We start from the raw sequence: 57,671 nt of genomic DNA, 5'->3' as shown, positions 1-57,671 counted from the left end.
ACACGATTGAAGGGCAAATCGTTAAAGCGATCGATACGTTCGACGCGATGTTGTTCGCAAGACGGGAAGCACGGATGACGGCGTCACCGTTCTTTGAAGCAAAAACGCTTGAACTGAAAAACTATTTACTCGAACACCCGTTACATGCCATCCGTCGCTTGACGACATCCGTCTTTGCCGAAGACGAGATGGCACATTTCATTGACAATGCATTGATGATGGATACGATTCGACGCTGGAAAGGGCGCTTCAATACGATTGATGACAATGACGCGACACATGCGTTTCGGGCGGCTTCCCTCGGCTTGTTCAACGGTCTGATCGAGTCGAAAAAGTACGGGGTTACGATCGATACGGCTGAAGTCGTTTCGCGTTTGCTCTGTCACGATTTAGTCGAAGGGACGACAGGGGACGTCCTCGGACCGGTCAAACATGCGACGCCGGTCACGGCAGCTGCCTTTGAGGCCTATGAACGGGCAGAAGGGGAGGCGTTGATTGGATTATTACCTGACGTGATGCGAACAGAATTTTATCGTTTTCTCGTCGAAGCGAAAGATGATACGTATGAAGGACAGATGGTAGACGTCGTCGATAAGCTCGATGCGTTGATTAAAATGAACATGGAGCGCAAGTTGAACGGAGTGGAATATGAGACAGGCTACCGGGCGCAACTGAAGAAAGTCCAGACGGCGTACGAAAATCCATCTGTCGTCTTTTTCCTCGCCTATGTCTTGCACGACTTGGATTACGTAACGACTTAAGGAGGAAATCGGATGGCAGATGTTTCACTCGTGAAAACGAAACGACTTACCTTGATTTTAATTTTAGGCTCATTGGCAGCACTCGGTCCGCTCTCGATTGACATGTATTTACCTGCTTTCCCCGACATGTCCCGTTCATTCGGGGCGAGTGCGTCGATGATTCAATTGAGTTTGACGGCATGTATGCTTGGCATGGCGCTCGGTCAATTGATTGTCGGACCGCTTAGCGATGTCCGCGGACGGAAACGTCCCTTAATGCTCGCACTCGTCGCCTATCTCCTCGCCTCGCTTGCATGTGCGTTTGCTCCGACGATCGAAGTGTTGATTGCACTTCGTTTTGTGCAAGGGGCGGCTGGTGCTTCCGGCATCGTCATTTCGCGCGCGATCGTTCGTGATTTGTTTGAAGGACCGGAATTGACGAAGTTCTTTGCTGCTTTATCTCTTGTTAACGGGACGGCTCCGATTTTAGCACCAGTCATCGGTGGACAAATTTTACGTTTCGGTGATTGGCATGTGGTGTTCTATTTACTGGCCATCTTAAGTACGATGATGCTGCTTGCCGTTGCTTTCCGGTTACCGGAAACACTGCCGGTGCATCACCGGGTCGAAGGGAATCTCGCGACGACGGTTCGGACGTTCGGTCGTTTATTGACGGACCGCGTGTTCATCGGTTACGCCTTTGCACAAGCGTTCGTCATGGGTGCGATGTTCGCCTATATCTCCGGTTCGCCGTTCGTTTTACAAAACATTTACGGTGCGAGTCCGCAACAGTTTAGTTTCCTGTTCGGCTTGAACGGGATTGGAATCATCATCGCGGCTCAAATCGCAGGACGACTGGCCGGTCGCGTCGATAGTGAGAAATTGATGCGGATTGCCTTAATGATTGTTGCGACGGCAAGCATCTTGTTGTTCCTCGGCTTGACCTTATCCGATGCCTTGATTTTTGTCATGATTCCACTTTTCTTCGTTGTGTCGAGCGTCGGTCTGATTTCAACGCTTGGTTTTACACTTGCGATGCAAAACTACGGGAAGACGGCAGGGAGCGCATCTGCTTTGCTCGGTCTCTTGCCGATGCTCGTCGGTTCACTCGTTTCACCACTCGTCGGAATCATGGGCGAGGACTCGGCTTTACCGATGGGGTTGATTATCATGACACTTGATTGTGCAGCACTCGTCATCTACTATGTTTTGATTGTTAAACGGAAAAAGTAAACGGATTAAAACCGAGGAGCATTGCTCTTCGGTTTTTTTGTTTATCCGCATGAAAAATGGAAAAAGGAAATTGGTTTTTGAAACCATTTCCAAAAACTAGCGTACATAAAACTGAACGGATTAAACAGGAAAGGAGCACGAAGATGAGAAAACGACGTCAACCTGTCGCGGCCACGCCAAGTCAAGGAGCACTCGAAAGTTTGCTAGCGCGTCATTACGCGGCACAGAAAAAGTATGCACGGCGTTTGCAAGAAGACACCAGTCCGCGTGAGCGTGAGCTGGCACACCTGCTGTATGAAGAAAACCGGCATGAATACAAACGGATTTATCATCAGCTTTATGGCTCGAGTGCTTTTATCGAGGTGACAGAAGATGGACGTTAGTACGTTGTATCTCTATGCACTGGCAGCAGCAGGATGTGGCGTTTTGTTATCGGTCGTGTTCTCGGACCTGGTTCCGGGCGTCGATCAAATTTTTCATCCGACGTTGATTTTATCATTCGTCATTTTAACGTCGGCTTTCGGATTCGGACTTGAGCATTTAACAGCCATGAGCTCATTGATGATCTTATTGCTCAGTGGATTCATCAGTCTTATTTTGACGACCTTAGTGCACTTGTTCATTTTTGTACCGCTTGCCGAAGCCGAGCAGTCGCTGGGTTTTTCCGAGCAGATGCTAGAAGGAAGAAGTGCAACGGTCATTTTATCGATCCCGAGTGACGGATATGGAGAAATTTTAGTCGATGATGTCTCCGGACGGATTTCAAAATCAGCCGTTTTATTTGAAGGACCGCCACTCGATCAAGGAACGAAAGTCATCATCATTGAAATCAAACAAGGGGTGGCGCACGTCATGACCTACCCGAACCAATGGAAAGAGGAGATGTTTACGTGAATCCAGTTATTATTGTGGCGATTATCGCCGGCGCGCTCATTTTAGCGCTTGTTGCTCTATTTATCACGAAGTATCGGACAGTTGGGCCAGAAGAAGCGTTAATCGTGTCGGGGAGTTATCTCGGAAATAGTCCAAGTGTCAATACGGATGAATCCGGTAACCGCGTTAAAATCATTCGCGGTGGCGGGGCATTCATCTTGCCTGTCTTCCAACAGGCGACACCGCTCAGTTTACTGTCGAGCAAGCTCGAAGTAACAACGCCTGAAGTTTATACGGAACAAGGTGTTCCGGTCATGGCGGATGGAACGGCAATCATTAAAATCGGCAGCTCGATTTCGGAAATCGCGACGGCAGCCGAGCAATTCCTCGGGAAATCAAAGGAAGACCGTGAAAGTGAGGCGCGGGAAGTCCTCGAAGGTCACTTGCGGTCGATTCTTGGATCGATGACGGTCGAAGAAATCTATAAGAACCGCGATAAATTTTCGCAAGAAGTGCAACGTGTCGCGTCACAAGATCTCGCGAAAATGGGACTGATCATCGTCTCGTTCACGATTAAAGATGTCCGCGATAAAAACGGTTATCTCGAATCACTCGGGAAACCACGCATCGCGCAAGTACGCCGTGACGCTGATATCGCGACGGCGGATGCTGAAAAAGAAACGCGGATCAAACGGGCAGAAGCTTCAAAAGATGCGAAAAAAGCAGAGCTCGAGCGCGCGACTGAAATCGCGGAAGCGGAAAAAGAAAACCAGCTGAAGATGGCAGACTATCGTCGCGAACAAGACATCGCGAAGGCGAAAGCCGACCAAGCCTACGACTTAGAAAATGCACGCGCGCAACAAGAAGTCACAGAGCAACAAATGCAAATCAAAATCATCGAACGGCAAAAACAAATCGAACTCGAAGAACGTGAAATTCTCCGTCGCGAGAAACAGTACGACGCAGAAGTTAAAAAACGTGCCGATGCCGATCGGTACTCGATCGAACAGGCAGCACAAGCGGACCGGGCGAAACAATATGCAGAAGCCGATGCGACGAAATACCGGATTGAAGCGTCAGCGAAGGCCGATGCGGAACGGATTCGCCTTGATGGTCTCGCAAAAGCCGACGCCGAGCGGGCACAAGGGGAAACCGAGGCGGACATCATCCGCCTGAAAGGTCTTGCGGAAGCAGAAGCAAAAGAGAAGATTGCCCAAGCCTTCGAACAATTCGGACAAGCGGCGATTCTCGACATGGTCATTCGCATGATGCCGGAGTATGCGAAAGAAATCGCAGCACCACTCGGTAACATCGACAAGATCACGGTCGTCGATACAGGGAACGGTGAAGGTGGCGGTGCGAACCGTGTGACGGGTTATGCGACGGACTTGATGGCGTCACTCCAAGAGACGTTGAAGGCTTCTTCCGGAATCGATGTCAAAGAATTGATTGAGAATTTTTCTGGAAAAGGGACAGCCAAACCGTTGACGGTCAACTTGAATCAAGGCGAACCGGTAGCGACGGGAGCGAAAACAGAAGGATAAGAAGATTGATTGGTTATTCGAAAAAAAGCGACTCGTACACTTCATGTGTGCGAGTCGCTTCAGCATATAGATAACGTAGTAGGGGGATAAAACCTTCTTCCATCTAAAGACTGTAGACAAAGTGCTATCGGGAGATAAAGCGTCTTTATTCGTTGCTTTCCTCGGGCGAGGCGCAAGCCGTTGCTCCTTGGTCCTAACGGACAACGAGCAGGGTCTTGCCTGCCTCTGAAAGTGCGTTAAAAACGCACTTTTTCCCGTAGGAGTCAACGAAACGTGACGCTTTTTAGATAATACCGTGACGGAAAGCCGGGCATGAAGACGGTTTAGAGCGCATCCGTCTCGAATCGCTTTGAAGACGAGGCGAGACAGGGAAGCGCGACACAACAGCAGACCGAAGAAAAACCTTCACTTCTCATAAGTAGTTGCCTACAACCTAAAGACTCGCTCACTCATTCGAGTGGCGAGTCTTTTTTTATTAAAAAGAAAAATAAATGCACTTAAGCCGGTAAATCATACGCGATGACGATGAGACCCGGTCCTGTATGGGAACCGATGGCAGCACCAGCGAATGTAATGAGGATCTCACTCGGATGAAAGTGGGCTTCAATCAATTGTTTGAGCATCTCGGCCCGTTCAATCGAGTCACCGTGACCGATGATGATGCGGTGTCCGTCAATCATCGGACGCGCTTCTTCCATCCATTCGACGATCCGGTTCATGACCTTTTTCTGACCACGAATCTTTTCTTTCGGGATCAACTTACCGTCTTCGACCGTCAAGAGCGGCAGAATCGATAATAATCCACCGATGAAGGCACTCGCACGTGACACACGACCACCACGCATCAGGTACTCGAGTGATTCAACCGTGAACAAGTGACGGATCGAATTCACTTTTTGTTCTGCATAGGCTTTTGTTTCGTCAAACGTATGTGTTTTCGCGAAGGTCGCGACATCAAGGACGAAGAGTCCTTGACCGGTCGATGCTGTTTTCGTATCAATGACGGCGTACGGAACATCGGGATATTGTTCGGCGAGTTCTTCTGCGAGCATCGTTGCCGTTTGATAGGTGCCGGATAGATCACTTGAAAAAGCGAGATAGAGGAACGGTTCCCCTTGTTCGAAGTGTGCTTTGAAGACTTCCGCGATCCGCGTGACCTCGACTTGGAAAGTTTTTGGCGCAGCACCGTCACGCATTTTAGCATAGAGCTCCTCCGGCGAAATCGTTTCGCCGTCAAAATACGTGTCGTCTCCAATCAATACACCGAACGGCATGATTGTGATGTCATGGGCATCTAATAATTCTTGCGGTGCATCGGCACCACTATCGGTAATGAATCGTACCATTGCGTTCTCTCCTTTACTTACCTAGGGCTTTTTCGTTTCGTTCGAGCATCCGGCCCAGGTTTACACCGAATCGTTCATTTTCGACTTCATCGAGGACGGACGGGACTAAATTTGTGCCGAGTGCCATCAAGGCACGGTAAGCACGGAGTAAACACTGTTCGACCGTAAGCGGAAGTTGAAGTAACTCCTCAAGAGAGGCCATTGTGTCCGGAATGATGACAGGATACGTGAATTTTGTTTCCTCGCCTTGCAGGGCGGCTTCATAAAAGTCGCGCACGAGTGCTGCGCGCTTACTCCCGCTTCCGTTGACACATAAATAAATCTGAACGGCGACCCCCCCGCGGACACGTCGTTGCGAAATCCCGGCGAACTTTTTACCGAATATCGAAAGGTCGTAAGAGCCGGGGCAATATGAGCCGACGACTTCGCCAGCGACGATCGCATCGGTTTCGTCTCTGAACATGTGCTGCACAAGGGCGAGCATCGCTTCGTAGCCGCTGTCGATATCAATGCCGCCCCGTTCTGGTAGGACAAGCGAAATGTTCAAGACACCTGCATCGAGGACGACCGCGAGTCCGCCCGAATTTCGGACGACGGGGTGAAAGCCGTGTGTATTCAAGACGTCGATTCCTTCTGTTAAGTGAGGCAGACGGGCATCTTGAATCCCGAGGACGACCGTTTCGTGGTGCACCCAAGAACGAAGTGCCGCACCTTCTGTTGCGACGGAGGCACAAAGCGTGTCGTCCATCGCGAACGATTGGGTGGCATGAAATGTCGTTCCGAGTGACGTTTGATCAAAAATACGATATTGTTCTTGTTTTAAGAGTTCGATTCCCATTGGCTCGTTCCTTTTTTTGTAGATTTGCGACATCATTATAGCATAGCCAGTGTAAACTTTATGTAAGAAGCGGATAGTCTGACAGGAACAGACTGCCCCTAAATTGAAAACAACGAAGAGAACGACCAGATGAAGGGGAGAATGACATGTATCAGTCACTAGGTCAATTAAGAGAAACTAAGGTCTTTAAAGATCCGGTTCATCGTTATATTTATGTCAGCGACCAATTGATTTGGCAACTGATTGGAACAAAGGAGTTTCAACGGCTTCGCAGGGTCAAACAACTCGGGACATCCTTTTTGACGTTTCACGGAGCGGAGCATACACGGTTTCATCATTCGCTTGGTGTGTATGAGATTACACGCCAACTGATTGACGTCTTTAACGGTCGTGCTGACTGGGATGACCAATACCGCGAGCTGACGCTCGTCGCAGCCTTGCTTCATGACGTCGGGCACGGACCCTTTTCCCATGCCTTCGAAAATGTCTTTGGTGTCGATCACGAGGAGTGGACGGAACGAATCATTCTCGGGGATACGGAAATCAAACGAGTCCTCGATCAAGTTGGCGAAGGCTTTGCGGAAGAAGTCGCCTCCGTCATCAATAAGACGCATCCGAACCAGTTGCTCGTGACGATGATCAGTTCGCAACTCGACGTCGACCGGATGGATTACTTATTGCGTGACGCCCATTTCGCCGGTGTCAGTTACGGGAAGTTTGATTTAGAACGCATGTTGCGTGTCTTACGTCCCGCACACAATCAGATGGTCGTCAAACAATCAGGCATGCACTCGATTGAAGACTACATCATGCGCCGGTATCAGATGTACTGGCAAGTCTATCTGCACCCGGTCACACGATCGAGCGATTACTTATTAAAAGCGATTCTCGAGCGGGCGAAGGAACTGTATACCTCGGGTTATGTGTTTGACATCCATCCGGTTCATTTGATTCCGTTATTTGACCAAACGATGGCGTTGAAGAATTACCTCGCGCTTGATGAAACGATTGTTTATTTCTATTTCCAACAATGGATGGAAGAACACGATGCGATTCTTAGTGACTTGTCACGTCGGTTCGTCAATCGAAAATTATTTAAGTACGTCGACTACCCACCAGAAAAGCGGGAAGCAATCCATGAAAAACTAGCAGAACTGTTCAATAAAATCGGACTCGATCCGGCATATTACTTGTTAGAAGATAAATTAAGTCGCCTTCCGTATGATTTATATGGAGAGAACGGAGAAATCAGTAAACAGCCGATCATGCTCCAAATGAAAGACGGGCAGAAAAAAGAAATCTCACAAGTCTCCCCACTCGTCGAAGCGATCGCGAATTCAAGACAGACGGATGAAAAGTTGTTTTATCCGCAAGAAATCTTGTATGACTTACGTGAGTTCGCTAATGAAAAGATGCAGATTGATCAACTGTTGCTCGGAGGATACTCAAATGAAACGAGTCATTGAGCAGATTTTAGAACAGGTCGGGTTGTCCGGAATTGAGACGGAAGTTTTACCCGGGGCGACCTCGTCGCTCGTCGTACGGGCGGGCGACAGTGTTATCCGAATCCATACGAATCCAAACTGGTTGCAACAAGAACAGGACCTCGTCGCGCACGAGGTCTTTGCGCTAAAGACGGCGGGGCCGCTTGCACCGCGCGTCCTCAAGTATCAAGAAGCGTGGATCGGCGAGATTCCACCTTGGCTTCAGATGACGTATGTCCAAGGGGTGGTGCAACTTACGCCACTTGACGATCTGTATGTGGAGCGACTGGCACGGACGTTAGTCGCAATTCATCGCTTACCGGTCCCAAAAACTTCGTATGTATATAAACCCTATAGTAAAACCCGTGTCGTTCCGACCTGGGCAACCGAAATCGCCGCCTGGGACTGGGCAAGTGCACCAGCACCAGCGCCTAGTGAACAGATTCGATTCATCCATCGTGATTTCCATCCGGTTAATGTGTTATACGATTTAGGGGAAAAGTATAACGTAGTTGATTGGGTGAGTGCATGTGTTGGACCGATTGAAGCAGACGTGGCGCATTGCCGGCTGAACCTTGCTTTACTCGAGTCCGTCGAAGTTGCGGACCGGTTTTTAAAATTTTATCAGGCGATGAGCGGGCTTACTTACGATCGGAGATGGGACTTAAATGCTGTTTTCGATTTTGGACCCGAAACAATTACTGTATATCCGGGGTGGGAAGCATATGGAAAGCGAAACCTCAGTCAGGACAATGTTCGGAAACGCCTGGAAAACTTTGTCTTGAAAGTTTATGAAAATAACGAAAGCGGTTACTAAATGAACTTTACCTATTGCAGTTCTGACGAATGTTGATTATTCTAGTACTTGGGACAGAGATTAAACGTCAGACATCGTACTTATGTACAACTGATAAACAACTAATAGATTGAGGGGTACTTCATGAAATATTTAATCGCGTTACTCGGACTGGTCGTCGTTTTTGGACTAGCTCTACTCGTCAGCAGCAATCGTAAAAGTATCAAATTGAAACCGCTTGCGGTCATGCTAGTGCTTCAGCTCGTTCTCGGATTCATCTTATTGAACACGTCGTTCGGTTATATTATCATCCGCGGTGTAGCGAGTGTCTTTGAAAAGTTACTTGGTTATGCAGCAATCGGAATTAACTTTGTCTTTGGTGGACTTGCGAATGAAGGGGCACAGCCATTCTTCATCAACGTTCTTCTTCCTATTGTCTTTATCTCAGCATTAATCGGAATTTTACAGTTCACGAAAATCCTCCCGCTCTTAATGCGCGGAATCGGATTTGTCTTGTCGAAGATTAACGGCATGGGACAACTTGAATCATACAACGCCGTCGCCTCGGCAGCGATCGGTCAATCTGAAGTCTTCATCACAGTCAAAAAACAAATCGGTAAATTACCGGCAAACCGTCTCTATACATTGTGTGCTTCGGCGATGTCGACCGTTTCAATGTCAATCGTCGGTGCTTACATGACAATGGTGGAACCGAAATATGTCGTTACGGCCATCGTCTTAAACCTCTTTGGTGGATTTATGATTGTTTCAATCATCAATCCGTATACGGTCGATCCAAACGAAGATATCTTAGAAATCGTCGAAGAGAAACAAACGTTCTTCGAGATGCTCGGCGAATACATCTTGGATGGATTTAAAGTCGCAATCATCGTCGGTGCGATGTTAATCGGATACAACGCATTGATTGGGATGGTCAACGACATCTTCTTGATGGTTCTTGGTATCTCGTTCCAAGAAATTCTCGGGTACATCTTTGCGCCATTCGCTTTTATCATGGGTGTTCCATGGGCAGAAGCAGTCAGTGCTGGTAGCATCATGGCAACGAAATTGATCACGAACGAATTCGTCGCGATGCTCAGTCTTCCTGAGTACACGAAAGAATTCTCAGAGCGTACACTCGGAATCGTATCGGTCTTCTTGATTTCATTCGCGAACTTCTCGTCAATCGGGATCATCGCGGGTGCAGTTAAAGGACTCGACGATCGCCAAGGCAGTGTCGCTGCGAGCTTCGGTCTTAAATTATTGTACGGTGCGACGCTCGTCAGTGTTCTGACAGCAATCGTCGTCAGTGTCATCATCTAATGAGAACTTAACATGCCCGCTGACATCTTTGTCGGCGGGTATTTTAGATTGTGGAAAAAGTCGATATTGGGAACTGCAAGCGTTTTTATTCGTTGCTTTCCTCGGTCTTGCCTGCCTCTGAAAGTGCGTTAAAAACGCACTTTTTCCCGTAGGAGTCAACGAACCGTGACGCTTTTTAGGGAATACCATGTGGGAAATCAGGAAAGACGGTTTAGAGTACAATCTGTCTCGATATCGCATGTTCGCGCTTCATAAGAGTTTTTCTACCCGCTGACATTTTTGTCGGCGGGTATTTTAGATTGTAGAAAAAAATTGTGGACCAGACAAGCGTCATCTATTTTCGTTGCTCTCTCCAGGCTTACCTGGAAAGCGAGGATGTCGGAAACATCCGCCACAAGAATTGATTTGGTTAGACTCATCTTGGTTTGCGGAGAAGGGGATGGTGGAATTGGTTAATACATCATTTTAGCGACTTTCGAGAAAGGGAGATGCTGAACGTGCTATTTATGTTGATCGTTAAAGGATCAAAGCGTGCAGAAGCGGGTGAGCGTCCAAGTCCTGAGCTTATGGAAGCGATGTCCGAGTACAATCAAGCGTTACGCGATGCAGGGGTACATGTGATGGCGAAAGGACTCTATCCGAGCTCGAACGGGATGCGCTTTTCTTATCGTGGACCTGGAGATCGACCGATCGTTACGGAAGGACCATTCATGCAAATAGAGGAATTGATTGCTGGATTTATTTTGATCGATGTCGCGTCACGAAAAGAAGCAATCGACTGGGCACTACGGATGCCGGATCCGCAAGGGCACGGTGAAGGGGAAATTGAACTACGACAAGTGTTTGATTGAAAGTAAGCAAACTAAAACATGACGATGAATCCAGCATGCCTGACGGCGCACGGGATTCATCGTCATGTTGATTTTTGAAATCATTGATGGGAAGCAATCCCCACGCGCTTACGACTGAAGAGATGTTCGTTATAGGCTTCAAAAGCAAAACGGGCGACGTTGCGGCGAGGAATCGGTCCTGTCTCCTGTGTGAAGCGGGGTGCTTCAATTAAGAGATCATTGATTTCATCGTCTTCCGTCAATTGAGTCGGACAGATGACAGTGAAGTCAACGTCAGCATCCTTTAATGTCAAATAAGCTTTCAAATGATCTTCAGCAGCCACTGTCGAACGGCGGCGCGATTCGCTTGACTGGAAGCGGTACTTCCCGGGTTCTTCTGAGGCATCGAGAATGCCAGCCGTCCCGATGAAGATGATCCGTTCGATCTGTTGTTCCTTCATTTTCGTGACGAGATGGGGAATCGCTGTTGAAAGAACATGTTGCTGATCCGTACCAAGACAACTGAAGACGGCAGATGAACCTTGAATGACGTTCTCTAAATCTGTTACTTCCGTTGCATCTCCTTGAATGATCGTCAATTGCGGGTGCTCCGGTAACATGTGATCGGTCGAGCGGACGAGCGCACGGACATTGTGACCGGCTTGTAACAATAAATCGAGCAATGGGCGCCCTGTCCGTCCCGTTGCCCCTAAAAGGCTAAGCGTTGCCATCATAATTCATCCTCTCTCGTTCATGGTGTTATAGGTATAAGAAAGAAGATGGTCGAGCAACACGCATCGTCCATCCTTTTTTAGTTCCTTATTTATCGGCAAACATGACGCCTGCTTGTCCATAGTCCGTCTTTTCCATTTCTTCGATGAAGACGGTAATGTTTTCTTTTGGAGCATTGACTGTTTCTGAAACAGCTTCTGTTACTTTTTCGATCAGTGCACGTTTTTGTTCGACAGTCCGTCCTGAAAGCATTTTAACGGTAACGTAAGGCATAAATCGTTCCTCCTAAAAACATAATGGCAATACGCCCTCAGTATACCGTATGGAGCAGGGGGGCCGTCAAACAGCGACATCGAAACACGAAAAGACGGGTATAAGACAGGAGTGGGGGCATGTAAAAGAGAAGTAGTCGAGAGGAAAACTTAGGATGAAGAGGTGACACCAATGGAAATGGAATCTGTTATACGAAAAAAGATTCATACATTGCTTATTTTCGACCGGGCATTACCAGAGGACACGACGTATCCACTATCGGGGACGAAGGGTTTGGAAGTCGCAGAAGTTATTTTTGATGAAAGCATTCCGTTTGGTCGACTTGTGACGGATAAAGAATTAGCGGCACTCGTCGGTACGCCGGAAGCGAAACGGTATGGAATGGTGACGTTACTTGAAGAGGATGACCGCTTTAAGCCCTTGTTCCAAAATCGGAAGTTACCGCCTGAGATTGAAACAGAAGTCGAGGAGCGTGTCCGGGAGCTTGCTAAACAACTGCGGGCGATTCGGTCTCGTTGCTCGTCGCTTGAACGCGTGATTTTGTTTGGTCGTGCGGCACAGACACTTTACGACCGGGCATTGACACGCTTGGAAGAATCAAATCCACCTGTGCATGAAGAATTGACCTCACTTGAATGTCTCCGTCTGCCGACGATTCGGCGTGTGACGAAAGAACAGCTGGAACAAGTGAAACGCTAAGCGGGACTTGCGTCAGCAGTTGAATGCGGTATGATAGAGGCAACAGCTGTAAAAGGGGTCGAGTAAAGATGGAAAAGAAGATTAACTTCAATATCATTTCAGATAATTCAACAGACGGACATGGTGGATTTGGCGTCGGGACACTCAGTTTGAACAGTATGTCACCGGTCATCATCTCGCCAGAGGACGGCGAAGCATACATCGATATGGGTGCCATGCATGCGAAAGCAGCAATTGAGAAGCGGATTAAGTTCACGACGGATCGAGCGGACGCACCGAATGGGAAACTGTACTGGATCGTTTGGGTCACGGTAGGACGTAAGTCAGAAGGGTTTTATTATGGAGGCGTCGCAGCATGCGATTTATTAGTCGATGTCGAAACACGGCGCGGGTTTAAAATCTTAGCCGATCACGTCAATAAGATGGACAAGTCACTCAAGGGACGCATCGTCGTCGATCAGATGGACGATACGTCAAAAGGACTGCTTCGTGAATTCCTGATGACACATAAACCGGAAATGTGGGCGAACGCAGAGCCTGAGTTACATGATGCACTCGCATAACTAAAAAAATCGCCGTCTCCTAGGAGGCGGCGATTTTTTATCATGATTTTAAAGTGATGACAACGATTTCGGGACGATTGAACAACCGAAACGGGAAGAGACTGTTGCCAAGACCGCGACTGACGATGAGTTGTGTCGTATCCACTGTATATTGACCGGCCGTCCGTTTCGGGAAAAATCCTTGTCCAGGTGCATACAAGCCATCTGTGAAGGGAAGTCGGATTTGACCGCCGTGAGCATGACCGGACAGAACGAGATCAATTTGCCGCTCCGCATAGAGCGGTACATATTCCGGACGATGGGCGAGTAAGAGTTGAAACGTCGATCGATCGACAGCTTCTTGTGCGGAGGCGAGGCTTTTCCGAGTTCCGTCAGACTCTTGGAGACCTTCGCTCCAGCGTGTCGTCGTTGGGTCGTCGATGCCGAGTAGAGCAATGTTTGCACCGTTATATTCGAGCGGGACTGCCGTATTCCGTAAAATTTGTACACCAATCGCTTCGAGTTTTGGTAAAAGGGTCAAGTTGCGACGAACTTCATGGTTTCCCGTGACGAAATAGACAGGATAGTCCGCAGTCAATTGTTTCATCAAAGTCAGCGCAGCGGCTTCTCCGTTTCGGCGAGAGTCGATTAAATCCCCGGTCATCACGATGAGGTCAGGCTGTGCTTGAGTAATTTTTTTGAGTAGCTTCGTTTGTTTTGGATCGAAGGATTTCCCATGTAAGTCAGCGATTTGGACGACTGTATAGTCATCGAATGCTTTTGGCAGTCGTTCTGTTTCAATCGTGATTGCGGTCGTTTCAATCACATTATTTTCTTGATATAAAAACCAACCGCCTATGACAAGAACCCCTAATGAAACGAACCAGCGTTTTCTGACGCGCAAGACCTCACTCCTCTCTTCACTAAGCATACCAAAAAGGCACCTCAGTCCGCATCGCGGAAGAGGTGCCTGACATGATTATGCTTCTTTTTTTAAATCATCAGATGCTTTCTTTTCTTCAGGTTCGTTATACAAATCAATGAACAAGGCAATGACCATCATCCCGACAACGAAGATGAACGGGAAGGCGGCTAAAATCGCGGCAGCTTGGAGAGCACTCAGCCCACCGGCATAAAGTAAAACAGCTGCGATTGAAGACTGGATGACACCCCATGTCAATTTGATTCGAAGGCTTGGCATCAAGCTACCGCCTGAAGAGAGCATTCCGAGTACGTATGTTGCTGAGTCAGCTGACGTAATGAAGAATGTCGTAATCAAGAAGACAGCTACGATACTAAGAATCGTACCAAGTGTACCAAATGTCTCGAACAAGGCGAACATACCTGTTTCGACACCTTTATCGTTAACTGTATCAATTAAGTTTACGCTGTTGAAAAGTTCGTTCCAGATTGCCGATCCACCGAAAACAGAGAACCAGAGCAGTCCGAAAATTGTTGGGACGAGCAAGATACCGAGAACGAATTCACGAATCGTCCGTCCTTTTGAAACACGTGCGATGAACGTACCGACGAATGGTGACCAAGAAATCCACCATGCCCAGTAGAAAATCGTCCAGCCGTTAATCCATGAACGTTCGTCCGGATTGAAGGCTGAGGCACGGAAACTCATGATCGGCAGGTTTTGTAAATAGGCACCTGTTGTTTGAACGAATAAATCCATGATGAAACTGAATGGTCCGAGGAACAAGACGCCGACCATCAAGAGCGCCGCGAGAACAAGGTTCGCGTGGCTGAGGCGTACAATACCTTTGTCGAGACCAGAAGCAGCACTAATCATATAAAGGACTGAAACAACAAGGATGATCAGGAGCTGGGTCATGAACGAGTTTGGAATACCTCCGACGAGGAAATGTAAACCGCCCGAGATTTGCTGGGCGCCAAGTCCAAGTGAAGTGGCAACACCGAATGCTGTTGCGACGATCGCGAGAACTTCAACTGTCCCTTTACCTGCAGCTTCATATTTCGGTTTCATAAGTGAAGCGACAGTATCGCCGATTGTCGCAGGACGTCCTTTACGGAATGTCGAGTAAGCGATTGCTAAAGCGACGATTGCATAAAGTGCCCATGGGTGAAGTCCCCAGTGGAAGAATGAATAGCGCATCGCAAGACGTGCTGCTTCAGTCGGGTCACTCGTCGCAACCGGTGGTGTATGGAAGTGTGTCAATGGCTCTGAAACACCCCAGAAGACAAGCCCAATCCCCATACCGGCGCTAAAGAGCATCGCGAACCAAGAAATCAGGTTATATTCAGGGCGATCAGAGTCTTTTCCGAGTCGGATAGAACCGAAACGCGAGAAGACGAGGAAGATTGCAACTAATAAAAAGACGCTCATACCGAATAAGTAGAGCCAGCCGAAGCCATTTGTAACAAAGTTTTGTGCGACTGCTGTTACGTTGCCAAGATTTGCGGCACCAATGAGTGATTCAGGTAAGATTCCCCATATGGTAAAGAGCACACAGAAAATGACGGATACAATAAAGACGTTCGTGATCTTGCTTTTTCGATTATTTTCCATCGTGGTCAACACCTTCTTTCGAATTTTACATGTTTGTTTTGTTTCATGTTGTAAATACTGAAAAATTGCTATACAACGATTAGTAATACCCGTAACTTCAAAAACAAAACCTTATCACGCAAGTTACTACCGTAACAAACTTATAGTAAGGATGGCAAATGCTGTGGGTAATGAAAGATGGGGATTTCTAGAAAAAAAGGGTGGTAAAGTCGTTTGAACTGGCTTTGTGTAGCGATTTTTGAAAAAAATGAAAAAATCTAATTTTTCTTTTGTTTCTCTAGTATTTCCCGAAAAGATTGATTTGTAACATTTAATATCAAGCAGAATAGCAGACGGGTGATTTCAGATTTGCTATCGTTGTGAAATAATCAACCACAGTCACTGGAGGAATGAAACGATGAGTCACGAACAAACCAAACAAGAGATTTTAGCCGCCTTTCAATCACGTCATGCGACGAAAGCATTTGATCCTTCGAAAAAGATCACACCAGCAGACTTCGCATTTATTTTAGAAACCGCGCGTCTCTCCCCAAGTTCATTTGGTTATGAGCCTTGGAACATGCTCGTCATCCAAAATGAAGCATTGCGTGAAGAACTTCGTACCGTCTCGTGGGGTGCCCAAGGACAATTGCCGACAGCGAGCCATTATGTCATTTTCCTTGCACGGACAGGTGCGCAAATGCAACCAGATGGTCCGCATGTCACGCACATGATGGACGCACTCGGTTTGTCAGACGAGGCAAAACAAGGGCGGACGACGCGGTATGGTCTTTTCCTCGAAGAAGACTTTAAAATCGGGAATAATGAAAAAGCGATGGAAGACTGGTCAGCGAAACAGGCCTATATCGCGCTCGGAAACATGATGTCGACGGCAGCACAAATCGGAATCGATTCATGTCCGATTGAAGGATTTGATCAAGAGGCGATTGAAAAAATCTTAGTCGACCATGATTTACTCGACCGGACTGTATTTACGGTTCCTGTCATGGTAGCGTTCGGTTACCGGGCGGATGAACCGAAACGTGCGAAACAACGCCGTGACTTGGATGAAATCGTCACTTTCGTCGAGTAAACACTCAGATAGTTTTTTTCGAATTATATAGAAGTTTCTTTCAAAATTCGGTATACTCGCATTTGTATGATTAAGAAGCGCCGTAAACGCCACTCGCATACGAACAACTTTTGTCTTGAGAAAGAAAGGGGTTCTATCGCAAATGGAACAAAAATTAAAGTTATGGTTCACGGAACACCAAACGGAAGATTACGGTATCACATTCCGTGTCAACCACGTTTATGAGAGCGAACAAACGGAGTTTCAACGCCTGGAGATGGTTGAGACGGACGAGTTCGGTACAATGTTGTTACTTGACGGGATGGTCATGACAACGGACAGAGATGAGTTCGTGTATCACGAAATGGTCGCACACGTCCCATTGTTCACACACCCGAACCCGAAATCGGTTCTCGTCGTAGGTGGGGGAGACGGCGGAGTCATCCGTGAAGTCTTAAAACACCCATCGGTCGAAAAAGCAGTTCTCGTCGAAATTGATGGCAAGGTCATCGAGTACTCGAAGAAATACCTTCCGAACATCGCAGGTGGTTTAGACGACGCACGCGTCGAAGTCATTGTGGGTGACGGATTCATGCACATCGCGGAAGCGGTCAACGAATACGATGTCATCATGGTCGATTCGACAGAGCCGGTCGGTCCTGCCGTCAACCTGTTCACAAAAGGATTCTACTCTGGAATCTCGAAAGCATTAAAAGAAGACGGTATTTTCGTCGCACAATCGGACAACCCATGGTTTACACCAGATTTGATCCGTGATGTACAACGTGACGTCAAAGAAATCTTCCCAATCACAAAACTATACATCGCGAACGTTCCGACGTACCCGAGCGGTCTGTGGACATTTACGATTGGATCGAAAAAACATGATCCACTCGCTGTCGCACCAGAGCGTTTCCATGAAATCGAAACGAAGTACTATACACCGGAACTTCATACAGCAGCGTTCGCGTTGCCAAAGTTCGTCAAAGATTTAACGATTTAATTTCAAAGTAGGAGTGTTCCGTTTTCAGGGACACTCCTTTCTATGACTGGAGGAATAGAAATGCGTTTTGATGAAGCATATTCAGGTAAAGTCTTTATCGCGAGTCAACCGACTCACGAAGATGCAAAAGGTGTGTTATACGGCATGCCGATGGACTGGACGGTCAGTTTCCGCCCGGGATCACGTTTTGGCCCGGCGCGGATTCGTGAAGTATCACTTGGTCTCGAAGAATATAGTCCGTATTTAGACGGCGATATCGCCGATGCGAAATTGTTTGACGCGGGTGACATTCCGTTGCCGTTCGGCAATGCCCAAAAGTCACTCGACATGATTGAAGAGTATGTCGATTCGTTACTGACGGCAGGTAAGTTCCCGCTCGGTATGGGGGGCGAACACCTCGTGACGTGGCCGGTCGTTAAAGCCTTTGATAAACACTACGATGATTTCGTCGTCTTACATTTTGACGCACATACGGATTTACGTGACGAGTATGAAGGTGAACCGCTCTCGCATTCGACACCACTCAAAAAAATCGCCAACTTGATTGGACCGGAAAACTGCTATTCATTCGGCATCCGTTCAGGGATGAAAGAAGAATTCGAGTGGGCGAAGACGTCCGGTTACAATTTGTTCAAGTATGAAATCGTTGAACCGTTAAAGACTGTTTTGCCGAAGCTTGCCGGTAAAAAAGTTTATGTGACGATTGATATCGACGTCCTCGATCCGTCTGCTGCACCAGGAACAGGTACACAGGAAATCGGCGGCGTGACAACAAAAGAGTTACTTGAAGTCGTCCACATGATTTCACGTGCTGACGTCGACGTCATCGGAGCCGATCTCGTTGAAGTCTGCCCGGCATATGATCAGTCTGACATGACAGCGATTGCCGCTGCGAAAGTCTTACGTGAAATGATGATTGGTTTCATTAAGTAAATTTGTCTGAAATGATTGCGGGATATGTAAAAAAGTAGCGTACAAGGGGTTGTCCTTGTACGCTACTTTTTTCAGACTGTAGACAACGTGCTATTGGGAGATAAAGCGTCTTTTTTCGTTGCTTTCCTCGGGCGAGGCGCAAGCCGCTGCTCCTTGGATCCTAGCGGACAATGAGCAGGGTCTTGCCTGCCTCTGCAAGTGCGTTAAAAACGCACTTTTTCCCGTAGGAGTCAACGAAACGTGACGCTTTTTAGGTAACATCGTGACGGAAAGCCGGGCATGTAGATGGTTTAGAGCGCAATCCGTCTCGAATCTACATTCGGACGTTACAAATGCTTAGCAAAGGGTAGTGTAATCATATAGACGCCTGCCTGTTTTTTTTACAACATCCCGAAAGATTGCCGCTTGAATCATATGATCGATAAACCGATCCATGTGGTGCTGAAAAACATGATGCGTCTAAAAAGACATAGGATGGGCAGTACATTTCTTCATTTGTACAGTTTATCAGTTTCAGTTAAAGAAGGTGGGGTGAATGGAATACGGTAGTGAGATGCTGGAGACTCCGAAAGGGGATAGCGTACAACTGTTACTCTCAGCACATCGGAATATTTACAAAGTACTGCAAATTAGTTTAAATTCAAGATGTCACCGCGAATGAAATATTTTCTTCTAGAATGAAAGGTTGGCTTGAGAAGCGAAATACATTATGACACGAGAGGTGGAAAAAATGATGAAGAAATTCATATCGTTCGTTACCGCTGCGTTTTTGTTTGCACTATTCGTGCTACCGGTAGGTGCAGCAGATGACGCAATGGTGCGTGTAATTCACGCTTCACCAGATGCTCCGGCAGTTGATATTGCCGTCGATGGCGAAACAGCTGTCTCAGGAGCGGAATTCAAAGCTGTCACAGACTATCTCACTCTTCCGGCAGGAGAACATAAAGTTGAAGTCTTCGCTGCAGGAACAACAGAAGATCCTGTACTTTCTCAAACACTCAACATTGAAGCCGGAAAATTTTACTCAGTCGCGGCAATCGGTAAATTAGCAGACATTGAACTCGCTGTCATGGAAGACAATGGTCAAGGTGAAGATGGAAAATCAATGGTTCGTGTCGCGCACTTTGCACCGGACGCACCAGCTGTTGATGTCGCCCCTAAAGGTGGAGACGCACTCTTCAGTGACCTTGAATTCTCGAAAGTCTCAGACTATGGAACACTCGATGCCGGCACGTATGATCTTGAAGTACGACCAGCGGGCGCGATGGATGTTGTCAAAGCACTCGACGGTGTTAAATTAGATAGCGGTAAAAACTATACAGCGCTTGCAATCGGTCTTCTTGAAGGAGAACCCGCGTTTGATGTGCTCTTGATTCCAGATGGCGGTGAAATGGCTGCGATGCCAGACACAGGACTTGGTGGATCAGCAGACACATCTTCAATGGCAACGACTTGGGCACTTGTAGCACTTGCTGGAGCGGCCCTAGTTGGAACAAGTTATGTCATTCGCCGTAAACAAAACGCGTAACAGTTTCTTTCTGATCTTTCTCATTCTCGCTGGATGTGGAGGAACAGAAGAATCTGTTCCTCCTTCGAAGCCAGTCGAGCAAGCGACACCTGCAATCGAGCAAGCAATACCTGAATCCGTACAAGAAAGTCGTGAAACGGCTAGTTTTATCCCGGCGACACTATCGATTGATGCGATTGACGTGCAAGCAAAGGTTGAAATCGTGGGGAAAGACAAGCAAGGGCGGATGGATGTTCCGAAAAAAACCGATCAAGTGGGTTGGTACCGATACGGCGCGGAGGCGAACCAAACCGGAAATGTCATCCTCGCAGGTCATTTAGATGACACGGAAGGTCCCGCTGTATTTTACGATTTAGCAAAGATGAAACAAGGACAACGAATCGAGTTACGATCAAAAGCAGGGCAGACGATATCTTACGTGGTGACAAACGTAACCTCCTATCCTGTAGATGAAGCACCCGTTGGTTCGATTTTTGGGGCAACGGTCGCTAAACGCCTGACGTTGATTTCGTGTATCGGAACGTTTACGAAATCAAAAGGGTATGATGAACGGTTAGTCGTAACCGCCGATCAAGTGGAAGAGTAACAAGCAATACGGAATCAAAAAAAGACCAATCCGTCATGGGTTGGTCTTTTTTTAGATGAAGCTCAACCTGAACAAATCAAAAAAACTTACGCGTTCGATTCCGATGCTGCGACGAGGTTCGTTGTCAAAGCCGAGAGACCTTGTGTCGTTTGACTGATTCCTTGAATCGTCTGAACGATTTGGCCTAAGTCGTTCTTATTGCGCCCGAACATCTCCAAGTAATTCTCCATCTCTTTTTTCACTGTGTGAATCCCACTCTTCACTTGTTGCAGTTCTGTCCGAGAGGCGGAGTTCGAACGTGTGATGTCTTCCATCTGTGAGACGAGTTGAGTAATGTTGACATTATTTTTTTGGATGAGCGTATTAATGCTGCTGCTTAACAATTTCGCATTTTCAGCGAGGTTACGGACTTCGATTGCGACGACAGAGAATCCTTTCCCATGCTCACCGGCACGTGCTGCTTCGATTGAGGCGTTTAAAGCTAAGAGATTCGTTTGGTTCGCGATGTCTTCGATACCTTGTGTCATCTTGACGATTTCGTCAGATGTCGTTTTTAACTGTTGGATGCTTGTTAATGATGTATTGACTTGACCCGTCGATTGGACGAATTGTTGTTCCATTTTGTCCATCTGTGCTTCATTTTCTGATGTTAAGCCAACGAGATTGCGACTTGTTTTCTCGGTCTGATCCGTCTCGGATAAGATTTGTGTCGCCCGTTGACTCGTTTCGAGAATGGCCCCTTCTGTTTGTTCGACCGTACTCGCGACCTCCTGGCTGACACGGACGACGTCTTGCAGAAGTCGTGTGCGTGCTTCATTGGCTGCACCTACTTCTTCTAATCGTGCGTCGACATACTGACTTGTAACGATTTGCGCATCCAAGTTCATCGCATGAGTCAACGCGAGGATTGCTGTTGCAAGTTGCTCCGGATCTTCCTGGAAATGCTCGACGACTTTAGGAATCAGTAAGGTGTTGAATGCTGCGTAAGAAGCGATGAACCACGTAACAGGGACGAAATTCCGGTTATGCGTTTTACCCATGCGTTTTCGCATCGCAAGAAACTTCTCGTCCATATTTCCGGTCAAGAGGCTACCGAAATAGTCGGCAAATACTTTTTTCAGGCGTTGACGTGTCGAAGCATTTTCAGCAATCTGCACCATTTCCGGGTGGAGAAGGAGTTGGTCAAGTACTTGTTCGAGGACTTCGTCTAATACAGAATTGACGACAGGAGCCATCGCTTTTAACGTTTGCAATTGTTCTTCAGTGTAGCCCATATATTCAAGGCGTCCTGCTAAAGTGGGATCACTTGTTTTTGTAATGAATTTTTTATCGGGAAATCCGATTTTTGCCTGATAGGTTGAGCTTGATGATTTAGTTTTAAATGGGTTGCGCACAGTAAGCCTCCGATTTTCTTCAAATTAAGAATGTAATAGTCTTATTCTTTATCGGTTGCTAAAGGAAAAAACAGTATCTTTTTTAGAAGGAAACTCTCTAGAAGTTAAAAAATATTGACCTTAAACGAAAAAAGCTCATGATCCGGGATCATGAGCGGAAGCGTGTTCGATCGTACATCATGTATTTTTAAAGAGAAAGTGAAAGAAAGTTAGACCGGTTGATCTTCTTGGAAGGCTTGTTTTGCATCGTTAAGTGCCCGCATCCGGCTAACGCACGATTGAATGAACTGGATATCAATCGAACTAAACCGCGTGACGGGGCCTTTGGCTGATTCGGCACTAAATGTGAAGGTTCCGAGATTCCAAAGTTCGATTTTAAATCGTTTTCCTTTGTTGTCGTCGAAGTGTTGTACGAATTCGATTTTCGGTACCATACGAACCCCTCCTTGTTAGTCCATTCCCCTTTTTCCGCAATTAAAAAAGCCAAACTGTGCGGTAGCAACAGTTTGACTTGAGAAAATTAAGCGGGCGCGACGTCATAGCCGATTTCTTCGATGGCTTCGACGAGACGTTCTTGTGTGAGATCCTCATGGACGACAGTGACTGAATTGTCAGGGAGCGAAACAGTCGCCGTTGTGACGCCGTCCAGTTCGTTCAGTGCCGATTCGACACTTGCTTTACAGTGGTTACATGTCATACCGATGACGTTTAAAGTCGTTTCTTTCATGAGTGAGTTCCTCCTTTAGTGAGTGGGGTACGTTTTAAGCGTAACGCATTCGTGACGACGGAAACAGAGCTAAATGCCATCGCTGCTCCGGCGAGCCACGGAGCGAGCAGTCCGAGAAAAGCAACGGGGATCCCGATCGTATTATAGGCGAGTGCGAAAAAGAGATTTTGACGAATGTTCTTCATCGTCTGTTCACTCAACCGAATCGCCGTCGCGACTTGTTGTAAATCGTGTCCAAGCAGTGTGACGTCAGCTGCTTCTAAGGCGACATCCGTCCCGCTACCAAGAGCGATTCCGACGTCAGCCGTCGCAAGCGCTGGCGCATCGTTAATTCCGTCACCAACCATGGCGACGCGGTGTCCCGCATCTTGAAGGGCTTTGATGTGATCGGCTTTTTCGATGGGTAAGACATCTGCAAACACATGGTCTGTTGGAATACCGAGTTCCGTCGCTAGATTGAGGGCAACGTCTTTTCGGTCACCCGTCAAGAGATAGACTGCTTTTGTCTGTTGAATTTGAGTGATGACGTGTTTCGTCGTCGGCTTCAGTTCATCGCGAATCGCATAACCGGCTTCAACGTGCCCGTCGACGGCGACATAGACGAATGTCGCGCCGGCAGAAGACCAGTCCGGGACATCGAACTGTTGATCCCGCATCATTCGTTCAGAACCAACCAGGATGTTGCGACCGAGAATCATCCCGCTGACACCACGACCGGCATCGACTTGAAACTGTTCGATATCGAACACGACATCACGTTCTTCCGTGATGGCATGAGCGAGCGGATGCTCTGATTTTTTTTCGATGGCTGCTGCGAAGTCGAGTGCTTGTTCGTTCCCGAACGTCTCGACGACGACAGGGCGTCCGACGGTTAGTGTACCTGTTTTATCGAAAACGACGGCATCGACATGTTGTAACGATTCAAGCTGGGCACCGCCTTTAAAAAGCACACCATGCTCAGCACCTTTACCCGTTCCGACCATGATCGATGTCGGGGTCGCGAGTCCTAATGCACAGGGACAAGCGATGACGAGAACAGCGATTGCAGGACGAATTGCTTCAGCGAATGATCCAGTCGTCAACCACCAGGCACCAAGTGTGATGAGGGCGATGGCGACGACGATTGGCACGAAGATGCCTGAAATCCGGTCGGCTTGTCGTTGGATTGGCGCTTTTTCTGTCTGCGCTTGTTCAACGACGCGGATGATGTTCGCAAGCATCGTCTCCTGACCGACTTTCGTTGCTTCAATCAACAAATTCCCATTCGTATTCAAGGTTCCACCAATGACGGTATCATCGGCACCTTTATGCGCAGGAAGCGGTTCACCGGTCAGCATCGATTCATCGAGATAGGCATCACCGGATAAAATCATCCCGTCCATCGGAATTTTCTGTCCCGGTTTGACGACGATCTGCATGCCTGGTTGAATCTGATCAATCGCGACAGTTCGTTCCGTGCCATTGTCGAGGACGACGGCATCCGTTGCCTGCAGGGACAAGAGACTTTTGATTGCACCGGTTGTTTGTTGTTTTGCCCGATCTTCGAGTACTTTACCGAGAAGGACGAGCGTGATTAAGATGGCACTTGTTTCAAAATAAAGGTTCGGCATTGCCGGATGGATGAGCATTTCTGCGACCGAATAAAAGTAAGCGGCAGACGTCCCAAGTGCGACGAGGACATCCATGTTGGCACTACCGCTCCGGAGACTCTTATAGGCACCGACATAGAATGGCGCCCCGATAATGAATTGAACGGGTGTAGCCAGTGCGAACTGGAGCCACGGATTCATCAGGAACGTCAGATGGACCGGACTATTTGGAATGTGCGACACCATACTGAGTAAGAGCGGTAACGACAACAAGGCGGCGATGAAAAAACGATAGAGCATCCGCCGATCTTGCACTGTTTCATGAGGGGCCGACTTAATGGTCGCGCCGTAACCGACCTTCTTGATTTTATCAATGATTGCTTGTTCATCGAGTTCGTCGGGGACTGCAATCCGCGCCGTCTCGAGTGGTAAGTTGACCGTCGCATCGACACCGTCCATCCGGTTCAGGACTTTTTCGATTCGGGCTGAACAGGCGGCGCATGTCATGCCTTCGATGTTCAATTCGATTGTTTTTGACATACGTATACCTCCTTACTTTTTGAGTCGGGCGATGACGGACATCAGTTCGTCGACATAAAGATCTGTGTCTTTCTGTCCGGTAGCTGCATCATGCATACACATCTTCACATGACGTTCGATGACTTGCAGTTCGACTTGACGAAGAGCGGCTTGAATCGATGCCGTCTGTGTCAAAATATCGATACAATACCGATCTTCGGCGACCATGTTGGCGATACCACGGACTTGCCCTTCGATACGCTTCAAACGTTTAGTCAATGCGTCCTGCTCTTCAGAAGAGCGGGGGACGAGTGGATGATCGTGTTGCATAGGAACACCTCTTTCTGTTGGTGGTTGATGTCTACACTGTATCATATAGGGGTAGGGGGTACAAGTATATTGATTTGCAGGATTAAAAAAATACGCCACCCGAATGGGATGGCGTATTCAGTCGGACCTTATTGATTAGACACTTGAGGTTTGATGATTTGTTCGTTGCGCGAACGACCACTGATGATATCTTCCGCTTGCGTCGCTCGTTTTATGAAGAACGAAAGGATGAACGCAACACCCGCAATGAACGTCGAAATGAGGAAGGCGTAATTGATGCCGTCCAGTGTCGCTTGCATCATGATTTGTTGTTTCAACGCAGCAGCAGCCTCTGCTGTCGGTTGACTCGTCATGTTTTTAGCGGCCTCTTCGGCAAGTTCCGTCCCACGTGTCTTCGCATGCGTCGACATGATCGTAACGAGTAATGCCGTTCCGATGGCGCCGGATACTTGCTGCAACGTATTGTTCATTGCCGTTCCGTGCGGATAGTAGCGCGTCGGTAACTGGTTTAAGCCGTTTGTCGAGACGGGCATCATGACCATCGACATCCCGAACATCCGGAGTGAATACAAGATGATTAAGTGTGTATACGTCGTGTCCATCTTCAGTTGACTGAAGAAATAACTCGTGACGACAGTGATGAAGAGACCGGTGATTGCGAGTGGGCGTCCGCCAATCTTATCGAACAACTTCCCGTTGATCGGTGACATGACTGCCATGAGGATGGCTCCCGGTAGTAACATCAACCCTGCATCGAGTGGAGAAATGCCACGGATATTTTGGACGTAGATCGGTAAGAGCAGCATCCCTGAGAACATCGCCACCGTGACGACGATTGAAATGGCAGATGAGAGAGCGAACATCGGATACTGATAAATTTTGAAGTTCAACATCGGACGCTCCATCCGTAACTGACGCAGGATGAAAGAAACGAGCGCAATCACACCGATTGTCAGCGCGATTGTGACGTGTGGGCTGTCCCACCCTTTAGAACCGGCAGAACTAAACCCGTATAGGAGTCCACCGAAACCGAATGAGGATAAAACAACTGACATGAAGTCGAGTTTAGCATCCGACCGTTCTTTGACGTCACGGAGTAAGACGATTCCGGCAATGAGAACGACTAAAGCGATTGGTGTGATGAAGTGGAATAACATCCGCCAATCATAGTGTTCGATGATCCAGCCTGACAAAGTCGGTCCGATTGCGGGTGCACCCATCATAATGAGCCCGAAGAAGCCCATCGCCGTCCCGCGTTTTTCAATCGGGAAACTGACGAGCATGACGTTCATCAAGAGCGGCATCATGATTGCTGAACCAGAAGCCTGAATCATTCGTCCTGCCAACAGGACGGGGAATTCACTTGCGAACCCGGCAAGGATTGTACCGAGTGAGAATAATGTCATCGCGAGGATGAATAGACGACGAACAGAAAATTTTTGAATCAGAAAAGCAGATGTCGGAATTAAAATCCCGTTGACGAGCATGAAACCAGTCGACAGCCACTGGACGGTCGATGTTTCGATGTTGAGATCCTTCATGATCGAAGGAAGGGCGATGTTAAGTAACGTGTTATTTAAAAAAGCGATGAAGGCTCCAATCATCAATACGGAAAGGATACCGTAGGGGGGACGATTAGAAGCAGTTTTTTTGTGTTGCATGATTTTCCTCCTTAATGAACTGACGGTACACATTTCTATACGGTCGTTATATCTGTTGTATATCTTAATCTGATTTCAAGATAAATACAAACATTAATAACTAAGAAAGGTAATTTTATTTTTAATGAAGAACGAATGGCTCTGAAGCTTGTTGAAAGTAAAAAAACACCCGACTCTAAAAAAGAGTAGGATGTTTTTTGTAAACCGTCAGTAGTGATGAAAGGTCTCAGCCGACATGCGTGTTTAGGGCATCATTTGTAATGTCATAATGAGCTGCGGACCAAGTCGCACGTCCTTTTTCGATGAAGATGACTTGTGGTGATTCATGACGAACATTGTAATGTTCGGCGATGTGATTCGACAGCGTCCGTGCTTCTTGGACGAGCAAGTAGGCAGTCGGTACTGACGTCGCGTCAGCAAATTTCGTGTATTCAGAAAAACCGGCGGCACTGATTGGACAGGTCGTACTGTGTTTACAAATCACGAACGAGTCGTGTTCGGAAACGAATTGATCAAAGTCAGAAATCGATTGAAGTTTTCTAAGTTGTGGCATAGTATCATCCTCCATACGTCCGTAGACGTTCGCTTAACTTTAGATTTTCCCTGTAATCGACCGGACAGTCAATCAAAACAGGTCCGTCACTGTTTTGAGCCTGTTCGAGACAGTTCGAGAGACTGCCGTGTTCTCCGACACGAAGTCCGAGTGCACCGAAAGCCGTCGCGAGTTCGACGAGATCAGGGTTATCGAATTCTGTAAACGGTGCCCGGCCATAAGCCTGCTGTTGTTTCCATTCAATCAAGCCGTATGTGCCATCACGCCAAATGACGACAGTGATGGGGAGTTTCAAACGAACTGCTGTCTCGAGGTCTTGACCATTCATTAAGAATGCACCATCACCAGAAGCACAGAGTACCCGACGCTCCGGGTGCAGCAGTTTTGCAGCAATCGCGCTCGACAGACCATAGCCCATCGAAGAAAAGCCGTTCGAGATGAATAATTGATTAGGGCGTGTCGTTTGGAAATGACGACCGAGCCAAACTTTATGGGCCCCGACGTCTGAGAACAACATGCCGTCTTCACCCGTCGCCGTCTCGAGGGCACGAACGATACTTTGAGGGTGGAGGGGCAATGCCATCGAATAGGTTGCTTGAATTTCTTGTCGCAACTTATCACGGTCCGCCTGCCAACCTTCCCAGGCCCGCGTCGGAATCGCTTCTGCTAACAGACGTAACGAATCAGACAGCGGACCAACCAAGTTCGCAACGACAGGATAATACTGGTCAATCTCATGCCGGTTCGTGTCGATGTGGATGACAGGTGTCCGGTCCGGATTCCACTTCGAAGGCGGCAACTCGGTAATATCGTAACCGATGGCGATGATGAGATCGCTTTGGTCGAGAATCCGTTGATTGTAGTCGGTATTCGGTAAACCGATTGTATGGGCGGCGAGCGCATGTTGCGAGGAGATGACCCCTTTACCCATCATCGTCTCGACAACAGGTGCTCCAAGCTTTTCAACGAACGTTCGGAACACAGCGGTCGCTTCGCTCCGGTTGATTCCAAAGCCGGCAATCACGACGGGCCGCTCCGCTTGTTCGATTTGTTTTAAGACCGCGCTGTCTTTGACGGATGTCGGGTGTAACGTATCCGGTTCACTGTCGCTTAAAAGTGGTGTCTTGGCATCGACATCTGCCTTTGCGATATCTTCCGGAAAAGAAATATGTGTCGCACCCGGCTTATCACAACAAGACTGGGCGAACGCTTGACGCACGATTTCCGGGATGACTTCTCCTGAGACGACCGATGTACTCGACTTCGTGATCGGTCGGTACATCTCGACTAAATCGAACATTTGATGGGATGCCTTGTGCTGGCGCCATGTCGCTCCTTGTCCCGTAATCGCGACAACAGGCGAGTGGTCCATCGTTGCACTTGCGATGCCCGTCATCATGTTCGTCGCACCTGGTCCGAGCGTCGATAAGCAAACACCGGCACGACCGCTTAAGCGACCGAACATCGCTGCCATAAACGCAGCATTTGTTTCATGGCGTGTCGTGATGAACGTAATATCCGATTCACTGATGGCGTCGAGTAACGTAATGTTTTCTTCTCCCGGGACGCCAAAGATGTGCGTGACCCCTTCTGCTTCGAGGCAGGCGACGAACCGTTCTGCCGCATTCATGCGTCCATTCCTCCAATCGAAACATATTTGGTTTCAAGGTACGCTTCGAGACCTTCCGATCCACCTTCGCGTCCGATTCCTGACTGCTTCATACCGCCGAATGGTGCTTGTGCGGCAGAGGGAACACCATCATTCCAACCGACGATGCCGTAGTTCAATTGTTCAATCGTCCGCATCGCGCGGGCATAGTTATTCGTAAAGACGTAAGATGCAAGACCGAACGGCGTTTGGTTTGCATAACGGATGGCCTCTTCGTCAGAGCTGACACGTTGAACGGGAGCAACGGGACCGAATGTTTCTTCATTCATGATTAACATTTGCGGTGTGACATCGGCGAGGACCGTTGCTTCATAATAGTAGACATCTTTTTCTTCATCTGTCGTTCCAGTCCCACCTGTGACGACACGGGCACCGGCTGACGTCGCATTGTCGACGTGTTTTTTGACTTTGTCATAACCGGCTTGATTGATCATCGGACCGATGTTCGTTGTTTCGTCGAGTCCGTTCCCGGTCTTGAGCTTCGCTGTCGCTTCGCCCAGTTTTTCGACGAACGTATCATAGATTGAATCGGAGACGTAGATCCGGTTCCCGCAGACGCACGTTTGTCCACCATTACGGAATTTCGACTTGATCGTTTCCGCGACGGCGAGATCAAGGTCACAGTCGTCAAAAACAAGAATCGGAGCGTGTCCGCCGAGTTCGAGTGACATCGCTTTGATCGTCTCAGCACCTTGGGCCATCAATGTCCGACCCACTTCTGTTGAGCCTGTAAATGTGATTTTGTCGATATGCGGATGCGTTGCGAGCGATTCCCCAAGCTCTTTACCGCTTCCTGTGACGGCATTGACGACGCCATCCGGTATCCCGACTTCCTGACAAAGTTCAAGCAGGCGCAGGGCAGTCAGTGGTGTCGCAGTAGGTGGCTTCAGGATAAACGTACAGCCTGCAACGAGTGCCGGTGCCATTTTCCGTGTAATCATCGCAGCCGGGAAGTTCCACGGCGTGATGGCAGCGACGACACCGACCGGTTGTGTGATGACATGAAGCCGTTTGTTCGTATCGTGCGAGGGAATGATGCGTCCATAAGCACGTTTTCCTTCTTCAGCGAACCACTTGACGAAGTTTGCCGCATACTGGACCTCACCTTCAGATTCTGCGAGCGGTTTCCCCATTTCAAGTGTCATCAAGCGGGCGAGTTCATCTTTTTTCTCAATCATCTTCTCGTAAAGCTTCTCAAGCAGTTCAGCCCGTTCATAGACACTTCGTTTCGACCAAGCCGGAAACGCCTCGCGTGCCGCTTCGACGGCGTCATTGACATCCGATTTCGTTCCGTTCGGGACACTCCCGACGACTTCCCCGGTTGCGGGATTTTTGACGTCCGTCCGTTCACGATTATGATCAAGCCACTTTCCATCAATCAAAAATTGTCCGTCCATCTTACAAAATCCCCCTTTTTTATTTGCATTGTTAAGAATATACCCGAACGAGGAAAAAAAGATTCATCTTTCGACAGAACTTCATGCAAAAGGCTAGAAATCGACCGATAAAGAGTGTAGGATAATTCAGTAACTGTAATGTATGCATGACTGAAATATTGTTAACAAACGTCATCACTTTGAAGTGCCGGAAACAGACCGGGAACGTTGACATTGCATGTGTATTTGATAAGATGAAGGTAGAGTATTTGCGCAATCGATTGCGCTAAAAGAAATGAATCGATCACCCTTATAACAAATGAGCAATTATGATGAAAAAAATCAATGGACTAAGACAGACCGATGAGAGGATTTATATACGATGACACAAATGATACCGCGCCCAGAAACGGCCCAAAAAACCTTAACACGAGCTTGGTGGAAAGAAGCTGTCGCTTACCAAATCTACCCACGAAGCTTTTATGACGCAAACAACGATGGAATCGGCGATATTCCGGGTATCATCGCAAAACTTGATTATTTGAAAGATTTAGGTGTCGACGTTCTTTGGATTTGTCCGATGTTTAAATCGCCAAATGACGACAATGGTTATGACATTAGTGATTACGAAGATATCATGGATGAGTTCGGGACGATGGCAGACTTCAACCTCTTAATGGAAGAAGCGCACAAACGTGATATTAAAGTCTTACTCGATCTTGTCGTCAACCACACATCAGATGAGCATCCTTGGTTCCTAGAATCCCGTTCTTCAAAAGAGAATGAGAAACGCGACTGGTACATCTGGAAAGATGCCGTCAATGGTGGGGAGCCGAACAACTGGGAAAGCATTTTCGGCGGATCCGCGTGGGAATATGATGAAAAGACAGAACAATATTTCTTACACGTCTTTTCGCGTCGCCAACCGGATTTGAATTGGCAAAACAAAGACATGCGTCAAGCGATCTATACGATGATTAACTGGTGGCTCGATAAAGGAATTGATGGTTTCCGAATCGATGCCATCAGCCACATCAATAAAGACCAATCATTTGCCGATTTACCGAATCCACTCGGGATGCCACACGTGCCATCGTTTGAGATGCACATGAACGTTGAGGGCATCCACGAGTACTTGGAAGAACTCAAAGACGAAACGTTTTCGAAGTACGACATCATGACAGTCGGTGAAGCGAATGGTGTTACACCGGAAGAAGCAGATCTTTGGGTCGGCGAAGAGAACGGAAAAATGAACATGGTCTTTCAGTTCGAGCATATGGACTTATGGCGGTCAGATGCAGAAAAAGGTGTCGACGTCGTCAAACTGAAACAAGTTTTGACGAAGTGGCAAAAAGGTCTTGAAGAAACGGGCTGGAATGCACTCTATCTTGAAAATCACGATAAGGTCCGTTCCGTTTCACTTTGGGGAGATGAAGAGCAGTACTGGAAGGAAAGTGCGAAGTCGCTTGCGATGATGTACTTCTTCATGCAAGGCACACCATTCATCTACCAAGGGCAGGAAATCGGGATGACGAACGTTCAATTCCCGGACATTACGGATTATGATGACGTCGCGACGAAAAACATGTACGACATGCAACTGGGCTCCGGGAAGACACATGAAGAAATCATGGAAGTCATCTGGAACTCATCGCGTGACAACTCACGGACACCGATGCAGTGGACGAATGAGCAAAACGGCGGTTTCTCTACGCAGTCACCATGGTTCGGTGTCAATCCAAACTACGCTGACATCAATGTCGCGTCGCAACAAGCAGATGAAGATTCGATTCTTAACTTCTACAAACGGATGATTCAAATTCGTAAAGCAGAAGAAACATTGATTTATGGAGAATATGATTTGATTTTACCGGACGACGAAAAAGTCTACGCCTACACCCGGACACTCGGTGACGAACAATTCTTAATCGTCACGAACTTAAAAGGTGAAGCAGCGGACATCGACACGGACATCATCCTCCATTCGGATAATCTCGTTCTCGGTAACTACGTGACGGCTTATCACGAAGGAACAGAACTGGCGCTTCGTCCATTCGAAGCACGTCTGTACCGGGTACGTTAAGGAACGGGGATGAACGTTCCGACCTGTACGCAGCGAATGCCAATGATCCCGTTTATGATACGGGTTCATTGGCATTTTCTATGTCTCCTCATCTCGGTCCTGACGCTCTAAGACATATCTAAGATACATTTGGAAAAGAGTGAATCCTTTTTGAGTCAGGCTATTTTGTGTAGATTGTCAGTTTGCGACCGTGCGCATGAGGAAAAAATCGTGTACGCTAGACAATGAGGTGATAAAAAGTGAAACCAAAACGTTATCCCGTCCTGCTGCGGCAAGTGACGACGATTCAAGATGACGCGATGCGTGAATCCGTCGATCTCGAAGCAGAAGGTATGCTATTCGAGACGAAGGACGGTTTTGCGGTAAAATTCGTACAAGAAGACGAGCAACCGATTGATACGACGATCAAATGGTCGCATGACCAAGTTGCATTGAACCGTAAAGGTCCTGTCTCGATGCACCACGTGTTCATTTTAGGACAACAAACAAAGAGTGGATATGAAAGTCAGTTTGGTCAGATGTTGATGCAGACGGAGACCCACACGATTGAAATGCGCGACCAACAGATGCGCTTCACCTACGACTTGATGATGAATCATCAGGCGGTCGGAACGTATACGATTGAACTAACATGGAAACGGAGTGAGACAGATGGCGTTTGAACAAACGGTAAAAGAGATGGAACAGATGCTCGACGAGGAATGGTTCGAGTGGTTGGAAAATGATGAGGATAAATACAATGCGTGGCGCGATCAGCTCGAGACACTCGCAGAACAAGTCATGACGGAATACAATCCGAAAGTCGAGACGGACGCAATCGATTCATTGTTGTTAATCAATGAAGAATTGCCGGTTCTGTACGGAGAAGATACAGTCATGTTGTATACGGCGTTACTTCACGCCCGAAAAGAGGACGAAACGGTCTACGAGCGCTACCTCGCAATTCTCGGTGCGTTCGCAGAAGAAAACCACCCGGCGCTCCGTCAAGTCGAACAAGCTGTCGCGAAAAAAGATTACCAGACGGCGTATACAAAAGCAGTCAAGTTGCCGCAAGCGTTAGGTCTCGAATGACGGCGGGTTAGACAGAATTGCTTTTTACCACGCTAAAGGTGATGACGAAATAGAGAGGTGGGTTTTGATGCCCCCCTCTCTATTTGTGTTCAAAAAATTGTTTGCAGACACGCTATTTCTCGATCGCTGTTTAAACCTAAGAATTTTCAGGGTAATGATTGCAATAGAGAGGAGTGGGGAAAATGGCAGAATACAAGAAAGACAGCATCAAGTTAACAGGAGCCATCGGACTCGGAACAGGCGTCATGATTAGTGCCGGAATCTTTGCCTTGCTTGGGCAAGTCGCAGAACTGTCCGGGACATGGTTTCCGTTCATCTTCATCATCGGTGGAATCGTGACGGCATTCAGTGCCTATTCCTACATCAAACTGAGCAATGCCTTTCCGTCTGCCGGCGGAATCGGAATGTTCCTCGTCAAAGCGTACGGGAAAGGAACGATTACAGCAGGTGCCGCCTTACTGATGGCCTTGTCGATGGTCATCAATCAAAGCTTGGTCGCCCGGACGTTCGGGACATACTTACTGCAATTATTCCCGGGGGATCAAGCCGACTATCTCGTTCCCTTACTTGGTGTCGGTTTGTTGGTCTTCGCCTTTTTAGTCAATATCGCAGGGAATGCCTTCATTCAATCCTTTTCACTTGTCGCCTCGGTCTTGAAGGTCGCGGCACTCGTCGTCTTTGCGATTATTGCGTTATCCATCGGTGGCTTTTCATTCGTCCCGGAGACGACGGGGAGTGCACCCGATGTCACAATCACCGGCTATATTGCGGCAGTCGCCTTAACGATTTTATCGTTTAAAGGGTTTACGACGATTACGAACAGCGGGTCTGAAATCGTCAATCCGAAACGCAACGTCGGCATCGCAATCATCGTGTCGATTTTAATCAGTCTGGTCGTTTACCTCTTGCTCGCCTTCTCGGTGTCAAGCAGTCTATCGCTCCAAGAAATTATCGATGCGAAGGATTATGTTCTGGCGGAAGCGGCACGTCCGGCACTTGGTGACGCCGGTGTCTGGTTCACGGTGTCAATCGCGCTCCTCGCGACGATTTCCGGAATCATTGCCAGTGTCTTTGCTGTCTCACGGATGCTCGCGATGTTGACGGACATGACGTTGATTCCGCACCGACACTTCGGGATGCCGGGGTCGGTGCAAAAGCATACGTTAGTTTATACGATCGTCATTGCGATGGTCTTAACGGTGCTGTTCGACTTGACACGCATCGCCTCGATGGGCGCGATTTTATATCTCGTCATGGATATCATCATTCATGTCGGTGTGCTGAAACATCTTCGGAAAGAGTTGAGCGTTAATCCATTCATCGTCATCAGTGCAATCATCCTTGACGCGATTGTCCTTGGTGCCTTCGTCTACGTCAAAGCCTCAAGTGATTGGCTCGTCGTCGTCGTGTCACTGATCGTCATCGCCGTCGTCTTCTTTGGTGAACGGCTGTTCTTGAAGCATGTCGATGAAGAGGATGCGTCAAACGATAAATCAGAGTGAGTTTGAAAGGGAGAGATGATCATGAAAGCAGTCGAAGTCAGAGGATACGGGGACGTGGACCAGCTCGCCGTCGTCGAGCGTCCGATTCCGGAAGCAGGTCCAGGAGAAGTACTCGTACAAGTCAAAGCGTGTGCGATCAACAATACAGAAATTTGGATGCGTGAAGGGGCCTACGGGACGGACGCAAAATCGGGTTGGAAACCGGAAGGCGTTCAGTTTCCACGCGTCCCGGGTTCTGATATTAGCGGACGGATCGTGAAAGTCGGGACGGGAGTAGAAGAAACACAAATCGGGCGGGACGTCGTCCTGTTTCCCTTTACCTCAAGCGGACCGGACGGAACGGAGCATATCGCGCAGGATATGTCGTTTATCGGCTCGGAATACGACGGGGGTTACGCGGATTACGTCGTCTGGCCGGCTGAACTCTGTTACGATATGCCGCTTGACGACTACACGAAAAGTGCCGTCTTCTCCGTCAGTGGTTTGACGGCGTGGCACATGGTCGAGCAGCTCCAACTGGAACCGGGACAAACGGTACTCGTGACCGGGGCGAATGGTGGTGTCGGTTCACTGAACGTTCAAATTGCCGCACGTGTCTTTCAGGCAAACGTCATCGCCCTTGTCGGAGATCTTGCACTAAGCGACCAGTTAAAACAGTTTGGGGCGACACATGTCCTCTCGTATAAATCAGAGCAGCTGGCAGATGATATTGTAGCGGCGAACGGTGGACCCATTGATGCCGTCCTCGATGTCGTCGGAGACGCGTTATTCGCGACCTCACTCGCCGTCTTAAAAAATGGCGGGAAGTTCTGTATCTCCGGTTCAGCCGGGGGTCAGCAGACACAGCTCGACTTCCGGACGGTTTACTTGAAGCACTTGACGCTGTATGGTTCTGTTCTCGGAACGCGCGCAGAATACGGACGGATGCTTGAAGCGATTGCCGCCGGGAAACTCGAACCGGTCATCGACCGGACGTTCCCGCTCGAGGAAGCGGGGGCAGCGCAGACGTATTTCAAGGAAGCGGGGAAGCTTGGGAAAATCGTTTTGTTGCCAACGGGCGAATAATTAACTTTATACAAAAAAACCGACGGATTCTGACCTTCCTTGGAAAGTGAGAAGCTGTCGGTTTTTTGTATGTGTTAAAAAGAAAGATCAAAATACAGCTTCTGTCCGTTCTGTTTCGGATAAGAGTTTAGCGTGGATGCCGCGTTGGCATAACGATTGTTGGAACGACTGATCAATCGGGCGATAGCCTTTTTCGATTAAATCGTTGATGTAAAGCTTGTTGTATAGGAAAGCAAACGCGATATTGATTACGATACTCAGGATGCCGGCTGTCGCAAATGCTGCGATGAAACCGAGAACAAGTTGAATCAAGCCCCATGTGAACTACTCACCACTTATTTGCTTCGCAAATTGAAGTGGGAGCTTCTTGGGAAGATCGTACTTTTACTAGCTACGGTTATTTACCAAGCTCATCGGGTGGTTCCCACCCTGAAGGGTTTTCAGTCTGCCAATATCAACAAGTTGATACTCGCATTAATATCTCTGTCATGATGAGCGCCGCAAGTACACGTCCATTCGCGTACATCGATCGTTTTCTTCTCGCCTTTTACTCCACAAGAAGAACAGATTTGAGTAGAGGCGTACCATTGATCCGCTTTGATAAGTGTTCGGCCATAGAATTTGCATTTGTATTCTAACTGTCGGACGAACTCATACCAACTGACATCTGCAATCGATTTGGCGATTTTATGGTTCTTCATCATGTTCTTCGACTTTAGTGTCTCAACGACGATGACTTGGTTTTCGTCAACGATCCGTTTCGACAGCTTATGAAGAAAATCTTTACGTTGATTTGCAATCTTTTCATGCTTCTTCGCGAGGATCATCCTCGCCTTCTCTCGGTTCTGACTCCCGATTTTCTTGCAGGACAAGGCGCGTTGCGCCTTCTTTATCTTCTCTTCGGACTTTCGAAGAAAACGAAGATTGTCAACTTTCTCAGAAACACGCTCATCGTTTGTCATGATGGCGAAGTGCTCCAAACCAAGGTCGATTCCTACTTTATTCTTGGCTAGAACCCATTGCTCTTCGGCTTGATTGACAAGGATGGAGATGAAGAATTTCCGGGTCTTCGTCATCGAGACCGTCGCGGACTTGATCACACCATCAAACGGACGATGTTGTTTCAACTTCACAAAACCGATTTTAGAAGGTTTCACCTTACGATATTCGATGCGGATGCTCCCCTTCAGATTGTTTGTCGTGTAAGAGGCCCGGTCATTGTGCTTCGATTTGAATTTCGGAAACCCGACAGACCGATCTCAAAAAAAGTTGGTATACGCCTTGTTTAAGTCCATCTGAGCGTTCGCAAGAGAAAGACTGTCGACTTCTTTGAGGAAAGGGAATTCGGGCTTGTACTTCGCTGGGGTTGGGAGCTTCTGCTTCGTGTCAGGATTGAGCTTCGAATCTTCATACAATCGGATACGTTCTTCGAGCATCTTATTGTAGACGAAACGGACACAACCGAACGTCTTCACGAAATATTCTTGTTGGGGTTTCGTCGGATAGAGTCGAAACTTGTACGCCTTCAGCAAAGCAATCACTCCTTTCCTTGTTTTTCGATATAATGTCTGATGACGTCGCTTGTCGCACCACCGGTCGTCACCAGACAGTAACTTCGAGACCAAAACATGTCTTTCCATAATCGTTTCTTGACGTGCGGAAAGTCTCGTTTGATCAGTCGGCTGCTTGCGCTCTTGTAGGCGTTCAGAAACTTTGACATTTCCGTGTTCGGGTGTGCTTTGAACAGCACATGGATATGATCGCCGTCATGATTCCACTCGTTCAGCGTGATATGATACGACGCGCCGATTCGTTCGAACGTCTGTCTCGCGAACTCCGAGATGGCGTCATCGATCACTTTGCATCTGTATTTCACGACGAGGACAAGATGATAATTCAGAAGAAAGACTGAATGTTTATTTGTGTCCATTTTCATTGATATATCAGTCCTTTTGATTAGTTATACTGGTTGTATCAAACGATTGAAGTCTTGCCAAGACGGGCGATTCATCTCCCACACGCTGGGCTTCGCCCCGAGACGCTTAGAGGTGGGAGAATTCTCGCTAAATTTAGTTAAAATCACCGCGGAAAAACTCCGGGAAAAACCCAAAAAAGAACGTCGTCCATGAGAAACCGGCTTTTACTTCTTTTACTAAACCATTCGGATGTTGCAAAATCCCTTTCATAATCAAATACCTCCTATTTGAACTGAAATTTTAATAGAAAAGTCAATGTTTAACCGTAACCAAAAATATCAAAATAATGAATGAATAGTCATTCATTATATGCTATACTCATCTCAATACAACTGCTTTAGGGGGAAAGGGGCTTGTTTCATGGGGACATTTTTACTGATTAACTGGATTGCCTTCCTGCTCATCGTCGGGTATGCAGGTTATCTATTCGTGACGCTCGTCAAGAGCCGTTACGAAGCGATTCGTCGGGGGAAAAAGGCGGAATGGGATATAACGAATAAAGAACGGTTCAATTCGGTACTCGTGAACGTCTTTGGACAAAAGAAATTACTTAAGGATAAAAAGAGTGGGACGATTCACGTCATGATGTTCTACGGCTTCTTACTTGTCCAGTTCGGAGCGATTGATTTCATCTGGAAGGGACTCGCAGTCGGACAACGTTTTCCACACATTCCACTCGGTCCACTTTATCCAATCTTTACGTTCTTCCAGGAAATCGTCATGCTCGTCATCTTGGTTGCGGTCGTTTGGGGATTCTACCGTCGCTATGTCGAGAAACTGGTGCGCTTAAAACGAAACTTCATGGCAGGACTCGCCTTAATCTTTATCGGTGGATTGATGGTCGCAGTTTTATTCGGCAACGGATTTTTCCTCGTCTATGAAAATCATTCGACACTCGGTGAACCCGTTGCGTCTGCTATCGCCTTCTTGTTCAGCTGGGTACCGGAACAAGTCGCATTCGGACTGTTCGTCTTCTTCTGGTGGGCCCATTTACTGTTCTTACTCAGCTTCATGGTCTACATCCCGCAAGGCAAACATGCCCACTTAATCGCCGGTACGGCCAATGTCTGGCTCGGTCGGACGTCAAAAGTCGGCCGCCTTGCACCGATCGACTTGTCTGTCATGGAAGAAGCGGAAGATGACGATGCCGAATTTAGTTTCGGGGTCAATAAAATTGAAGACTTCAACCAAAAACAATTGGTCGATCTGTATGCCTGCGTCGAATGCGGACGCTGTACGAATATGTGCCCGGCGAGCGGAACAGGGAAGATGCTGTCGCCGATGGACTTAATCGTCAAGCTGCGGGATCACCTCAACATGAAGACGGCAGCGATCACACAAAAATCACCGTGGGCACCTGCCTTTGCCTTTGACGGATCACAAGGGAATCAGATTGCGTCCCTTGCTGCAACCGGTCAAATGGACATCGTACCCGATTCGTTGATTGGCAATGTCATCACGGAAGAAGAAATCTGGGCATGTACGACATGCCGTAACTGTGAAGATCAATGCCCGGTCATGAATGAACATGTCGACAAGATCATCGACTTACGTCGCCATCTCGTCATGATGGAAGGAAAAATGGATCCGGAGATACAACGGACGATGGCAAACATCGAACGTCAAGGAAATCCATGGGGGATGAACCGGAAAGAACGTGAAAACTGGCGCAAAACGCGCAAAGAACTCGTTGTTCCAACGGCGAAAGAAAAGAAAAAAGCTGGTGAAGAATTCGAGTACCTCTTCTGGGTCGGTGCGATGGGCTCGTATGACAGCCGCAGTCAAAAAATCGCGATGGCATTCGCCCGCATTCTGAACGAAGCAAACATCTCGTTCGCGATTCTCGGAAATGATGAAAAGAACTCGGGTGACACGCCACGCCGGATCGGGAACGAAGTTTTGTTCCAAGAACTTGCGGAAGCGAACATCAAGTCGTTTGAAAAATATGGTGTCAAAAAAATCGTCACAATTGATCCGCACGCCTACAACACGTTCAAAAACGAATATCCGGACTTCGGACTCAGTCCGGACGTCGAAGTCTATCACCATACGGAGTTACTGGCGCGCTTGATTGACGACAAACGGATCACGCCGATGCATGAAGTCAAAGAACGTGTCGTCTATCATGACTCGTGTTACCTCGGACGGTACAACGACATCTACGACGCTCCCCGTTACATTCTTGAAAAAATTCCAGGAATCACGCTCGTCGAGACGGAGCGGAACCGGGAAAAAGGGATGTGCTGTGGTGCAGGCGGCGGGATGATGTGGCAAGAAGAAAAAGTCGGAGCCCGTGTCAACGTCGCTCGGACGGAACAGCTGTTGACGGTGCAACCATCTGTCATCGGTTCTGCTTGTCCATACTGTCTGACGATGCTCAGCGATGGAACGAAAGCAAAAGAAGTCGATGAATCCGTCGCAACATACGACGTCGTCGAATTGCTCGAACGTTCAATCGTCGGGACACCGATGAAAGAATCAATCGCTACGGTATGAGTAATGACCACTTGCGCGTCTTCGTCACGGAAGACCGGCGAGTGGTCTTTTTTTGTGAATACATGTTTCAAAGCAAGCACAACGTTGTACTGTACGGTTTTGACATGCTATGATAAAAATACAAATTGCTGTGAAAGGGGGTGAGAATCTTTGGGAAGGCGCTACTTAAAATCGGTCAGGTCGCGGAGACCACCGGCTTATCAAAACGGACGATTGACTATTACACGTCGCTCGGTCTCTTAACGTCAGAACGAACGGCGGCAGGTTACCGGTTGTATCCGGAAGATGTCGTCCATCAAGTCCAAAAGATTGAATATTTAAAGACACAGCGGCTTTCCTTACAAGAGATTCTTGCTTCATTTACGGAACGGGAAGAAAAAACGGGAGATGTCATTTATCAAGAAGTACAGCAGCTTCAAGATACGGTCAAAGGGTTAGAGCGACGTCTGCTCGAATCGACAGAGTTCGAAAAACAAGAGATTCGTCTTGAGTTATCGCGTCGCCTCACCTTGATTGCATCGTTGATCGCCCAGCTGTAAAACTAATAACTGGAGGTGACCCCTTTTTAGGGGATTTTGGATACTATACTTTTCATCAATTTATTTTTAGTGGTGTTGTTGATTGTGTTAACAGCGTTTTTCGTCGGGTCAGAGTTTGCGGTCGTTAAGGTTCGGATGTCGCGTCTCGACCAAATGATTCAAGAAGGCAATAAGAGTGCGATTCTTGCTAAAAAAATCGCCGGTGATCTCGATTATTACTTGTCTGCCTGTCAGCTTGGGATCACGGTGACAGCACTTGGACTCGGGGCGCTCGGAGAGCCGACCGTCGAAAAGATTCTCCATCCTGTCTTTGACGAATTCGGCGTCTCGGCTGCCGTCTCGACACTCTTATCGTTCGGAATCGCCTTCATTTCCGTGACATTTTTACACGTCGTCATCGGGGAGCTTGCGCCAAAAACGCTTGCCATCCAGTATGCGGAAAAAATGACTTTGATTTTCGCACGTCCCTTGTTCATTTTCGGAAAAATCATGTACCCGTTCATTTGGTTACTCAATGGATCGGCACGTCTGTTCCTTGGACTTTTCGGTGTGAAACCTGCTGGACACGAACAAGCCCACTCAGAAGATGAGTTGAAAATCATCATGGCACAGAGCTTCCAAAGTGGTGAAATCAACCAAACGGAACTTGCCTTGATGCAAAATGTTTTTGCTTTTGACGAGCACGTCGTCAAAGATTTGATGGTCCCGCGGATGCGGATGGCGACGATCTCAGAGCGTCTCTCAAAAGCGGAGCTGATGGAAATTTTCATGGACAATCCGTTTACCCGTTACCCGGTAACGGAAGAAAATGATAAAGACCGTATTCTTGGCTATATCAACGTCAAAGAAGTCTTGACAGATTTCGCGAACGGACATGAATATCCGGTCACACATTACTTGAAGGATTTACCGGTCGTCTCAGAATCGACGTCGCTTCAGGATACGTTACGAAAAATGAAAGAAACCCGTTCACATATCGTCCTCGTCGTAGACGAATATGGCGGTACGGCGGGAATCGTCTCGATGGAAGATTTACTTGAAGAAATCGTCGGTGAAATCCGTGACGAATTTGATACGGATGAAGTCGAAGAAATTCAAGAGTTGCCGAACAACGAATATCTCGTCGCAGGAACGGTCTTACTAGAAGATTTGGAAGAACGTTTCGGTCTGCGGTTTACGAACGATGAAGATGTCGATACGATCGGTGGCTGGATTCAGATGCACAACATCGATCTGCAGCCAGGCGAACATATCGATACAGAGACGTTCTCTGTCGAAGTGATGGAAATGGAGAACTATCAAATCAATCAAATCAAACTGTGGTTGCACCCGCTCGAAAAAGCAGAATAAGAACAACATGCAAAATCCTCTTGAGCCAATCAAGGGGATTTTAGACTATATACAAACTCTTATGAAGAGTGAATATCCTATATCGGGAATTAACCCGTTCGCGCTTTCCTGTCTCGCCTCGTCTTCAAAGCGGCAATCTTCCGCGCCGCTACAGCAAAGCTGCAGGGTCGCGACCGATTGCTTTTCGCTTTAAAAGCGATTCGAGACGGATTGCGCCCCAAACCATCTGCATGCCTGGATTCCCCTTACGGTATTCCCTGAAAAGCGCCACGTTTCGTTGACTCCTACGGGAAAAGTGCGTTGAACACGCACTGTCAGAGGCAGGCAAGACCCTGCTCGTTGTCCGCTAGGACCAAGGAGCAACGGCTTGCGCCTCGCCCGAGGAAAGCAACGAAAAAGGAAGACGCTTTTATTTTCCAATTTTGTTTTGTCTATACACTAAAATCCTCTTGAAATCACCAAGGGGATTTTTTTGTTGCTGCGGGAATCAATTTTTCAGAAATCATATCAGTGTGTGAATAACGGATCGGGAAGTAGGGAAATCGTCGTGTCGGCTTGAATACTACTAAAAAGAGAATTCATCGTGTCGTTCACTAGAGGGAGGAACCTTGTGTTAGACTTAATCCCGTTTTTACTCAGCCGGCTTGGTATGCTGGCGTTGCTAGCATTTTTATTGTCGCAGTGGCGAACGTCACGGCACGTCTTTAAAACATCGACGAGTCGCTCGCGTCGACTCGCCTTGCTCAGCATATTCGTCGTCTCGGGTATTTTGATGAACTATGCCGGAGTTGCCGTCTCCTCGAATCAAACGATTGATCCGTTGCTTGGACTTGCAGTGACCGATGATCAATTATTGATTGATACGCGTCTAACGATTATCGTCACGAGTGGACTGCTCGGTGGTCCCTTCGTCGGTGGACTGACGGGTCTCCTTGTTGGGTTTCATCGTTTTTTGCTCGGTTCGATGGGAGCAGAGACAGGATGGTTCATCGCCGTCGCTGCCGGTACTCTCAGTGGTCTCTACAGTCGTCGCTGGCGCTTGAAAGATAAATATACATTATTACAACCGATTGCTCTCGTCATGAGTATGGTTATCCTTGATTTAGGATTGGCCATCTTGCTCGCGGATGATCCGTCGGAACTCATCGTGATTGCGAGTCAGGCGGTCTTCCCGATGCTGTTTGCAAACACGATCGGGATTATCGTCTTCATCGTCATCTTACGGACGCAACTCCGATTCGAAAAGGAATTGTTTGTTCGCGAAAGTGCCCGTTCCTCTCGATTGTTGGCTGTCATCCGTCCACTTCGAAAAGAAGGCATGACAGCAGACGTCGCCTGTCAGATTGGCACGACCATTTTGGAAGAAACTAAAATTGACCGTGTCGTCTTACTTGGACCTGCAAAAGTGCTCGTCGATATTGAAGCGGGGGAAACACCTGTGTACGGCGGCAGATTTCAACCGAATGTACAACGTTGGATTGAAGAAGCGGTTCCGTTACAAGTCGAAGACCGGACGACAAACCAAATTCTATCGTTTCATCCCTTACAGATGGATGGAGACAAGGCCGGTATCGTATGTTATTTTCCGAGTCATTTGTTTGATGACACGATTGAACAGACGACGGAACAACTCGTTCAGCTGTTTGCGCGTGAGCTCGTGACGTATCGAGAAGAGCAACTCGAAAAACGCTCGCTCCCTAAAATGAAACCGTTCCTCCATCCGAATTATTTACGGGGAATCGTGGACGAAATCCATCAGACGGCTGATCCGGGGACGCCGGTCAAACAACAGCTAGGCTCTTTGCTCCAACTATTGACGGCAGCACGCTGGGTCGAAGATCATCCACTTCGTGACGAAATCACGACTTTAAAAGCCTATCTCGCTCTCGAAGGGACAAGGCGACGTCAAAATCAGTTGACCCATGCGGATATCACGATTGATTTAGATGTCGAGACGGCGATTGAGGAGACGCTCATCATGCCATTCCTGTTAACGAAGTTAGTCGACAATGCGTTACGGCATGCATTTTCGAAAGTCGGTCGTCGTTCACAAATTAACGTACGTGCTTTTCGTCAGGAGAACGATCTTGTCTTAGAAGTCAGCGATAACGGCGTCGGAATCGGACCAGATGTGAAACGACGGCTCGAAGAAGATGCTTTGACGGAGACGAGCACGTTGTTTTTACTACGACGGACGCTCGATATCAAGTATGGAGAAGCCGCGACGTGTACGATTCACTCTCGTCTCAACCAAGGAACGCGTGTCGTGCTAACCTTGCCGCTACCGGTAGTTGAGGAAGGTTGACTCAGAACTCAATATGACTGCATCAGCAGGAATCGTCTTGAAGTGAAAATCGGATTCGACAGGTGTCGAGTCCGGTTTTTTTAGGCGGGGAAGCGTTTCAACAAGAGGATTGTTTTTTTTTAGGAGAAGGTGGGTAAAAATGAAAGCAGGCAACGATAAGATATAGGAGGAAGAAGCGGATGATTACAAAAAAAGAAGTCGGACGATCCGGCGAACGACCGATCATCGCTTTTACATTGATGAATCGATTGGGACACAGTGTCGACCTGTTGAACCTCGGCGGTAAAATCACGGCGATTCGTGTACCTGATAAGCAGGGGAAGATTGAGAATGTCGTTCTCGCATTTGACGAGCTCGACCAATACTTAGATGATCCCCATCATTTAGGTGCGACGATTGGTCGTGTCGGGGGACGAATCGCCAATGGGGCATTCGCGCTCGAAGGGATGAACTACCTACTCGAACAAAACGAAGGAGATCATCATTTACATGGAGGGAGTGTCAACTGGTCGAATCGCTTTTTTGATCATGAGATTGAAGGCGATTTGCTTCACTTGTCACTTGTCAGTCCGGATGGAGAGAATGGATATCCGGGACAGCTCGATGTGCGATTGACGGTCGAGTGGACGGATGAGGATGCATTGACGTTGACGTATGATGCGACGACGACGGCTTCAACACCGTTTAGTCCGACGAACCATACGTATTTCAATTTAACAGGAGACGCGAAGACGACAGTGGAGCAACACCGATTGCGGATGGATGCGCCATTCTATGTCCCGCTCGATCAAGACGCGTTACCGACGGGTGAAATTTTATCCGTTCATGAAACCGTTTTTGATTTTCGGACAGCGCGGCCGTTATACGAAGTGACGCATGCTCCTGACGAAGCGCTCCGTCAGGTCGGAAGCGGAGTCGATCATCCCTTCCTTCTGAAAGAGGGGGGCGAAATCGTCCTCGAAGAACCGGTCAGTGGTCGGACGTTACGTGTCGTGACAGAACAACCGGGTGTCGTTGTCTATACGGGCAACCATTTAGGGGGAGACTTTACGATTGCCGGTCGTCGCGCGACGCCTTACCTTGGCATCTGTTTTGAGACACAAGGACTGCCGGACGCCATCAATCAACCTGATTTCCCATCCGTCGTCTTACGCGCGGGCGATCGGTATCAAAAGCGGACGACCTTCCAATTTAGCCGAATACAGTGATGTTTCTCGCGAATATTAAGTTCGTATGTGGTAGGATAAAGCGAGAAGAATCTAACGGAGGCATAAGAAAATGACTAAAATAGCATGGGTGACCGATAGTATGGCCTATTTCAAAAAGGAAGAGGCAGACGCAATCGGCGTCAATGTCGTACCGATTCAAATCTTGCTCGGGGATACTGCCTACAACGAAGACACGATCACTGTCGAGCGTTTGTTCCGCGCACTTGATGCGGACAAGAAGTTGGTCGCAAAGACATCACAACCAATCTTCGGCGAGTTCGTCGGTACGTATGAACGCCTAAAAGAAGAAGGATATGATTGTGCGATTGCTGTGCACTGTACGAATGGATTATCAAGTACGGTCCAAAGTTCTGCATCAGCTGCAGAAGCGGCAAGTTTCCCAGTCCATATCATCGATTCGCATACTGCGTTTGAAAACCAACAAGAGTTCATTCGTTACGGGATGGATCTTGAAGCACAAGGAAAGACTGTCGAAGAGATTACAGCAGCTTTGACGAACTTATCGAAACGGACGCATTTTTATATGATCGTCGGGAACATGGAGACGATGCGCCGCGGTGGGCGGGTTTCGTCAGGAGATTTATTCCTCGCGAACTTACTCAACATCAAGCCAATCATCACGACGGACGAAGCGGGGAAAATCGTTCCGTTCAAAAAGGCACGTTCACTTAAAAAAGCATATATCGAAATGATTAAACAAATCGAAAATGCGATGCGTCAGAAGACATTCTATAAGAACCGGATTTATGTCGCGACGACGCTTGCGCCAGACATGGCAGCCGATCTGCGGAGCAGTGTCGCAGCGAAGTTTCCGGAATTGACGATTCTTGAAGGGACGTTCGGTCCAGCGATTGGAACACATGCCGGAGCAGAAACAGTCGGCCTTTTCTGGTTGAATGATTAAATGAAAAAAATAAAGCAGGTCTGTCCTTCTCCGCTCAGCGGACGAGGCAGACCTGCTTTTTAGTTTGTTGCGAGTGCACAGACGATACCAAGAAAAGCTGCACTGATGCCAAGGACATAACTTGTCCCGAGGTAAAGAGCGAGTGTCCGTCTATTTTCATGTTGGAGCAGTTGGAGCGTCTCGAGCTTAAAGGTCGAAAAGGTCGTAAACGAACCGAGAAATCCCGTCCCGAGAAACAACGTCCACGTCGAATCGAGATGAAGACCGATGACGAGACCGAGTAAAAAAGAACCGCTGACATTACCGATGAATGTCGCGAGCGGGAAGTCGCGTGTCCAAAACGTCTTCGCCCATTGGCTGAGTGCAAAACGACTGATGGCACCGAAAAAAGCACCGATTCCGAGTGCGAGCAGTGTCATGTGTTGTCCCTCCTTGCCGCGAACTGCCGGAGCCGGCGCGTCCCGAGCGCGTAACCGAGGTACGAACAAAATAATCCGCCGAATAGACTAAGAAGGACATAAAGTGCGGCGAAGCCATATAGACCGGTCCGCAGTAACGTGACCGCTTCGACGCTAAACGTCGAGAATGTCGTGAACGAGCCGATGAAGCCTGTTCCGAGCGCCGTCATCGCATATTGATGAAGTAAATTTGTACGGAATAAAAAATGTGTTGCATACCCTAAAACGAAACAGCCGAGAAGATTAATACAGACCGTTGCGACGGGAAACGTCCCTGTCGCCAGTTGACCGATTGTTAGACTAAGACCGTACCGTGCCGAGGCACCGAGTACACCGGCGAAGCCGACTAAAACATACAGCATTGTCACCCATCCTCTACCTATAGCATATTTTCAACATACGCTGTTCAGAATCAAGGCGTCAAGTGGGTAAAATAGGCAAATCACTAAAACTCTCACGCATTGAAACCGATAGATGAGTATACGAATGAGAGAAGGAGTTTTGCAGATGGTGTCACCGCTCGAACAGCTCAGTACTAAAATATTGTCCCGCCTCATCCCAACGTTAATTACAGTCGCCCATCCGTTGATTTTCATTTTTGCCCAGATGGATTATGTCTCGATGCGAGCTTTTTATCAATTTTTGATCGGTGGTATCATCTTGACGATAGCATTACTGGCCGGGAATCAATTTTTCGGGCAGCACCCGATTGGGAAGTACATTCAAATCACATTGACCTATTTGGTCCTGGCGCTCGTCCTCGTCACTTTGCCGACGCAGAGCATTTGGACGATTGCCTATCTGTATCTCGTCATGTCGATTGTCTACTTGATTCCCCGGATTGTCGTGATGGCGGGAGTACTCGGTCTGCTCGAACTTGTCATGTTTACAAGCATCGGAACGGTTGAGTTTACGAATCTGTTCGACTTGATCGTTGCGCTTGTCATTTACTTGATGATTTTTGCAGCAGCCGTCTTTGTTGCTGTGTTCGGTCGCAATGTCATGACGGAAGTTCAGCGTCAACAGGAAAAAGCGGAAACGTATGCAGAAGTCTCTCGGACGACGCTTGCCCAATCCGCGGCAACAGCGATAGACGTGACGACGTTCACGGAAGATATGAGTGAAACAGTCGATACGGCAAAAGCCTCATTCGAAAAAATCGATGACGCGATGAAGATGCTTGCGGCAAACTCAGCGAAAAATGCGACATCCGTCCGTCAAATTCGGCAAATGAATGAGAGTAACGTCCAATCGATTGCTGACGTCACACTAGCCGTCGATCGCGCTCTCGAGCGGAGTTCTTCTTCAAAACTCACAGCCGAGAACAGTCAAGAGACAATCAGTGAAGCGGGCGAGTCACTCCAACAATTGACGGTCAGCATGGGTGAGTCCGTGACATCATTCGGTCAGCTCGCAGGACGATTCCAAGAAATCGTGACGATCACGTCGAGCATCAACGCAATCGCGACGCAGACGAATTTGCTGAGCTTAAATGCTTCAATCGAAGCTGCACGGGCAGGGGAATTCGGAAAAGGGTTCACCGTCGTCGCACAGGAAATTCGCAACCTGTCGTCACAAACGGCAGAGGCATCAAAAGAAATCAATCAAATCATCGAACGGGTTGAACGTGACGTGACGAATACGGGAAGTGCGATCAATGCGAGCACGACGTTACTCCGTGAGCAAGAGGAACGGATGCAGCGGAGTCAGCAAGCCTTGCAGACGATCGCATCAGACTCATCCGATTCGGTCCAAGCGATTAGTGGCGCCCGTCAGCAATTCGCAACGATTACGAGTAGTTTGACGGATATCACGCAGGCGACAGAACAGCTGGATGCCTTCATGGATTTGTTATTGACGAGCAGTGATCAATTATCAGGTCTGACCCGGTCGCAAGTCGAACAGATTCGTGACTTGCAGCACGCGATTCATGCGTTGAACGCAACGGCATCGACGCTCCGCGAAACGACAAAAGAAGGTTAATGAGTAAGCACATCGCCCTACACGCGGTGTGCTTTTTCGTTTGTGGAATAAGCAGAATGGGAAGATAGTAAAGGTGAATGAACAAATTAAAGGAGGACGATGAGATGAAAGCAGCGTATATCGAACAATATGGTGGGTCGGATGAGTTCAAAGTAGGAGAGATTGAGCAACCGACAATTGGTGCAGATGACGTATTGATTGAAGTTCATGCAGCGAGTGTCAATCCGGTTGACTGGAAACTGCGTGAAGGGTACTTAAAAGAGATGCTCAGTTACGACATGCCGCTCGTCATCGGCTGGGATGTATCGGGTGTCATCAAAGAAGTCGGAGCAAACGTGACCGATTTGAAGGTCGGAGATGAAGTCTTCAGCCGCCCGGATATTGCCCGTCAAGGCACATATGCCGAGTATGTTGCGGTCGATGCCCATCTCGTCGTCAAAAAGCCAGCCTCCCTGAGCTTCGAGGAGGCCGCATCATTGCCACTCGTCGCGCATACGGCATGGCAAGTCATGTTCGAAGTGATGGATGCGAAACCGGGTGACCGGATTTTCATCGGTGCCGGTTCAGGTGGCGTCGGGACGGTCGCAATCCAGCTCGCGAAAGCACACGGCTTGTATGTCGTCACATCAACGAGCACCCCGAACGTCGATTGGGTCAGTGAACTCGGAGCCGACGAAGTCATCGATTATAAACAACAAGATCCGGCAGAAACCGTGCGTGACCTTGATTTCGTTTTCGATACGATGGGGGGAGACGGACAGGGCAAACTATACAAAATGCTTAAAGAAAATGGAATGCTCGTCTCGATTTCAACGCCGCCGAACGAAGAGGAAGCAAAACAGGCGAAGGCACGCGTCGAATATGTCTTCATGCAGCCGACAGGCGAACGGATGAAAAAAATTGCGGAAGCCGTCGAAAAAGGTGAACTGAAACCCGTCGTCGACCGGATCTTTGATCTTGAGGATACGAAACAAGCCCATGATTACGGAGAAGAAGGGCATGCGAAAGGTAAAATTGTCATTAAAGTGAAATGACGCGGGAACGTCTTGACTCGAACTTTGAGTCAGGGCGTTTTCTAAACGTCACCTTACGTTAGGATAACCGGAACAGCAAACAAAACTCCCTTCAATATCCGAAGGGAGTTTTGTTTGTAGGTTAAGTAATATTCGACAAAAGCGACGACTTGTTCAACGGGAAACAGACGCTGAGCGGAGGAGACGGTCGAGTAACACGAGTGTCTCCGGTTGATTCTGTAATGTCATCTGCAAAAAAGAGCGTTCCTGCTCGAGTAACGCAATATAGCGGCGTCCTGCTTCTTGATACGTCGCCGGGACGAGGACGTCATAAACGGCCTCGAACGGGACACGCTGGTCGTCCGGTAAGTAATCTGAAATCGTCTTTAGTCCGAGCTGCGCCCGCTCCGGCAGATAGTGGTGCAACAGGACTTTTGCGAACTTCGTCAACGCACTGCGTAACATTTCGACCGCCCATAAGCCGTTGCCGCGCGCGGCGGCTTTTTGATACTGGAAGTAGAACCAGACGGCATCGATTGCCTCGTCTTCGAATTCCTGCTGCGACAGGGTCAGAGACGTTTCTTCGATAAACGGTGCTAACTGATTTTTTGGATCATACAGGACGCGGATGGCATCTTTTTGATTTAACGAAGTGGTCGTGACGGTAAATAGGTCGACATGTAACAAGTCATCATAGACCGCAATCATTTGTGGGGCGACGATGAAAATGTCATCGTGCCAAATGACGGGCCGGTACGCTTCAAGGTGCGCCAGACGACGAGGCAGGAACTCCGAAACAGTCCCTTCTGCGACGAGGCAGTAGAGGTCGAGGTCGGAATGAAAATCTTCCTCGCCGCGACCGAATGAGCCTTTCAAAAAAATCGCTTCAACGGTCGGATCCTGTTTGAGCCGATCTGTAAGTTGTTCGATGGCATATAGCTGGTGCATAAGTAAGTCACTCCTTCAAGCAGTCTATTTCTTCAGTATACGTGAAATAAGGGAGATTATTCCATTATCATTTTTACTGATTTCCTAAAGCGAGTGAGCAGAGAAAAATCAACAACACAAAAAGGGCCTGACTCAAAAGCCATCCCTTTAAATCATCAGCTGTTTCAAACCCTTAGCGTAAAGAAGCTGTATGTTGTTCTTGTTCTTTTTGTTCCATATGCATGGCATGCTGTTCGCCCCAATGGTTCATCACATTGAGGATTGGCATGAGTGTCCGCCCGTAATCCGTCAAGGAGTACTCGACGCGGGGTGGAACGACTTGGTAGATTTCACGGTGTACGATATCATTTAGCTCAAGTTCACGTAGTTGAGCCGTCAACATCTTTTGGGTGATGTTCGGTAGATGTCGTTTTAATTCACTGAAGCGGAGTGTCCCGTGAGTAATGAGCTCGAGCAAAATCGACGGTTTCCATTTTCCCGTCAAAATCTCGAGTGCAGTCTCGACGCGACAGATGGGTGTCTCTTGCATCATCGTTCCTCCTTCGTAGTATCTTTTTAGAAACTATACCACTTTTTTGTGCCTACTTCCGTTCACGTTGCTTCCGGGGGATAATGAACCTATGAAGTGAACGTACAGGAGGAATAACAATATGACAATCCATTCAGAGATTACGCTCGGACCGGTCAGCTTACGGATTACGGATTTAGACCAATCGATTTCATTTTACCGTGACCTGCTCGGACTAACGGTACTCGAACAGACAGGGAACACGGCGACGCTTGGTGCGAAAATGACACCACTCGTCGTGCTGGAGGAGCAGAAAGATGCACGACGTCTCGCACCCAATTCAGTCGCGGGACTGTATCATTTCGCGATTTTATTGCCAAGTCGAAAAGAACTTGGTTTCGTCATCCGCAACTTGATTTCAAATGACGTTGATCTTGGTCAAGGCGACCATCTCGTCAGTGAAGCGTTTTATCTATCCGATCCGGACGGGAACGGGATTGAGATTTATGCCGATCGTCCACGGGAGACATGGTCTTATGAGGCGAACGGGGACGTCAAGATGACGACAGACCCCGTCGATTGGCAAAGCATGCTCGTTGAGGCAGGCGAAGAAGACTGGTACGGAATGCCGGCAGATACGGTCATGGGTCATGTCCATTTCCATGTCAAATCACTCGAAGCCGGACGCGCCTTTTATGTCGACACGCTTGGTTTTGAAGTGGCGACCGATGCGTCACGGATGAAAGCCTTATTTGTTGCAGCGGGTGGTTATCATCACCACATCGGGATGAACCTGTGGGCAGGAGCGGACGCGCCAAAGGCACCGGGCGACGCCGTCGGACTGGATTATTGGACGCTCGTTTATCCAAGTGCATCCGTGTTAGAAAAAGCGGTTGCTGCGATCGATGCTTCGCTCTACCGAGTAGAGCGGACGGAAGACGCGGTGTACGTCACGGATGATGCCGGCATTACGGCACGACTGGTTACGAAATAATGAAAAATGAACCTTCTCATCACAGAGAGGGTCCATTTCAGGCTATAGACAAAGTGCCATCGGGAGATAAGCGTCTGTTTTCGTTGCTTTCCTCGGGCGAGGCGCAAGCCGTTGCTCCTTGATCCTCACGGACAACGAGCAGGGTCTTGCCTGCCTCTGAAAGTGCGTTAAGAACGCACTTTTTTCCGCAGGAGTCAACGAAACGTGACGCTTTTCAAGTAATATCGTGACAGAAATCTAGTCATGCAGACAGGGTAGCGCGAACGGATTGCTCCTCGATATCGCATGTACACGCTTCATAAGAATTTGTCTACACGCTTAAATGGACCTTCTCATTGGAGAGGGTCCATTTTTGTCAGTTAATTTTGTCCGGATAAAGCAGACGGGGCATTGCCATCGTAACGACTGACGAGTTCATACGGTCGGACGGTATAGAGGGCATGCGGCAGGTAAACGGGATTCATCGCATCGAGTGCACGGATTTGGAAATGCTCACGTTTGATATAGGTGTCGACGTTCTCACGCGTGACAGGGAAGAAGCCGACGTCCGTCGTCTCGCCTTCTTGTGCTTGCAATTCACCGCTGACGTACGTCCCGCGGAAGGCGACGCAGATGATGTGACTTGATATATTTTGATAGATGCCGGTAATGCCGTCGATCGTGACGTCAACACCGGCTTCTTCTTTGACTTCACGTTTGACGGCATCGAGAATCGATTCATTGTTTTCGACTTGTCCGCCCGGTAGCTCATACGTGTCGCCACGATGGAGGTTGCGGACAAGCAAGACTTCACCAGCATCGTTCGTGATGTAGGCAGTGACGCTGACGATTGCACGGGGTGGTGTGTAGACACCTGTCGCCGTCATGAAATCTTCCGTCGATTTGATGTAGAGGTTTTTCCCGAGGCGGGCGCGTTTCTTCATCGCTTCCCTGCGTAAGGCGCTGTTGCGGACATCACGGTCGACTTGCTCATAGTGCTCCCGATCGCGATATTCCCAAATGGCGATGACTTCATCTTCCGATTCCGTCACCCAGCGACCGACGAGACGGGCACCGTGACTGATTTGTAGGGGAAAGAGATAGGTGTGAAAGAACTCGGTAAATTCCTGTAGTCGTTCCGGGCGAATCGTATAGGTCTTCCGGCGATGTAACATGAAAATTCCTCCTCTATCATACAAGCAGATATACGTTCAGGTTCTTTATTACACTTCTCTTATCGTAAGCGGATTCCCTTCTTTTTCAAACGAATCGAGCACAACAAAAAAACGACTTCGCGGAGAGCGAAGCCGTTTTTGGGATTAAGCGATATCTCGTTCTTTTTTGTCATCAAGGATTGATGTATGGCGTTTGATGGCGTGGACCATTTTCGCGATCGCACCGTCCCCTGTGACGTTTGCTGCTGTACCGAAACTGTCTTGTGCGATATAGAGTGCAATCGCGAGGCTAACCATGGTCTGGTCAAAGCCGAGCATGGAGACGAACAAGCCGGTTGCGGCCATGACGGCACCACCGGGAACGCCTGGTGCTGCAATCATCGTCACACCGAGGGCGAGAATGAATGGGAAAATCGCACCGAACGTGACCGGCATGTTGTTCAAGTAAAGAATCGCGATGACGATTGACGTCAACGTGATCGTCGAACCCGCAAGGTGGATGGTCGCACAAAGCGGAACAACGAAGTTTGCGACTTCTTCATCGGTATCATTTGCTTTTGTCTGCCGTAGCGTGACAGGAATTGTCGCTGCGGAAGATTGTGTCCCGATGGCTGTGAAGTAGGCAGGCATCATTGTTTTCAAAAGACGGAACGGATTCTGTTTATTGGCGATACCGGCAATCGTATATTGTAATGTGATCATCACGAAATGAAGAACGAGGATGACGACGAAAACGAGTGCGAACACAGAAAGAATTTCTGCGACTTGACCGGCATATGTCATGTTCATGAAAATTCCTGCGATGTGAAACGGAAGTAATGGAATGATGACTTTGCCGATAATCAGTTCGATGATACTACGGAAATCAATCGAGAGTTCAAGCAGACGTTCGCTTCTAGTTGCTGCGATTCCGATTCCGAAGACGAAGGCCATGACAAGAGCGGTCATGACGCCGAAGACAGGGGGAATTTCAACTTCCATGAAGCCTTTTAAAAGTGCTTCTTCCGGATTCTCCATGTTTGCAAATGAACCACTGAGCATGCGCGGGAACAAGTTGACTGCTGTACCATATGCGAGTAAACCGGCGACGACTGTCGAGAGATAAGCGATGAGAGCTGTGATTCCGACAAGCTTTCCAGCGCCTTTTCCAAGTTCACCGATACCCGGAATGATGAAACCAAGGATGATTAAGGGTATAGCGAATGATAAGAACTGACCAAAAATCCCATTGAATGTGACGAAAGAACGGACGATCCAATCGAAGCGTTCGGTGACGAGGCTACCCACTATAATTCCAAATACGATGGCGATGACAATACGACCGAGCAGACCAATTTTAAACTTCAAACCAATCATCCTTTCTTAATAATGAAATTGTCTAACTGAATTGAAGCTATTTTCGCACATCTAAAATGGCATTACTACAGCGTTTTAATCATTCTGATTATTCGAAATATAGAAATCGGTTGCATGATTTTATGCAATAAACGCTTCAACGCTTTAGTACAGCCACTTTACAGTGCGTGTCTGCATCAACTTACGAAAAAATTAAAAGGTAAAAAATAGTTTTCCGTTCAAAATACTTTGTGAACAAAGATTACTCAAAAACGTCAAAATCAGGCATACTCTCTGTATAGAGAAAAAAGGAAGTGATGAACTAATGGATATCATGGCACTCGTCCGCCTGGCCGGAGGAATCATGTTTACTCCGCTATCGGATGATGTTTTGATGATGGGATATACAGCGTTACGAATCAAAGAAGGGGTACATCCGGTCCTCATATGGCTCGCTGCGTGGCCAATTTTTTTCATTTCCTTCGCGTGGTTTTATTTACTCGCCCGTTTCTTCCGTGAAATTCCACTCATCAAGAAATTCATGAAAGTAAAGTTTTTGACACGGGCAGAAGAGATTTTAGATCGTCGTGGTTTGTGGGCGATCGGGCTCTCGTTCTTTTTACCAGGGGTACGTCATCCCATCCATTATGTTGCAGGATTGCTTGCATACCCACTTCCACGATACCTCGGGATGACGTTTTTAGCCGCCGGTTTATATACGGGTCTTTGGACATTTGTCATCGTTCGGATTGGTCAAGCCGTGACATGGTCGGAGCTTTGGGAATGGATTATGACGAATCCGAGTATGATTTTTATTATCCTTGCCGTCATATTAATCATTGCGGGTGCCTCCATCGTACATGCGAGACGGCGACACCGCCTCGAGAAAGAAGAAGCAATCGCTGAGTGAACAAGAACATGGGGGAGCACTCTCCTAATAACTTAAAACACGATAGACAAAGTGCTATCGGGAGATCAAGCGTCTTTTTTCGTTGCTTTCCTCGAGCGAGACAGGGCAGCGCGAACGAATTGCATCTCGATATCGCATGTTCACTCTTCATAAGCGTTTGTCTAAACGCTGAAAGACACGTTCGCCGATGCGGAACGTGTCTTTCGTTTGAATAAAGTTGATTAAGTGAACTTACGCGTTTTGACGTTTGCGTGCCACGACGATTCCAGCTGCACCGAGTGCAAGACCGAAGAGTGCGAGTGCACCTGTTGTTGCGTTGTTGCTTGTGTCGCTCATGCCGCCGTTACCTGTGTTCGGCATTGAACCTGGTGTACCGTCCATGAATTTCTCAGGAGATTGCATGACGATCGCGTTACCGAGGTTTTCACCGACACCATACATGTAAGCATATGACTCGCGGAACGTGTCGACTGATCCTTTGTAGTCGCCTTCCGTGTACTGCATGAACGTGTCTTGGACATATGTTTCATGGCCAGCGACCGCTTCTTGTGCTGCTTTCGTCGGAAGGTTTTCTTCCGTTGCTGCTCCGAGGAACGCACCGAAGTCGTTCGAGAACATTTTAAGCATGTCTTGAGCGTCAGCCATCATTTTTTTGTCATCGTTAATGGCTGCTGTGACGAGGTTTGCTTGTGCTTCGATGTGATTTTTCGTCCAAGCTTGCTCGAACTGATCTGCACCGGCTTCACCGTAAATTGATTTGATTGCGGCTTTGAAGTCAGCTGTGTGCATGTCTTCCGCCCAGTTTGCAGCATCGTAGTCTTTCGCTTGATCGACACCTGCCGTCATACTGAGGTTCGCAAGAGCGACGTGTTCAGCAGCAAGGCTGTTGAGTGTTGACCGGAGGTCAGCCGCTTTCGTATCAGCTTTCGAGTTATCGAACTTCTCAGGCATCTGTGTTGTGATCGCGACTGAGAGAGCTTTCGAGATGTCATACATGCGGCTGTATCCTTCACGGAACGTGTTGTACGATCCTTCATAGTCGCCTGCTGCATACTCTTGGAATGTTTTATAGACGTCCGCTTCGTGAGCACGAAGGACTTCTTCAGCTGCTTCCTTCGGAAGTTCGCCTTCTGTCGCAGC

At 48.1% G+C, this 57,671-nt stretch carries 56 protein-coding genes and 1 pseudogene (1 of these 57 running past the window's edge); 31 read left to right on the top strand and 26 right to left on the bottom strand.

Annotated features, from left to right (window positions below):
• The 5 genes from KNQ02_RS13150 to KNQ02_RS13130 all read left to right on the top strand — a co-directional run.
• Nucleotides 1-761, top strand: the 3' portion of a protein-coding gene (locus tag KNQ02_RS13150; protein WP_214808810.1) for a YfbR-like 5'-deoxynucleotidase. 373 nt of this gene lie to the left of the window's left edge; the window shows 761 of its 1,134 coding nt (coding positions 374-1,134); its start codon lies off the left edge, out of view; its stop codon occupies nucleotides 759-761.
• 12 nt (nucleotides 762-773) lie between these two features.
• A complete protein-coding gene (locus tag KNQ02_RS13145; RefSeq protein ID WP_088836088.1) occupies nucleotides 774-1,973 on the top strand; it encodes a multidrug effflux MFS transporter in 1,200 nt (399 codons plus the stop codon).
• Between the two features lie 143 nt (nucleotides 1,974-2,116).
• The gene (locus tag KNQ02_RS13140; protein WP_029332376.1) at nucleotides 2,117-2,356 is read left to right on the top strand and encodes a hypothetical protein; all 240 of its coding nucleotides are present in this window, start codon (nucleotides 2,117-2,119) and stop codon (nucleotides 2,354-2,356) included.
• Entirely contained in the window at nucleotides 2,346-2,867 is a 522-nt protein-coding gene (locus KNQ02_RS13135) for an NfeD family membrane protein (RefSeq protein WP_088836089.1), read from the top strand. The genes KNQ02_RS13140 and KNQ02_RS13135 overlap by 11 nt, the downstream gene beginning before the upstream one ends.
• Nucleotides 2,843-4,390: a flotillin lipid rafts scaffold protein FloT gene (locus KNQ02_RS13130; RefSeq protein WP_214802798.1), complete on the top strand. Its 1,548-nt coding sequence runs from the start codon at nucleotides 2,843-2,845 to the stop codon at nucleotides 4,388-4,390. The genes KNQ02_RS13135 and KNQ02_RS13130 overlap by 25 nt, the downstream gene beginning before the upstream one ends.
• A gap of 497 nt (nucleotides 4,391-4,887) precedes the next feature.
• On the opposite strand, the gene KNQ02_RS13125 is transcribed toward KNQ02_RS13130, so the two are convergent.
• Both KNQ02_RS13125 and lipL read right to left on the bottom strand, forming a co-directional pair.
• Nucleotides 4,888-5,736, bottom strand: coding sequence for a DegV family protein (locus KNQ02_RS13125; protein ID WP_214808807.1), 849 nt, complete (start codon nucleotides 5,734-5,736; stop codon nucleotides 4,888-4,890).
• 13 nt (nucleotides 5,737-5,749) lie between these two features.
• Nucleotides 5,750-6,574, bottom strand: a complete 825-nt coding sequence (lipL, locus tag KNQ02_RS13120) for an octanoyl-[GcvH]:protein N-octanoyltransferase (protein ID WP_088836093.1) — start codon at nucleotides 6,572-6,574, stop codon at nucleotides 5,750-5,752.
• A gap of 146 nt (nucleotides 6,575-6,720) precedes the next feature.
• On the opposite strand from lipL, the gene KNQ02_RS13115 reads away from it, so the two are divergent.
• From KNQ02_RS13115 to KNQ02_RS13100, 4 genes are all read left to right on the top strand, one after another.
• Complete coding sequence (locus tag KNQ02_RS13115) at nucleotides 6,721-8,040, top strand: HD domain-containing protein (RefSeq protein ID WP_088836094.1); 1,320 nt, start codon at nucleotides 6,721-6,723, stop codon at nucleotides 8,038-8,040.
• On the top strand, nucleotides 8,024-8,875 hold the full coding sequence (locus tag KNQ02_RS13110; protein WP_214767694.1) for a phosphotransferase family protein: 852 nt from the start codon (nucleotides 8,024-8,026) through the stop codon (nucleotides 8,873-8,875). The genes KNQ02_RS13115 and KNQ02_RS13110 overlap by 17 nt, the downstream gene beginning before the upstream one ends.
• A gap of 123 nt (nucleotides 8,876-8,998) precedes the next feature.
• Nucleotides 8,999-10,177: a NupC/NupG family nucleoside CNT transporter gene (locus KNQ02_RS13105; protein WP_029332383.1), complete on the top strand. Its 1,179-nt coding sequence runs from the start codon at nucleotides 8,999-9,001 to the stop codon at nucleotides 10,175-10,177.
• Between the two features lie 488 nt (nucleotides 10,178-10,665).
• Nucleotides 10,666-11,028 (top strand): YciI family protein, encoded by a 363-nt coding sequence (locus tag KNQ02_RS13100; RefSeq protein WP_251133088.1) that lies wholly within the window; start codon nucleotides 10,666-10,668, stop codon nucleotides 11,026-11,028.
• A gap of 80 nt (nucleotides 11,029-11,108) precedes the next feature.
• Here KNQ02_RS13100 and KNQ02_RS13095 read toward each other — a convergent pair whose 3' ends face one another.
• Both KNQ02_RS13095 and KNQ02_RS13090 read right to left on the bottom strand, forming a co-directional pair.
• Complete coding sequence (locus tag KNQ02_RS13095) at nucleotides 11,109-11,738, bottom strand: NAD(P)-dependent oxidoreductase (RefSeq protein WP_088836098.1); 630 nt, start codon at nucleotides 11,736-11,738, stop codon at nucleotides 11,109-11,111.
• 88 nt (nucleotides 11,739-11,826) lie between these two features.
• Complete coding sequence (locus KNQ02_RS13090) at nucleotides 11,827-12,012, bottom strand: 2-hydroxymuconate tautomerase (protein ID WP_029332386.1); 186 nt, start codon at nucleotides 12,010-12,012, stop codon at nucleotides 11,827-11,829.
• A 171-nt stretch (nucleotides 12,013-12,183) separates the two neighbouring features.
• Here KNQ02_RS13090 and KNQ02_RS13085 point away from each other — a divergent pair, with 171 nt between their 5' ends.
• The gene (locus KNQ02_RS13085; RefSeq protein WP_214767698.1) at nucleotides 12,184-12,711 is read left to right on the top strand and encodes a hypothetical protein; all 528 of its coding nucleotides are present in this window, start codon (nucleotides 12,184-12,186) and stop codon (nucleotides 12,709-12,711) included.
• A gap of 68 nt (nucleotides 12,712-12,779) precedes the next feature.
• Nucleotides 12,780-13,274 carry a YwhD family protein gene (locus tag KNQ02_RS13080; RefSeq protein ID WP_214767701.1) on the top strand — a complete coding sequence of 165 codons (495 nt, stop codon included), beginning with the start codon at nucleotides 12,780-12,782 and terminating at the stop codon, nucleotides 13,272-13,274.
• Between the two features lie 40 nt (nucleotides 13,275-13,314).
• Here KNQ02_RS13080 and KNQ02_RS13075 read toward each other — a convergent pair whose 3' ends face one another.
• The gene (locus tag KNQ02_RS13075; protein WP_251135086.1) at nucleotides 13,315-14,157 is read right to left on the bottom strand and encodes a metallophosphoesterase; all 843 of its coding nucleotides are present in this window, start codon (nucleotides 14,155-14,157) and stop codon (nucleotides 13,315-13,317) included.
• A gap of 75 nt (nucleotides 14,158-14,232) precedes the next feature.
• Nucleotides 14,233-15,789: a BCCT family transporter gene (locus KNQ02_RS13070; RefSeq protein WP_088836101.1), complete on the bottom strand. Its 1,557-nt coding sequence runs from the start codon at nucleotides 15,787-15,789 to the stop codon at nucleotides 14,233-14,235.
• Nucleotides 15,790-16,186: 397 nt separating this feature from the next.
• Between KNQ02_RS13070 and KNQ02_RS13065 the strand changes: the two genes are divergently transcribed.
• From KNQ02_RS13065 to KNQ02_RS13045, 5 genes are all read left to right on the top strand, one after another.
• Nucleotides 16,187-16,861: an NAD(P)H-dependent oxidoreductase gene (locus tag KNQ02_RS13065; RefSeq protein ID WP_214808801.1), complete on the top strand. Its 675-nt coding sequence runs from the start codon at nucleotides 16,187-16,189 to the stop codon at nucleotides 16,859-16,861.
• Between the two features lie 142 nt (nucleotides 16,862-17,003).
• Nucleotides 17,004-17,843 (top strand): polyamine aminopropyltransferase, encoded by an 840-nt coding sequence (speE, locus tag KNQ02_RS13060; RefSeq protein ID WP_014969274.1) that lies wholly within the window; start codon nucleotides 17,004-17,006, stop codon nucleotides 17,841-17,843.
• Nucleotides 17,844-17,903: 60 nt separating this feature from the next.
• Complete coding sequence (speB, locus tag KNQ02_RS13055; RefSeq protein WP_214767707.1) at nucleotides 17,904-18,776, top strand: agmatinase; 873 nt, start codon at nucleotides 17,904-17,906, stop codon at nucleotides 18,774-18,776.
• Nucleotides 18,777-19,509: 733 nt separating this feature from the next.
• Nucleotides 19,510-20,304 (top strand): DUF4397 domain-containing protein, encoded by a 795-nt coding sequence (locus KNQ02_RS13050; RefSeq protein WP_214808798.1) that lies wholly within the window; start codon nucleotides 19,510-19,512, stop codon nucleotides 20,302-20,304.
• Nucleotides 20,264-20,890 (top strand): class F sortase, encoded by a 627-nt coding sequence (locus tag KNQ02_RS13045; protein WP_239456797.1) that lies wholly within the window; start codon nucleotides 20,264-20,266, stop codon nucleotides 20,888-20,890. The genes KNQ02_RS13050 and KNQ02_RS13045 overlap by 41 nt, the downstream gene beginning before the upstream one ends.
• A gap of 86 nt (nucleotides 20,891-20,976) precedes the next feature.
• On the opposite strand, the gene KNQ02_RS15835 is transcribed toward KNQ02_RS13045, so the two are convergent.
• The 9 genes from KNQ02_RS15835 to KNQ02_RS13000 form a co-directional block, all read right to left on the bottom strand.
• Nucleotides 20,977-22,284, bottom strand: a complete 1,308-nt coding sequence (locus KNQ02_RS15835; protein WP_088836105.1) for a globin-coupled sensor protein — start codon at nucleotides 22,282-22,284, stop codon at nucleotides 20,977-20,979.
• Nucleotides 22,285-22,493: 209 nt separating this feature from the next.
• Nucleotides 22,494-22,718 carry a hypothetical protein gene (locus KNQ02_RS13035; protein ID WP_029332396.1) on the bottom strand — a complete coding sequence of 75 codons (225 nt, stop codon included), beginning with the start codon at nucleotides 22,716-22,718 and terminating at the stop codon, nucleotides 22,494-22,496.
• An 86-nt stretch (nucleotides 22,719-22,804) separates the two neighbouring features.
• Nucleotides 22,805-23,011 carry a cation transporter gene (locus tag KNQ02_RS13030; RefSeq protein WP_214770631.1) on the bottom strand — a complete coding sequence of 69 codons (207 nt, stop codon included), beginning with the start codon at nucleotides 23,009-23,011 and terminating at the stop codon, nucleotides 22,805-22,807.
• On the bottom strand, nucleotides 23,008-25,140 hold the full coding sequence (locus tag KNQ02_RS13025; protein WP_214802819.1) for a heavy metal translocating P-type ATPase: 2,133 nt from the start codon (nucleotides 25,138-25,140) through the stop codon (nucleotides 23,008-23,010). Before KNQ02_RS13025 ends, KNQ02_RS13030 begins: the two co-directional genes overlap by 4 nt.
• Before the next feature lie 12 nt (nucleotides 25,141-25,152).
• Nucleotides 25,153-25,449 (bottom strand): metal-sensitive transcriptional regulator, encoded by a 297-nt coding sequence (locus KNQ02_RS13020; RefSeq protein WP_088836108.1) that lies wholly within the window; start codon nucleotides 25,447-25,449, stop codon nucleotides 25,153-25,155.
• 128 nt (nucleotides 25,450-25,577) lie between these two features.
• Complete coding sequence (locus KNQ02_RS13015; protein ID WP_214802822.1) at nucleotides 25,578-27,110, bottom strand: DHA2 family efflux MFS transporter permease subunit; 1,533 nt, start codon at nucleotides 27,108-27,110, stop codon at nucleotides 25,578-25,580.
• A gap of 226 nt (nucleotides 27,111-27,336) precedes the next feature.
• A complete protein-coding gene (gene ytxJ / locus KNQ02_RS13010; RefSeq protein ID WP_029332401.1) occupies nucleotides 27,337-27,663 on the bottom strand; it encodes a bacillithiol system redox-active protein YtxJ in 327 nt (108 codons plus the stop codon).
• 4 nt (nucleotides 27,664-27,667) lie between these two features.
• The gene (locus tag KNQ02_RS13005; protein WP_214770636.1) at nucleotides 27,668-29,293 is read right to left on the bottom strand and encodes an acetolactate synthase large subunit; all 1,626 of its coding nucleotides are present in this window, start codon (nucleotides 29,291-29,293) and stop codon (nucleotides 27,668-27,670) included.
• Nucleotides 29,290-30,729, bottom strand: a complete 1,440-nt coding sequence (locus tag KNQ02_RS13000) for an NAD-dependent succinate-semialdehyde dehydrogenase (protein WP_214808796.1) — start codon at nucleotides 30,727-30,729, stop codon at nucleotides 29,290-29,292. Before KNQ02_RS13000 ends, KNQ02_RS13005 begins: the two co-directional genes overlap by 4 nt.
• 361 nt (nucleotides 30,730-31,090) lie before the next feature.
• Between KNQ02_RS13000 and KNQ02_RS12995 the strand changes: the two genes are divergently transcribed.
• The 5 genes from KNQ02_RS12995 to KNQ02_RS12975 all read left to right on the top strand — a co-directional run bounded on the left by KNQ02_RS12995 (nucleotide 31,091) and on the right by KNQ02_RS12975 (nucleotide 36,429).
• Nucleotides 31,091-32,791 (top strand): glycoside hydrolase family 13 protein, encoded by a 1,701-nt coding sequence (locus KNQ02_RS12995; RefSeq protein ID WP_214767714.1) that lies wholly within the window; start codon nucleotides 31,091-31,093, stop codon nucleotides 32,789-32,791.
• A gap of 239 nt (nucleotides 32,792-33,030) precedes the next feature.
• Nucleotides 33,031-33,453: a YwiB family protein gene (locus KNQ02_RS12990; protein WP_239456799.1), complete on the top strand. Its 423-nt coding sequence runs from the start codon at nucleotides 33,031-33,033 to the stop codon at nucleotides 33,451-33,453.
• Nucleotides 33,443-33,862 (top strand): hypothetical protein, encoded by a 420-nt coding sequence (locus KNQ02_RS12985; RefSeq protein WP_088836113.1) that lies wholly within the window; start codon nucleotides 33,443-33,445, stop codon nucleotides 33,860-33,862. Before KNQ02_RS12990 ends, KNQ02_RS12985 begins: the two co-directional genes overlap by 11 nt.
• Nucleotides 33,863-34,044: 182 nt before the next feature.
• Nucleotides 34,045-35,364, top strand: coding sequence for an APC family permease (locus KNQ02_RS12980; RefSeq protein WP_214767716.1), 1,320 nt, complete (start codon nucleotides 34,045-34,047; stop codon nucleotides 35,362-35,364).
• Nucleotides 35,365-35,385: 21 nt separating this feature from the next.
• A complete protein-coding gene (locus tag KNQ02_RS12975; RefSeq protein ID WP_088836115.1) occupies nucleotides 35,386-36,429 on the top strand; it encodes a zinc-binding dehydrogenase in 1,044 nt (347 codons plus the stop codon).
• Nucleotides 36,430-36,516: 87 nt separating this feature from the next.
• Here the strand turns inward: KNQ02_RS12975 and KNQ02_RS12970 are convergent, their stop codons facing one another.
• From KNQ02_RS12970 to tnpA, 3 genes and pseudogenes are all read right to left on the bottom strand, one after another.
• Nucleotides 36,517-36,741, bottom strand: a complete 225-nt coding sequence (locus KNQ02_RS12970; protein WP_088836116.1) for a hypothetical protein — start codon at nucleotides 36,739-36,741, stop codon at nucleotides 36,517-36,519.
• Nucleotides 36,742-36,869: 128 nt separating this feature from the next.
• A pseudogene (tnpB, locus tag KNQ02_RS12965) lies at nucleotides 36,870-37,961 on the bottom strand (IS200/IS605 family element RNA-guided endonuclease TnpB).
• A gap of 5 nt (nucleotides 37,962-37,966) precedes the next feature.
• The gene (gene tnpA, locus KNQ02_RS12960; RefSeq protein ID WP_088836118.1) at nucleotides 37,967-38,365 is read right to left on the bottom strand and encodes an IS200/IS605 family transposase; all 399 of its coding nucleotides are present in this window, start codon (nucleotides 38,363-38,365) and stop codon (nucleotides 37,967-37,969) included.
• 400 nt (nucleotides 38,366-38,765) lie between these two features.
• Between tnpA and KNQ02_RS12955 the strand changes: the two genes are divergently transcribed.
• From KNQ02_RS12955 to KNQ02_RS12945, 3 genes are all read left to right on the top strand, one after another.
• Entirely contained in the window at nucleotides 38,766-40,901 is a 2,136-nt protein-coding gene (locus KNQ02_RS12955) for a (Fe-S)-binding protein (RefSeq protein WP_214767720.1), read from the top strand.
• 140 nt (nucleotides 40,902-41,041) lie between these two features.
• Complete coding sequence (locus tag KNQ02_RS12950; RefSeq protein WP_088836120.1) at nucleotides 41,042-41,440, top strand: MerR family transcriptional regulator; 399 nt, start codon at nucleotides 41,042-41,044, stop codon at nucleotides 41,438-41,440.
• Nucleotides 41,441-41,476: 36 nt separating this feature from the next.
• Nucleotides 41,477-42,790: a hemolysin family protein gene (locus KNQ02_RS12945; protein ID WP_088836121.1), complete on the top strand. Its 1,314-nt coding sequence runs from the start codon at nucleotides 41,477-41,479 to the stop codon at nucleotides 42,788-42,790.
• Nucleotides 42,791-42,938: 148 nt separating this feature from the next.
• Here KNQ02_RS12945 and KNQ02_RS15740 read toward each other — a convergent pair whose 3' ends face one another.
• Nucleotides 42,939-43,061 carry a hypothetical protein gene (locus KNQ02_RS15740; RefSeq protein ID WP_256441655.1) on the bottom strand — a complete coding sequence of 41 codons (123 nt, stop codon included), beginning with the start codon at nucleotides 43,059-43,061 and terminating at the stop codon, nucleotides 42,939-42,941.
• Between the two features lie 339 nt (nucleotides 43,062-43,400).
• Between KNQ02_RS15740 and KNQ02_RS12940 the strand changes: the two genes are divergently transcribed.
• The 3 genes from KNQ02_RS12940 to KNQ02_RS12930 all read left to right on the top strand — a co-directional run bounded on the left by KNQ02_RS12940 (nucleotide 43,401) and on the right by KNQ02_RS12930 (nucleotide 47,228).
• Complete coding sequence (locus KNQ02_RS12940; protein WP_214808793.1) at nucleotides 43,401-45,095, top strand: LytS/YhcK type 5TM receptor domain-containing protein; 1,695 nt, start codon at nucleotides 43,401-43,403, stop codon at nucleotides 45,093-45,095.
• A 179-nt stretch (nucleotides 45,096-45,274) separates the two neighbouring features.
• A complete protein-coding gene (locus tag KNQ02_RS12935) occupies nucleotides 45,275-46,303 on the top strand; it encodes an aldose epimerase family protein (RefSeq protein WP_088836123.1) in 1,029 nt (342 codons plus the stop codon).
• A gap of 70 nt (nucleotides 46,304-46,373) precedes the next feature.
• Nucleotides 46,374-47,228 carry a DegV family protein gene (locus KNQ02_RS12930; protein ID WP_088836124.1) on the top strand — a complete coding sequence of 285 codons (855 nt, stop codon included), beginning with the start codon at nucleotides 46,374-46,376 and terminating at the stop codon, nucleotides 47,226-47,228.
• Nucleotides 47,229-47,287: 59 nt separating this feature from the next.
• Here the strand turns inward: KNQ02_RS12930 and crcB (KNQ02_RS12925) are convergent, their stop codons facing one another.
• A complete protein-coding gene (crcB, locus tag KNQ02_RS12925; RefSeq protein ID WP_088836125.1) occupies nucleotides 47,288-47,647 on the bottom strand; it encodes a fluoride efflux transporter CrcB in 360 nt (119 codons plus the stop codon).
• Nucleotides 47,644-48,048, bottom strand: coding sequence for a fluoride efflux transporter CrcB (gene crcB / locus KNQ02_RS12920; protein ID WP_088836126.1), 405 nt, complete (start codon nucleotides 48,046-48,048; stop codon nucleotides 47,644-47,646). Before crcB (KNQ02_RS12920) ends, crcB (KNQ02_RS12925) begins: the two co-directional genes overlap by 4 nt.
• A gap of 124 nt (nucleotides 48,049-48,172) precedes the next feature.
• Here crcB (KNQ02_RS12920) and KNQ02_RS12915 point away from each other — a divergent pair, with 124 nt between their 5' ends.
• Together KNQ02_RS12915 and KNQ02_RS12910 are read left to right on the top strand one after the other, a co-directional pair.
• Nucleotides 48,173-49,669, top strand: coding sequence for a methyl-accepting chemotaxis protein (locus KNQ02_RS12915; RefSeq protein ID WP_251132090.1), 1,497 nt, complete (start codon nucleotides 48,173-48,175; stop codon nucleotides 49,667-49,669).
• A 104-nt stretch (nucleotides 49,670-49,773) separates the two neighbouring features.
• Entirely contained in the window at nucleotides 49,774-50,703 is a 930-nt protein-coding gene (locus KNQ02_RS12910; protein ID WP_088836128.1) for an NADP-dependent oxidoreductase, read from the top strand.
• A 153-nt stretch (nucleotides 50,704-50,856) separates the two neighbouring features.
• Here KNQ02_RS12910 and KNQ02_RS12905 read toward each other — a convergent pair whose 3' ends face one another.
• On the bottom strand, nucleotides 50,857-51,630 hold the full coding sequence (locus KNQ02_RS12905; RefSeq protein WP_214767724.1) for a nucleotidyltransferase domain-containing protein: 774 nt from the start codon (nucleotides 51,628-51,630) through the stop codon (nucleotides 50,857-50,859).
• A gap of 172 nt (nucleotides 51,631-51,802) precedes the next feature.
• Nucleotides 51,803-52,159 (bottom strand): winged helix-turn-helix transcriptional regulator, encoded by a 357-nt coding sequence (locus KNQ02_RS12900; protein WP_214808791.1) that lies wholly within the window; start codon nucleotides 52,157-52,159, stop codon nucleotides 51,803-51,805.
• Nucleotides 52,160-52,280: 121 nt separating this feature from the next.
• On the opposite strand from KNQ02_RS12900, the gene KNQ02_RS12895 reads away from it, so the two are divergent.
• Nucleotides 52,281-53,132 (top strand): VOC family protein, encoded by an 852-nt coding sequence (locus tag KNQ02_RS12895; protein ID WP_088836131.1) that lies wholly within the window; start codon nucleotides 52,281-52,283, stop codon nucleotides 53,130-53,132.
• 359 nt (nucleotides 53,133-53,491) lie between these two features.
• On the opposite strand, the gene KNQ02_RS12890 is transcribed toward KNQ02_RS12895, so the two are convergent.
• Nucleotides 53,492-54,286 carry an NUDIX domain-containing protein gene (locus KNQ02_RS12890; RefSeq protein ID WP_088836132.1) on the bottom strand — a complete coding sequence of 265 codons (795 nt, stop codon included), beginning with the start codon at nucleotides 54,284-54,286 and terminating at the stop codon, nucleotides 53,492-53,494.
• A gap of 144 nt (nucleotides 54,287-54,430) precedes the next feature.
• On the bottom strand, nucleotides 54,431-55,642 hold the full coding sequence (locus KNQ02_RS12885; protein WP_088836133.1) for a dicarboxylate/amino acid:cation symporter: 1,212 nt from the start codon (nucleotides 55,640-55,642) through the stop codon (nucleotides 54,431-54,433).
• A 304-nt stretch (nucleotides 55,643-55,946) separates the two neighbouring features.
• Between KNQ02_RS12885 and KNQ02_RS12880 the strand changes: the two genes are divergently transcribed.
• Nucleotides 55,947-56,531 carry a DedA family protein gene (locus KNQ02_RS12880; protein ID WP_088836134.1) on the top strand — a complete coding sequence of 195 codons (585 nt, stop codon included), beginning with the start codon at nucleotides 55,947-55,949 and terminating at the stop codon, nucleotides 56,529-56,531.
• A 231-nt stretch (nucleotides 56,532-56,762) separates the two neighbouring features.
• Here the strand turns inward: KNQ02_RS12880 and KNQ02_RS12875 are convergent.
• Nucleotides 56,763-57,671 (bottom strand): copper amine oxidase (locus tag KNQ02_RS12875; RefSeq protein ID WP_214808788.1); only part of this gene is annotated, 909 nt, incomplete at its 5' end.

The organism is Exiguobacterium sp. s102, from assembly GCF_018618635.1.
GTDB classification, from domain to species: domain Bacteria; phylum Bacillota; class Bacilli; order Exiguobacteriales; family Exiguobacteriaceae; genus Exiguobacterium_A; species Exiguobacterium_A oxidotolerans.
This window is presented reverse-complemented; position numbering and strand designations above follow the sequence as displayed.

Coding starts and splice junctions, on each gene's coding strand:
- KNQ02_RS13110 (WP_214767694.1), top strand. CDS start 8,024: ATGAAACGAGTCATTGAGCAGATTTTAGAACAGGTCGGGTTGTCCGGA.
- KNQ02_RS13020 (WP_088836108.1), bottom strand. CDS start 25,449: ATGCAACACGATCATCCACTCGTCCCCCGCTCTTCTGAAGAGCAGGAC.
- KNQ02_RS13100 (WP_251133088.1), top strand. CDS start 10,666: ATGCTGAACGTGCTATTTATGTTGATCGTTAAAGGATCAAAGCGTGCA.
- KNQ02_RS13070 (WP_088836101.1), bottom strand. CDS start 15,789: ATGGAAAATAATCGAAAAAGCAAGATCACGAACGTCTTTATTGTATCC.
- KNQ02_RS12890 (WP_088836132.1), bottom strand. CDS start 54,286: ATGTTACATCGCCGGAAGACCTATACGATTCGCCCGGAACGACTACAG.
- speB (WP_214767707.1), top strand. CDS start 17,904: ATGCGTTTTGATGAAGCATATTCAGGTAAAGTCTTTATCGCGAGTCAA.
- KNQ02_RS13140 (WP_029332376.1), top strand. CDS start 2,117: ATGAGAAAACGACGTCAACCTGTCGCGGCCACGCCAAGTCAAGGAGCA.
- KNQ02_RS13135 (WP_088836089.1), top strand. CDS start 2,346: ATGGACGTTAGTACGTTGTATCTCTATGCACTGGCAGCAGCAGGATGT.
- lipL (WP_088836093.1), bottom strand. CDS start 6,574: ATGGGAATCGAACTCTTAAAACAAGAACAATATCGTATTTTTGATCAA.
- KNQ02_RS12880 (WP_088836134.1), top strand. CDS start 55,947: ATGGATATCATGGCACTCGTCCGCCTGGCCGGAGGAATCATGTTTACT.
- KNQ02_RS13080 (WP_214767701.1), top strand. CDS start 12,780: ATGGAAAAGAAGATTAACTTCAATATCATTTCAGATAATTCAACAGAC.
- KNQ02_RS13025 (WP_214802819.1), bottom strand. CDS start 25,140: ATGTCAAAAACAATCGAATTGAACATCGAAGGCATGACATGCGCCGCC.
- KNQ02_RS12930 (WP_088836124.1), top strand. CDS start 46,374: ATGACTAAAATAGCATGGGTGACCGATAGTATGGCCTATTTCAAAAAG.
- KNQ02_RS12900 (WP_214808791.1), bottom strand. CDS start 52,159: ATGCAAGAGACACCCATCTGTCGCGTCGAGACTGCACTCGAGATTTTG.
- KNQ02_RS12985 (WP_088836113.1), top strand. CDS start 33,443: ATGGCGTTTGAACAAACGGTAAAAGAGATGGAACAGATGCTCGACGAG.
- KNQ02_RS12980 (WP_214767716.1), top strand. CDS start 34,045: ATGGCAGAATACAAGAAAGACAGCATCAAGTTAACAGGAGCCATCGGA.
- tnpA (WP_088836118.1), bottom strand. CDS start 38,365: ATGAAAATGGACACAAATAAACATTCAGTCTTTCTTCTGAATTATCAT.
- KNQ02_RS12910 (WP_088836128.1), top strand. CDS start 49,774: ATGAAAGCAGCGTATATCGAACAATATGGTGGGTCGGATGAGTTCAAA.
- KNQ02_RS12975 (WP_088836115.1), top strand. CDS start 35,386: ATGAAAGCAGTCGAAGTCAGAGGATACGGGGACGTGGACCAGCTCGCC.
- KNQ02_RS13125 (WP_214808807.1), bottom strand. CDS start 5,736: ATGGTACGATTCATTACCGATAGTGGTGCCGATGCACCGCAAGAATTA.
- KNQ02_RS13030 (WP_214770631.1), bottom strand. CDS start 23,011: ATGAAAGAAACGACTTTAAACGTCATCGGTATGACATGTAACCACTGT.
- crcB (WP_088836125.1), bottom strand. CDS start 47,647: ATGACACTGCTCGCACTCGGAATCGGTGCTTTTTTCGGTGCCATCAGT.
- KNQ02_RS12955 (WP_214767720.1), top strand. CDS start 38,766: ATGGGGACATTTTTACTGATTAACTGGATTGCCTTCCTGCTCATCGTC.
- KNQ02_RS13050 (WP_214808798.1), top strand. CDS start 19,510: ATGAAGAAATTCATATCGTTCGTTACCGCTGCGTTTTTGTTTGCACTA.
- KNQ02_RS13000 (WP_214808796.1), bottom strand. CDS start 30,729: ATGGACGGACAATTTTTGATTGATGGAAAGTGGCTTGATCATAATCGT.
- KNQ02_RS12895 (WP_088836131.1), top strand. CDS start 52,281: ATGACAATCCATTCAGAGATTACGCTCGGACCGGTCAGCTTACGGATT.
- KNQ02_RS13015 (WP_214802822.1), bottom strand. CDS start 27,110: ATGCAACACAAAAAAACTGCTTCTAATCGTCCCCCCTACGGTATCCTT.
- KNQ02_RS13085 (WP_214767698.1), top strand. CDS start 12,184: ATGGAAATGGAATCTGTTATACGAAAAAAGATTCATACATTGCTTATT.
- ytxJ (WP_029332401.1), bottom strand. CDS start 27,663: ATGCCACAACTTAGAAAACTTCAATCGATTTCTGACTTTGATCAATTC.
- KNQ02_RS13115 (WP_088836094.1), top strand. CDS start 6,721: ATGTATCAGTCACTAGGTCAATTAAGAGAAACTAAGGTCTTTAAAGAT.
- KNQ02_RS12935 (WP_088836123.1), top strand. CDS start 45,275: ATGATTACAAAAAAAGAAGTCGGACGATCCGGCGAACGACCGATCATC.
- KNQ02_RS13130 (WP_214802798.1), top strand. CDS start 2,843: ATGGAAAGAGGAGATGTTTACGTGAATCCAGTTATTATTGTGGCGATT.
- KNQ02_RS13105 (WP_029332383.1), top strand. CDS start 8,999: ATGAAATATTTAATCGCGTTACTCGGACTGGTCGTCGTTTTTGGACTA.
- KNQ02_RS13065 (WP_214808801.1), top strand. CDS start 16,187: ATGAGTCACGAACAAACCAAACAAGAGATTTTAGCCGCCTTTCAATCA.
- KNQ02_RS13145 (WP_088836088.1), top strand. CDS start 774: ATGGCAGATGTTTCACTCGTGAAAACGAAACGACTTACCTTGATTTTA.
- KNQ02_RS12995 (WP_214767714.1), top strand. CDS start 31,091: ATGACACAAATGATACCGCGCCCAGAAACGGCCCAAAAAACCTTAACA.
- crcB (WP_088836126.1), bottom strand. CDS start 48,048: ATGCTGTATGTTTTAGTCGGCTTCGCCGGTGTACTCGGTGCCTCGGCA.
- KNQ02_RS13095 (WP_088836098.1), bottom strand. CDS start 11,738: ATGGCAACGCTTAGCCTTTTAGGGGCAACGGGACGGACAGGGCGCCCA.
- speE (WP_014969274.1), top strand. CDS start 17,004: ATGGAACAAAAATTAAAGTTATGGTTCACGGAACACCAAACGGAAGAT.
- KNQ02_RS12905 (WP_214767724.1), bottom strand. CDS start 51,630: ATGCACCAGCTATATGCCATCGAACAACTTACAGATCGGCTCAAACAG.
- KNQ02_RS12915 (WP_251132090.1), top strand. CDS start 48,173: ATGAGAGAAGGAGTTTTGCAGATGGTGTCACCGCTCGAACAGCTCAGT.
- KNQ02_RS13090 (WP_029332386.1), bottom strand. CDS start 12,012: ATGCCTTACGTTACCGTTAAAATGCTTTCAGGACGGACTGTCGAACAA.
- KNQ02_RS12885 (WP_088836133.1), bottom strand. CDS start 55,642: ATGATTGGTTTGAAGTTTAAAATTGGTCTGCTCGGTCGTATTGTCATC.
- KNQ02_RS13005 (WP_214770636.1), bottom strand. CDS start 29,293: ATGAATGCGGCAGAACGGTTCGTCGCCTGCCTCGAAGCAGAAGGGGTC.
- KNQ02_RS13035 (WP_029332396.1), bottom strand. CDS start 22,718: ATGGTACCGAAAATCGAATTCGTACAACACTTCGACGACAACAAAGGA.